This window comes from Bradyrhizobium sp. (genome assembly GCF_016219575.1).
GTDB lineage: Bacteria > Pseudomonadota > Alphaproteobacteria > Rhizobiales > Xanthobacteraceae > Bradyrhizobium.
Window position 1 is genome coordinate 57672 of record NZ_JACRMG010000009.1, and the last position, 56364, is coordinate 114035.

Sequence of the window (56364 nt, forward strand, 5' to 3'; positions counted from 1 at the left end):
CGTTTTCAGCCGGGAGTAGGCGGTGCGGTCGGCGCTTTGCGCCGATCGATCCGAGTCGAGGAAGTAGTGCAGCCAGTCGGCGTAGTCGGATGTGCTGCCGGCGCGATGCGTCGGCCGCTGCAGGATCTCGACATATTCGGGCAGCGCGCGTTCCTTCTTCGCGATCAGCGACTGCAACAGCGATTTTGTGGCGAGCGGATTGGTGATGGTTGATGACACCAGCAACTCGCGAATCCATTTCGGCTGAACCAGTGCCGGCGGATCGGATGGCGGCGCGGTTAGTCCCAGGGCGGCATCGACCAGCACGAGCCCGCGCGCGCGATCGGGATAGCGCATCACGAGCTCGGTCGCAGCACCCGCGCCGAAGGAATGGCCGACGATAATCGCCGGTCCAGCCTTCAGCACGCCGAGCACGTCATTGACGCGCGCGGCCTGATGGGCGCGGGTGTATGTCCCCGGCCGGTCCGAGAAGCCGAACGGCGGCAGGTCGAGTGCGATGACGCGGAATCCGCCGGCGGCGAGCGCGTCCGACGTGCGCCACCACAGTTCGCTCCAGGCGGCCGTGCCGTGGAACAGCACGACGGGAATGCCGTCGGCCGGGCCCTTCTCCTGGATGAACACGCCGCCGGATGAGGTCTGCACCAGCCGGCCGGCCGCCGGCGCGAGCGCTTCGCGCGTGCCGGTTTCGCGGTAAGCAGCGGCAAGGCGGAAGCCGGCAAGCGCGGCCACGACCAGCAGAAGCAGGACGAGCAATATGCGGACGGACCAGCGCACGAGGGTGGCAATCACGACGGCCTCGCAACAAGCGAATCGCGTTCGATCAAATCGCGTCCCTTGTAGCGAAAGCCGCGCGGCCGGTGACGAAAATCCGGCAGGCCGGATCGCAGCGCAGTTAATAAATCACTGCCCCGATGGCGTGCGCAGGCCGTGCCAGGCGTCACGCACCTGGTGATAATGCACGTCGGGCAGATAGTCCGGCGTGTTCAGATTGAGCGTCTTGACGTCGAGCCGGCCGATGGAGCTGAGCAAGGTGAAGGAGGCGATGACGCGGTCGCGCTGGGCGCCGATCAGCCGCGCCTTGGCCTGGATCAGGTCCTGTTGCGAGTTCAGCACGTCCACCGTGGTACGCTGGCCGCCGGCGGCTTCCTTCTGCACGCCCGCCAGCGCCACGGTCGCGGCGCGGACCTCGGACTCGGCGGCGGAGACCGCGATCTTGGCGCCTTCGTTGGCGACCCAGGCGCTGATCGCCGCGGTCCGGGCCTGGTTGCGGACCTGTTCCAGCACCATCCGGCTTTGCGAGGCCAGCTCCTTGGCCTGCCGGGTCTGGGAAGCCGCCGTGCCGCCGTCATAGATCGGCTGGTTCAGCTGGCCGACCACGGAGGCCTGGTCGGTGCCGCGTGTGCCGAGCGTCGGATCGTTTTCGCGGCTCTTGCTGGCGCTGCCTTGCAGGGTGATGGTCGGCAACAGGCTGCTCTCGGCGACGCGGATCGTGGTGGATGCGACGTCGACGTCGAAGCCTGCGGCCATCACGGCGGGGTGCTGGTTGAAGGCGAGCTGCGTTGCATCCTCGCGATTGCGCGGTCCGAAGCGATCCACGGTCTGGGCCGGCTGCAGCTGCGCCGGCGGGTTGCCGATCACCTGGGTATAGGTCGCCTGGCTGATCGCCAGCGCAACCTCGGCGGCGTTGAGGTCGGAAAGGCCGCGGTTGAGGCGGGCCTCGGCCTGGGCGGTATCGGTGGGGGTGACGTCGCCGGCGTTGAGCCGCTTCTGGGTGATGCTCTGGGTTTCGCGCAGGAAGGCGACGTTGGCGCGCTGGGCCTCGACCAGCGACTGGTTGGCGAGCACGTTGGTGTAGGCGGTGACGGCGTCGAGCAGCACGCCCTGGCCGGTATTGCGCAGCGCCTCGCGGCCGGAACTGACCTGCAGCTCCGCCACCCGCACGCTGTTGGCGGTCTTGAAGCCGTTGAACAGCACTTGCGTGACGGTAACGCCGATCTGCCAGGGCTTTAGCGAGGCCGATTGAACCGTGTTGTCAGGCAGCAGATTGCGCACCTGCTGCAGGCCTGCGCTCAGACTTGCGATGATCTGCGGCCGGTAACCCGCTAGCGCCTGTGGAACATTTTCATCCGTGGCACGCTGGCGCGCGCGCTCGGCATTCAGCGCCGGATTGGTCTGGTAGGCCTTGGCCAGGGCATCGGGAAGGCTCTCGGCGGCGGCGGGCATGGCAAGGCCGGCGCAGGCGATCACGCCAAGGCAGATGCCCGACCGAAGCACACGCCCTGCTATGCCGTGACCGACGCTTGCGTCACGCCTACCCATTTGATCCCGCAAAAAACCAACCCCACAAAGCCGTCCGCCCCCGCCGACGGCTTCGTCACATCTACCTGTTTACGGGGAAGCGCCGCCACTGACAAAGGGCCGCGCGACATCTGCACATCAAATCGGTGCTTGGCTGTTGCCGGTTCGTCACAGACGAATCCGACCCGCAAATCGGTTATAGGCATATGACGGCGGCCACACGATTCCGTGAGCCGCCGGGTTCATCCTGCCGGGTTTCATGCCTGATGCCAAAGCGCTTTTCCGACCCTGAGGCGGTCGTCGACGAGATCGTCCGCGATGTCGGGAAAAACCTCGTGGTGGGCTTGCCGCTCGGGCTCGGCAAGGCCAACCACATCGCCAATGCGCTGTATGCGCGGGCGGCCGCCGATCCTTCCATCGACCTGACCCTGCTGGCAGCGCTGACCCTTGAGAAGCCGAAGCCGGGAGGCCTGCTGGAATCGCGCTTCGGCGGACCGCTGGTGGAGCGGCTGTTCGGCGGCTATCCCGATCTGGCCTACGCCGCACCGCTGCGCGCCGGCCGGCTGCCGCCCAACATCAGGGTGATGGAATTCTTCTTCCTGGCGGGCCGCTGGCTGCACGTGCCGTTCGCGCAGCAGCATTATATCTCGGCGAACTACACCCATGCAGCCTCCTATCTGCTGGCGCGCGGGATGAACGTCGTGCTGCAGCTCGTCGCAAAGCGCGTGGTCGATGGCCAGACCCGCTACAGCCTGAGCTGCAACACCGATATCACCCTCGACATCCTGCAGACCCGCGCCGAAGGGCGCGCCGCGTTCAAGCTGGTCGGGCAGGTCAACTCCGAATTGCCGTTCATGCCCGGGCCTGCCGATCTGGCCGCCGATGAATTCAGTGCGGTGCTCGACAGCCCCGCGACCGACTTCCCGTTGTTCGCGCCGCCGGCCGAGCCGGTCAGCGACACCAAATACGCCATCGGCCTGCATGCCGCGGGCCTCGTGCGCGACGGCGGCACGCTGCAGATCGGCATCGGTCAGGTCGGCGACGCACTGGCGCAGGGACTGATCGTCCGCCATCGCCATAACGCGCAGTTCCTGGAAGTCATGGCGCGGCTGGCGCCGGGCACCGCTCCGCGCGAGACCGGCACCTTCGACACGGGCCTCTACGGCGTCAGCGAGATGGTGTTCGAGGCGTTTCTGGGCCTGATGCGAGCCGGCATCCTCAAGCGCGCCGTGGACGGCGTCATCCTGCACGGCGCGTTCTTTCTGGGACCAAAGGCTTTCTACCGCTCCCTGCGCGAGATGACGCCGGAGGAGATATCGCGCATCTGCATGATGCCGGTTTCCTTCACCAATGCGCTCTACGGCGACGAGGACGCGAAGCGGCGGGCGCGCCTCGATGCGCGCTTCGTCAACAGCGCGATGATGGCGACGCTGCTGGGGGCTGCGGTCTCCGACGGCCTCGAAAGCGGGCAGGTGATCAGCGGCGTCGGCGGCCAATACAACTTCGTGGCGCAGGCGTTTGCGCTGGAAGGCGCACGCGCTCTGCTGGCGCTGGAGGCGACGCGCTTTGCCGGCCGCAAGGTACTGTCCAACATCCGCTGGTCCTACGGCCACGAAACCATTCCGCGGCATCTGCGCGATGTCTTCGTCACGGAGTACGGTGTCGCCGACGTGCGCGGAAAATCCGACGAGGAGGTGATCGCGGCGATGCTGACGATTGCGGATTCGCGCTTCCAGGACGAACTGGCGCGGCAGGCCAGGGACGCCGGCAAGCTGCCGAAGGGCTTCGAGATTCCCGCCGTCCATCGCGAGAATTTTCCCGAGCGCGTTGCCGCGGCGCTGAAGCCGGCGCGCGAGGCGGGGCTGTTGCCGTCATTCCCGTTCGGCAGCGACTTCACCGACGCCGAGCAGCGGCTGATCCCGGCGCTGCAATTGCTGCAGGCAGCCCAACGCACGCCGGCGAAGCTGCCGGGGCTGTTGTGGGAAGGTTTGACGCGCACGCCCGATGCGGCCGACGGCGAATGCCTGGCGCGGCTCGGGCTGGACCGTCCCGGGACTCTTGCCGAGCGCTTCTATCGCGCGCTGGTCAGCGCGGCGCTGGGGCGGACGAAGTAGGGTGGGCAAAGGCGCAAAGCGCCGTGCCCACCTTCAGCGGCATGATCGTGAAGGTGGGCACGCTTCGCTTTGCCCACCCTACCGTGCATCGCGAGGCCCGGACACAAAATCGCGAAAACAACCCCATGCAAAGTAGAAGTGGGCACGGCGCGCACGCGCCTTTGCCCACCCAATTGACCCTACAACATCACCGGTTCTTGTTTACCGGCTTGCGCTTCTCGATGAAGGCGGCCATGCCTTCGGAGCGGTCTTCCAGCGCGAACGTCGCATGGAACAGGTTGCGCTCGACATTGAGGCCTTCCGACAGCGGCGTCTCGAAGGCGCGGTTGACGGCTTCCTTGGCCATCGCCGCCGCAGGGCGTGACATCGAGGCGATCTTTTCTGCGGCCGCCATCACTTTGCCCATCAACTGGTCGGCCGGCACCACGCGGCTGACGAGGCCGGAGCGCTCGGCTTCCGCGGCATCCATCATCCGCCCGGTGAGGCAGAGGTCCATCGCCTTGGACTTGCCGACGGCGCGGGTGAGGCGCTGGGTGCCGCCGATGCCGGGAATGGTGCCGAGCGTGATTTCGGGCTGGCCGAATTTGGCGGTATCGGCGGCGATGATGAAGTCGCACATCATGGCGAGCTCGCAGCCGCCCCCCAGCGCATAGCCGCTGACGGCGGCAATGGTCGGCTTGCGGCAGCGCGCGATGCGGTCGCCGCCGATCGCGGCGAAGTCCGACGAGAACATGTCGATGAAGCCCTTTGGCTGCATCTCCTTGATGTCGGCGCCGGCGGCAAAGGCCTTTTCGCTGCCGGTGACGACGATGCAACCGATCGCATCGTCCGCCTCGAGATCTTCGACGGCGGCCGCGATTTCGCTGAAAACGCCGAACGACAGGGCGTTGAGCATCTTCGGCCGGTTCAGCCTGATGACGCCGACCGCGCCCTTGGATTCGACGATGATGTGTTCGAACGTGCTCATGAGCCACCCCGGTTGAAAATTCGGGGCGACATTGCCCGCAGCCGAGGCGGGCTTCAAGGGGCCCGGACGCGCCCGGACATGGGCGCGCCGGGAGTTGGAGGGTACGCAGCTACGCCATGAACATGCGCGCGGCCGACGCGATCGTCAGCAGCGCGCCGAAGGCGATGAATATCTTGCCGATCAGCGAGGTCTGGTCCCAGGTCGAGTTCTCCTGGGCAACGGACCTCACCGCGGCTGCGGGCCTGGCCGGTGCCACGGCGACCGTGGTCTGCGACGGTGGCGTAGGCTCCTGCAGCGTCTTGTCGACCTCGTTGAGCTGGTCGGCCTCGACCATCTGCATGGTGGTCACGGCGCCCTGGCCCTCCACCGGCTGGTCCGTTGTCAGAAGGGCATTGGCACGTGTGGTCATGGCACGTGCGTTGTCGTCGGGGACGTCGCCTCCCATCCGCGCATTGGCATTGGCGATGGAAGCCGGAATCTCGCCGGGCTTGCCGGCCTCGGCGACTTCGCTCTGGGCCGGCTTTTTCTCCTCGGAAGACTTTTGCGCCGTGCGGGAATATTTGCGGTGGGCGTAGCGCTTGTAGTGGCGCACCTGCTTCACCTTCTTGGACGTGCTGACCGATGCAGACTTCGTTTCAGCGGCGCCCGACGCCATCGTCGTCCCACTCACCCCCGCCACGCACACAAGCAGCCCCGTGGCTGCAATCAACGCCACGCGCCCGCCGGCTCTGATGGTCATTGCTAGTCTCCCCAATTGCCCCCATCCCGATGCAAGAAAAGACCCCGCTGCGTGTTCACAGCGCGGCAGAAAATGGGAATCTTCGGGCAACACCGGGCGAAATCGCGGCAGTCGGATTTCGTACGCAGCGTGCGGAGCGCGGCGCTCCCGACGCGCGATTTCGGGTTCTCCGGCCGGGTGCGATCCGCTGCAATCGATGTTATGAGCCTGCTCGGCCGTCCAGCGAGGCGGCCCGCCGATTCCCCTGGCCGACCGGCCCTTTGCGGGCCTTCCGGACATCGATCACGAATTCGTGATCTCGGGGTCTCGGCGTAACAAATTGAAATATTGACCGAATTGCCAGGTGGGAGCGCGCGTGCGCGAACATGAGAACGAATGGACCGGCCTGATGCGGCTGGCCATTTCAGGCGACGATGGGGCGTATCATCGCTTGCTCAGAAGTGTCACGCCGGTGCTCCGGGCCGCGGCGCGCCGCGGTCTGTCGCGTGCAGGGCAACCGGTCGATCAGTCCGAGGACATCGTGCAGGACATTTTGCTGGCGGTGCATTTGAAGCGTCACACCTGGGACACGAACGCCCCGTTCGCGCCCTGGCTGTTCGCGATCGCCCGCAACAAGCTGATCGATTCGCTGCGCCGCCGCGGCCGGCGCATCTTCGTCGACATCGACGATTTTGCCGAAACGCTGGCCGGCGAGCCCGAGCCGGAGACGGCGCCCGCCGGCGAGGTTGCCGCCCAGTTGCAGACGCTGCCGGCGCGGCAGCGCGACGTGCTGCAGTCGATCGCGGTCGAGAGCGCCTCCATCAAGGACACCGCCAGGAAGTTTGCCATGAGCGAGGGCGCGGTGCGGGTGGCGCTGCATCGCGGGCTGGCGAGCCTGACGGCCAGGCTGAAGGAGCAGTGAGCATGGACACCGAGCAGCTCATTCGTTCGCTCGCGGCCGACAATTCGCACCGCGCCCGCCCGGTCGGCTACGTGCTGATGCTGGCGCTTCTGGCGGCGGCACCCGTGTCGCTGCTGATCTTCTTCGCCGAGCTCGGCGTGCGGCCGGACATCATGACGGCGATGAAGAACCCGTTCTTCGACCTGAAGTTCGCGGTCACGCTGGCGCTCGCGATCTCGGCCATTGCCGTGGCGCTGCACCTGTCGCGGCCGGAAGCCTCGCTGCGCGGTTTCGGCTGGTATCTCCTGATCCCCGCGGGCCTCTTGGTCGCCGGAATCGGCGGCGAGATGATGATGCCGCAGCGCGCGCCGATGATGACGCGCCTCGTCGGCAACAATTCGAGATTCTGCCTGACGTGGATCCCGGTGCTGTCGCTGCCCCTGTTGATCGCAGCCCTGGTGGGCTTGCGCCACGGCGCGCCGGCTCGGCCGGCGGTGTCCGGGGCGATCGCGGGCCTGGTGTCGGCCGGGTTTGCCGCGACGTTCTATGCGTCGCACTGCACGGATGACTCGCCGCTGTTCGTGGCGACCTGGTACACGCTCGCCATCGCGCTCGTCGCAGCCGCCGGCGCGCTGATCGGCCTGCGGGTGCTGAAGTACTAGGACGCGGCGCAGCCATAGCCAGATTGACGCGAGTTGAACGAGGGCCAAATAGTTGGCGGCAAGTCTTGGCGCGTCGCTACCCGAAGACATTCCTTGATACTGTTGCAGAACCGCTCAACCCGATTGCGAGTTAGTTCGTGGCGTATGCTTCGGCTTGAATAACGGCTTGGAGAGCAGGCCCAACGTGGCTCGCCGAATAAAATGGTTACCATCCGCCCGACACGTTGGCTGACTTGGACTTGTCGTTTATGACCCAACAGCGACATTGGCCAAGCGTGCGGGGTCGTCATTTTGACCGAATGGGGCCTCGAATTCTGTGGGCTTCGATGCTAGCGTTCGCCAGCTCAGTCCGGCGGAAACCGTATGTCTTCTGACACGACGCGATCGGCCGCGACCGATGGTGCCTCCGCACCGGGAGTTGAAGCAGCCGAACACGAGCGCCAATTCCGCGAGATGCTGGAGTACTGCCCAGCGGCCCTTTTGGTGGTCGATGAAAATGGCAGGCTGCTGTTCCACAACGGGCGGCTCCGCGAACTGCTTGGCTACCAAAGGGCCGAGATCGAAGGCATCGACACCAGCACGTTCTGGCACGACCGCGAGCAGCGCGCTAGAATCATCGCATCGTTGCGCGAACGGGGCGGGCAAACGCTGAACGACAAGGCCGTCTGGCGTACCAGGAACGGCCAGCTCCTCCATGTACTGTTGACCTACGCGCAGGTCGCCTACCAGGGCGGACACATCAGCTTCGTCGGCGGCAAGCGCGTTCTGTGGGTTTATGACGTGACCGCGCTGACCCAGCACGAGACGCAGGTTCTCGAACAGGAGCGGCAGATTCGCGAGATCCTGGACTTCTGTCCGGCCGCGGTTTGCGTCGTCGACGAGGACGGGCGGATATTGTTTCACAACCGGCGGATGCGCGACCTGTTCGGCTACGAGACTGAAGAACTGAATCTCTTCGACACCAAGCGATTCTGGTACGACCTCGATCATCGAACGCGCATCATCGAACTGCTGCGTCTCCGCGGTGGCCAGCTCTTGAACGAGGAGGTAGTCTGGAAGACGAAGCTGGGCGACCCCCTCAACCTGCTGATCTCCTATGTCCAGGTCGCCTACGCCGGGGGCCATGTCGCGGTTTCCGGAGGCAAGAGGCTGTTCTGGCTCTACGACATCACGCCGCTGCGGCGCGCCGAGCAGGCGCGGCAGCGCAGCGAGCAGCGGCTCGCCGAGGCGATCGAAAGCATCTCCGAAGGCTTCGTCTGCTACGATGGCGAGGACCGGCTGGTGATCTGCAACTCGTGCTACCGCGATCTGCTCTATCCCGGTTTGGACATTGATCTGACCGTGGGCACCACGTTCGAGAGCATCGTGCGTCGCGCTGCGGAACGCGGCTACGTGACAGATGCTCTGGGCCGCCTTGAGGAGTGGGTCGCCGAACGGATGCGTCAGCACCTCAATCCCGGCGAGCCGCAGGTGCAGCGGCGCACCGACGGCCGCTGGGTGATGGTGAGCGAGCGCCGTACCGAGGATGGCGGCATCGTTGCGGTCTACTCCGACATCACCGAGCTCAAGCAGCGCGAGCAGGACCTGACAGAGAAATCCGCCGCGCTCTCCGCACTGTCGTCGAAGCTCGCCAAGTACCTCGCGCCACAGGTGTACGAATCGATCTTCACCGGGCAGCAGGACGTCAAGATCGTCAGCAAGCGCAAGAAACTTACGGTCTGCTTTTCCGACCTTGTCGGTTTCACCGAAATCACCGACAAGATGGAGTCGGAGGACCTCACCCAGCTCCTCAATCACTATCTCACTGAAATGTCGAAGATCGCGCTGCAATACGGGGCGACTATCGACAAGTATGTCGGCGATGCCATCGTCATGTTCTTCGGCGATCCGGCGACGCTCGGCATAAAGGAGGATGCACTGGCCTGCGTCCAAATGGCTATCGCTATGCAGGAGCGCGTCAGCGAGCTTGCTCATGAATGGAGCAACAGTGGTATCGAAACGCCGCTGCGTTGCCGCATCGGCATTCACACCGGTTATTGCACGGTCGGCAATTTCGGCAGCGAGGACCGCATGGACTACACGATGGTCGGTGGCACGGTGAACCTTGCTTCGCGCCTGGAGCATGAGGCGGCGCCCGGCGGGGTGCTGATCTCATTCGAGACGTACGCGCACGTTAAGGACGACGTGCGCTGCGAGGAGCGCGGTCACGTGCAGGTAAAAGGCATAGCGCACCCGGTTGCGACCTATGCGGTCATCGGGTTGAAGCAGGACGCGCAACAGGTCGGGACGGCACATCTGCGGCTGGAGCTTGACGCTGACCGCATGTCCGACGAAGAGCGCAAGGCGGCGGCCAATGCACTGCGCCGCGCGCTCGGATTGCTCGAAAGAGGTGGCCAAGGCTAGTCATCGAGCGGCGTTGCCCCTAAAGCGCGATGCCATTTGGTTGAATCGTCATCGCGCTTTAGGTTGTTGTTTGAGCATGATCTTTTCGGAAAACCGCTTCACACTTTTCCGGATCATGCTCCAAGTGGACAGATCGAATGAATGGACTGGACTTCTAGCCACATCTGGATCGCAGATTGTCGCGCGAGAGCTGGCTGATAGCGGTGCAGCCCATCAGCTTCATGTCGCGCTCCAATTCAGTCCGCATCAGGCCGAGCGCCCGCTCGACGCCAGCTTGGCCGGCCGCAGCCAAAGGATAGAGATAGTAGCGGCCGACTCCGACCGCCTTGGCACCGACAGAGAGGGCCTTCAGGACGTGGGTCGCTCGCTGGACCCCGCCATCCATGAGCACATCGATCCGATCATCCACGGCGTCGACGATCTCGGCCAGTTGATCGAATGATGCCCGCGAGCCGTCCAGCTGCCGGCCGCCATGATTGGAGACGACGATGCCAGTACACCCGATCTCGACGGCGCGCTTGGCATCGGCCGCGGACATGATGCCCTTGAGGCAGAATTGCCCGTTCCATTGCCGCACCATCTCAGCCACGTCGTCCCAGTTCATGGATGGGTCAAGCATCTCTGTGAAATAGCGGCCGATGGAGAGTGCGCCACCACTCATGTCGACGTGCTCGTCGAGTTGGGGCAGGCTGAACCGCTCGTGAGTGGCGTAATTGATTCCCCACATGGGCTTGATCGCGAATTGCAGCATCCCAGCGAGCGTCAGCCTGAACGGTATGGAAAAGCCGGTGCGCAGATCGCGTTCGCGATTGCCGCCGGTGATACTGTCCACGGTCAGCATCATGATTTCGACGCGTGCGTCCTTGGCCCGCTGCAGCAAGGCTCGGTTGAGGCCTCGATCCTTGTGAAAATAGAATTGATAGACCTGCGGTGTATCGTGCGCCTTGCGCAGCTCCTCAACGCTCACTGTGCCGAGCGAGGACACGCCGAACATTGTGCCGTACCTCGCAGCGGCAGCTGCGACGGCACGTTCACCTTGATGATGGAAGAGACGCTGCAAGGCGGTCGGGGAACAATAGACCGGCAGAGCGAGATTCTGGCCCATGACGGTGACAGAGAGATCAACGGCTTCTACGCCCCGCAGAACGTGGGGCACGAGGTCACAACTCTCGAAGCTCTTGGTGTTACGCCGGTAGGTGGTCTCGTCGTCGGCGGCGCCGTCAATGTAATCGAATATTGGACTGGGCAGCCGTCGCTTGGCCAAACGCCGGAAGTCATGAAAGTTGTGGCAGTTGTGCAAATTCATAGCGCTCACGCTCCAACGGATTCGAGTGTGGACGGCTTCACTGGATCTTGCGTCGGAGAGACTTCGCAGCCAGCCACACTGAGCTCGTCAGCCAGAGTACGCAAGACCCTTGACGGAGGTTTGTTCTGAAGGTGTTACGCACAACGTTCGGCCTCGAAGCCATAGGGCGGTCCAAAATAACAGATCGTGTCGATTCCGTCCGTCTTGTACCCGGCCATCAATCGGGCCGTACTGTCGGACGACTTCGAGCTCCTCGAAAGTCCGGGCCAGATCACGAGGCCTTTGGTTTTGCCGAGCTCCTTCCAGCGCAGCTTTTTTTCCAGCATCACTTCAGCAAATTCGCGCCAGAGTGCATATTGTTTTGGCTCGATAAAGCGCCAGAACGCCTTGATCTGACTATGTGTCCTGGTGGTACGTTCGGACTTCAACTCGACATTGACAAGTTCACTTTCGTCCAGCCCGTTGGTGCGGACCAGCAGCAAGTCGGCAACGACCCGCTCACCTTTCTCAGCACTGTCATTCTCATTTGTTGCATTGAGCGCAATTTCGTCTGCGGCAAACCAGTAAGTATGGTGATCCTTCAGAGCCAGCTCGATCGACGTCAACCGACCATCGTTGTGCATCGCTTCAGAAATCAACCACGACTGGAGGGACTTCTCGGGTGTCTGACGATCCGGGGCCTTGAGCTCCTTCCCATCCTTCAAGGCGGCCAGCCTGCGCCGCAGGACAGGGCCACTCGTCATGTTCGAAAAGCCGAGCTGAGGTGTCTGGTTTGAGCAGCTGACAAGGCTTATTGAACCCACCGACGGTCTAAGTCGAAAGGAGTATCTGGCGAACAAATCCTTATAGTCGTTGACCACTGCCGTGAATTCGCTGGCCTTGATACGTTTGGCATTGTCGAGAAGCTTTTCAAGTTGAATCGTCAAACCGCTCATCTTTTCCCTACTTCGACTTTCAAAGATCAATCCACTCGCCATCCTCGGCGAGCATGACGTTGTCAAATAACCCGGGAAACGCCTCCCTCCCAAAAGTGTGGATCGGAATCAGCCTGCCAGGGGCAATCGCCGCAGCAAGTCGCTTGAGGTCCGGCACACTCGCATGACCGGACGTGTGGATGGTTTCAAAGGGGATGTTTCGTGTCTCGCATTCATTTTTCAACCGGGCGCCGGCGCCGTCCGCCAAATAGCCATCCCACTGCGACCAGATCACTCGTGCTCCCGAAAGAGCATCGGCGCGCTCCAGATCGCGCATCATCCAGCCGCGGAACAGCATGACCAATTGGCTGGCGTTATCCCTGATCTGTTCTGGCCAAACGCGGAACTCCCGATACCTGTCGACCAGGGATGCGATCCCGCTCCTGACGAGCTGAATCCTCTGAGCCTGGGGTATGTGAACCGCAATGTTCGACCAGCCATGCTCCGGCTTCGGTATGGTGTCGTATCCGGTCGCTGACAAGACTTCCGCTGCATAGGCATCGACCAGCAATGTACGACCCGCTCGTTTCGCAGCACGATAGACGGTCACGACCCGGTCGATGTTCTGAGCTGAGCAAGCTACCAAAGCTATTCCGCTGGTCCGGTTGAAGCGATCCAGGAATTGCTGCTCAAGATCCTTCTCACTCGGGAACGCTTGGTCGATTGCGAGTCTACCAAGGCTCGACCCCTCCATCAGCATTACATCGATCTCTCTGGGCGGGTTTCGGACAAGCCGTTCAAACAGGCCGCCTTTCCTGCCGTGCGCGCGGAGATCGCCCGAATAGAACAGCCGCTTTGCGCCACCCTCAACTTCAAGGGCGTATGCGTCGAACCCTGAATGGTCCACGATATGTGGCGTTATCTTGAACGGTCCGATGGTCAGGGTCTTGTCCGATACGAGATACTGCGAAGCCTTCAAGGCGACGCCGCCCGGGATGAATGCGGCAGCCGCGCCCAATACGGCTTCCGCCGCGGTTCCCATGACGACGGGAATAGCGCTGTTGGCCTTGGGCACGAGCCCCCAATGATCTCGGTGCCCATGCGAGAGGACGATTGCCAAAAGATCAGCAGAGCCCGATTCAAGCCCAACCACATCCGGGAGTCTGGCAACGGACAGGTCCGGCTCATTGAGAGGGAGTCCGAGGTCCAGCAGTATGCGTGCCCCCTCGCACTCGAGTTCGACGCACGTGCCACCGATTTCCCGAGTGCCCCGATGTATTCTTAGTCGCATTCCGATCCACCTTGCTGGCCAACCTTCTATATTCAATCGAAGGCCTCAGAAATTTACGCGTTATGGAATATTCCAAGGAAATATTTAGATCTGGCGAATCGGGGTGACCATGTCCACCTAGCAGGACAATCGGAGAACCGAATGCCAAGGCGTCTTACTTTCGCAATAGGCGACATCCACGGGTGCTTTGACGAACTCAGGTCTCTCCTCGATTCTTGCCGGAAGAGTGCAGGCGATGTCGAGTACGACCTGGTTCTGCTGGGCGATTATGTCGATCGAGGGCCCGCATCACACGAAGTCGTCGACTACATTTTGCGCGAGCAGACCGAGGGCCGATTGCCGCTCCGTTGCTTGCGTGGAAATCACGATTTCATGCTTTGGCGAGCTGCAGATCGCTCTCGCACCGATGCTGATCTCATGCAGTGGTGGGCGAACGGCGGCGAAGCAACATTGGATTCTTACGGAGTCGGAGATCCCTCGGACCTGCCTGCCGATCATCTACAGTGGTTGAGATCGCTGCCCGTTTTTCTGCATGAGAACGACAGGTTCTTCGTCCATGCCGGGGTACGTCCAGGAGTGTCTCTCCATGCTCAATCCGAACACGACATGCTTTGGATGCGCGAGCCGTTCTTGTCTTCAGAGCTCTGGCACGGTGCTCTCATTGTGCATGGCCATACACCAACAAATCACGGCGCGCCTGATGCGAGAGCCAACCGGGTAAACCTTGATACCGGGGCATGCTTCGGTCGTCCCTTGACCGCGGCAGCGTTCGGTCCCGACAAATTGAGTCCTCTGTTCTATCTGAACAGCGATGGCCTGAGGTTCATGCTGCCGGCTGCCGCCAGTCGCTAGCGCAGGCGAAGCTCAAGCCGCCGGCACGTTCTGCTGCTGCATGCGGTGGAAGCGCAGCACCTGCTGGGCGGTCGAGGGCCGCAGCCGCTCATAGGTCGCCTTGCAGACCTGCAGGTCGGTCGGATCGCCGCCGCCGGCGAGATCGTCGCGCAGATTGATGATCGCCTTCACGGTCGACCACGACAGCCCCGCGACCTTGGCGAGGATCATCACGCCCTCGGCGCGGGTCTCGATCATCATGTTCTCGGCGATGGCGACCGGCACATTGGCCATCGCCGCGATCGAGGCATTGGTTTCGTCGAACTTGCCGGATTCCGCGAAGGCGGCGACCTGGAATTCGTCGAGCCGTCCGTCGTCGAACAGCGACTTGACCAGGGCATGCGCAATCGCCGTCTGCTCGGTGAGGGCGGATTTGGCGGAGCGCGCGCGGCGCGTGGCTTCCTTGACCGCGCCGGACACCTGTTTGGCCTGCCTGGGATTGGCCGACTCCAGCCGCTCCCGGACGGCGTCGGAGGCCTTCGCCACCAGCTTCAGATAGAGGTGCCGCGGGATGGTCGGGCGCAGGGCGACGCAGGTGGCGAGATCGTCGTCGTGCTCGGCGCGATTGACCAGCCGGGTAAATCCGCGCTCGGTGAACTCGGCGCCGGGATTGTTGACGGTGTTCTGCACCACCTCGTCATTGCCGCGCAGCACCAGCACGTCGGTGACCGCGCCGGAGAGCTGTTTGCGGTTGGAGATCGCCATCAGATGCGCCTGGCTCTTGTTGCGCGCCGCCTCGATCAGGGTGTCGTCATCGAGCCGGCTGGACTGCGTCAGCACCGGGCCCGCCACCTCGATGACGTCGTCGAAGGCAAGCGCCCTGATCGTCAGCGGCGGCGCGGTGTCGACCGGGGCCAGGCGATTGGCGAGCAGCGCCTTGGCCGAGGTCTCGATGTGCAGCATCAGGCACTGGAACACGTCGTCGAACAGGCCGATCTGCTCGTCGGAATAGTCCACCGCATTGTCGAGAAAGAGGTCGGTTACCCGGCGCAACGCCTCGACGCGGCGCGCGACGGTGCCGTGGGCGAGGGTGGCCTGCAATTCATCCAGCAGGCTCTCGGGGGACTTCACGGACTTTGAACTCATGACTCTATCCTGGAGCGTTGGCCGGCGGCGGATTCTCCGCAGCCGGTAGCAAAATTCGATCAGGCTTGCGCGATGCGGTTGCGTCCCTGCGCCTTGGCTGCGTAGAGCGCGCTGTCGGCGCGCGCGAGGAAGCTGTCAGTGGTCTCGTCCGTCCTCAGCGTGGCGACGCCCGCCGAGAGCGTCACCTTCATGCCCGGCGAGAAGGCGCTCCAGTCGAGATCGGCGACGATGGCGCGCAGCCGGTCCATGGCCCGCGTGGCGCCGTCGTTCGGCATGTCCGGCAGCACCAGCAAAAATTCCTCGCCGCCGTAGCGGCCGAAGCGGTCGACGCTGCGGATGTTGGCGAACATGGTGATGGCGAAGGTGCGCAACACCTCGTCGCCGGTCGGATGGCCATAGGTGTCGTTGACGCGCTTGAAATGATCGAGATCGATCAGCGCGACCGAGCAGGGCGAGCCGTTGCGCGCCGAGCGGGCGATCTCCTCGTCCAGCATGCGCATGATGCAGCGGCGGTTGAACGAGCCGGTCAGCTCGTCGAGCTCGGCGAGTTCCTCGATGCGCTTGTAGGCTTCCTTCAGCTTCAGCCCGCTCTGGTACAGCGACGCCTTCATCGCGCTGGAGAAGATGCCGAGGAACATGCAGCGGCCGATGGTGAGCGTGAACACCAGCATGGTGGCGAAGCGCTCGACATGACTGCCATGCGGCATCGCCACCGGCTTGTCGGTCAGCAGGAACAGGCCGGCGAGCCCGAGTGCCATCGCGGTCCAGATGATGGCGGTCTGGATCGGTGTCGAACGCAGCGAGGCGAAGCTGAACACCGTGAACAGCGAGCACAGGAACAGCACGCCGACCTGCGGTGCGATGTAGGTGAAGACCACCATGACCATCATGTTCGCGGCCGACTGCGGCGCGACCATGTAGTGATCCCTGAAGCGCTCGTTGATGCCGGTCTCCGAGAAGAGGATCGCCAGTCCCATGAGCGCCAGCCCGCAGAGGGCATAGATCGGTCCGAGCCAGAGGGGCACGGTACCGGCCTGGGCGTAGATCAGCAGAATGCCGGCATCGATGACGTAACTGACGCCGATCATGCCCTGGATCTGGCGGCGTTGCTTCGCCCGGCGCGCCAGCGCCTCCGTCGAAAGACGGGAGCCGGCGGCCTCGCCCTCGGCGGCGATCGGATTCAGGAAGGATGGCGCAGCAGTGCCCATGGTCTCGCCGCCGGATGGAACCTGCGGAAAAATCTACGTGGGAAAGCCTTTAGGTTTGGTATCTTTGGGGTCCGCCTTGCTCCGTCAAAACCCGGGCATTCCTGTTGTTTTTCAAAGGAAATTGGCTGCGGCCACGCGCCGCGCCACGAGTTGGCGGGACGGCGGCACCAAGGCTGTGCGGCTACTGTCCTGGCGGCCAAGGCTTGGTATGGTCGCGCCGGGTGCGGGGTGAAGGCGTAAGAGTAATATGATACCGAAAATTGGAGCGTGTGGGATACCAGCGCATGGGCGGAATTTTGCCGGCCTTTTGTGGGGTACGTCACATATGCATTTTCGGAGTTGCGATAATTTGAAGAATCTTGGCTCCTCCTTCGAACCACAGCCCATTTCCACCCGACCAAACCTGCGAGACGGCAATTGAGCGCGACACAGGCGGCTACGGACGACGTCCTTATCGCCCGGATCGCTCAAGGCGACCGGCTCGCCATGCAGGTGCTGTACGGACGGCACCATGTCAGGGTGTTCCGTTTCGGGCTTCGGCTCGTGCGGGATGAGCAGATTGCGGAAGACCTCATCAGCGAGGTGTTTCTCGATGTGTGGCGGCAGGCCGGAAAGTTCGAAGGCCGATCCGCCGTCTCGACCTGGCTCCTGGCGATTACCCGGTTCAAGGCCCTGTCTGCGCTCCGGCGCAGGAAGGACGCTGAACTGGACGACGAGGCGGCCAACGCGATCGAGGATAGTTCAGACAACCCCGAAGTGTCGGTCCAGAAGAAGGATACGAGTGAAGCGTTGCGGAAATGCCTGACGGCATTGACCGCCGAGCACCGGGAAATCGTCGATCTCGTCTACTACCACGAGAAGTCCGTGGAAGAGGTGGCCCAGATCGTCGGCATTCCCGAGAACACCGTGAAGACGCGCCTGTTCTACGCGCGCAAGAAACTGGCCGAGTTGCTGAAAGCAGCCGGAATTGAACGAGGCTGGCCATGATGGCGATGAGCAAAAAGATGCTGGACGAGCCCGGCGAGATCGAGATGCTGCTGCCGTGGCATGCTGCCGGCACGTTGAACGCGCGTGACGCGCGCCGCGTCGAGGATGCGCTCGCCCGCGATCCCGAACTGGCCAGGCAATATGCCGTGATCCGCGAGGAGTATGCGGAAACCATTCACCTCAACGAGAGCCTGGGCGCGCCTTCCGTGCGCGCCATGCAGAAGCTGTTTGCGGCGATCGATGGAGAGCCCGTGCGCAAGCCGTCGCCTGCCTCCCGCATCTCCGCCGGCGTCGCGCAGTTCTTCGCCTCCCTTTCGCCGCGCACCCTGGCCTGGTCGGCCACGGCTGCTGCGTTCGCGCTGCTGCTGCAAGCCGGCGTGATCGGCACCGTGCTGTTCAAGGGCCAGACCTACCAGACCGCCTCGCTGAGCATCAACGAGAAGCCCGCCGCCACGATGACCCGCGAGCTCTCGGCAGGCGGCACGCCGCCGCGCGCGCTGGTGCGCTTTGCGCCCGACGCCAGGATGGCCGACATCAACACGCTGCTCGACAATTATCAGGCCACCGTCCTCGGCGGCGCCAACGGGCTGTTCCGCCTGCAATTCGGCGGCAAGTCGATGAGCAAGGACGAGGTCGCCGGCCTGATGAGCAAGCTGCGCGGCGAGAAGATCGTCAGCCTCGCCGAATCCGCGCCGTAAGGTCTTCGTCGCGGCTGCGAGCTCGCGCAATGCCGAGGTCTCATGATTGCTAGAGTGATCAAGCGCCGGATGCAGGCAGGTTGCGCCGCAGTCGCGCTGATCGCGGCGGCCGTGCCGCTGGCATGGCTCGACATGCCGCAGGCGTCCGCACAGGCGATGATGCGCCCCAACCTCAACATCGCGCCGCGCATCCCGACCATCAATCCGACCGTCACGCCGCGGGTCGACACCAATGTCGCCGCCCGCCCCAACATGGTGACCGGCGTGGACCGCGCGACGCCGCATGTCACGCCGACCACCACCCCGATCATGCGCACGCGCGTCAATCCGAACTCGACGATGCCCTATGCGCGGTATTCGCCGAACCTCTATCCGGCCTGCGACGCCGCCAATCGCGATGCCGCCGGCGCTTGCCAGGGCACGCCCTCCGCTTCCGGCGGCGAGGGCAACGGCGGCAAGTCGGCGAAGGGCAAAGGCAAGGGCAAGGGCCCGAATTCCCCGGTCGCAACCGTCTCGCTCAACTTCCCCAACGAACTGGTGGCCGAGATCGACGGCTCGATGTCGGAGGAGCAGGTGCGTGCGCTGGCGCAGCGTTACGGCATGGTGCTGGTCGAGTCGCAGAATCTCCCGCTGATCGGCGCCACCATCGGCCTGTTCCGCATCACCAACGGCCGCCTGCTCGATGCCGCGCGCCGCGACTTCGCCACTCACGGCAGCGTGCGCGGGGTGCAGTTCAACATGCGCTATTGGCTGCAGGAAAAGCCGCTCGGCGAGGGCGACCCGGCGCAATATGCGGTGTCGAAGCTCAAGCTGCCGCAGGCGCACAGGCTGGCGCATGGCATGAACGTGACGATCGCCGTGATCGACTCCGGCATCGACGCCGGCCATCCCGAGCTCGCCAATTCGATTTCCGACAATTTCGACGCGCTCGGCAGCAAGGAGGGTGCGCACGTCCACGGCACCGGCATCGCCGGCGCGATTGCGGCCCATGGCCGGCTGATGGGCAGCGCGCCGGAAGCGCGCATCATCGCCATCCGCGCCTTCGGCAGTGCGCCCGGCGGCGCCGAGAGCTCGTCCTATGTCATCATCAAGGCCCTCAACTACGCCGTGCTGCACGGCGCGCAGATCATCAACATGAGCTTTGCCGGGCCGAAGGATCTGCTGATCGAGCGCGGCATCGCCGCGACCGCCGCGCGCGACGTGGTGCTGGTGGCGGCCGCCGGCAATGCCGGGCCGAAATCGCCGCCGCTGTTTCCCGCTGCCAATCCCAACGTGATCGCGGTCAGCGGCACCGACGCGCAGGACCGGCTGTTCGCCGCGTCGAACCGCGGCGTCCATATCGCGCTCGCGGCGCCCGGCACCGACATCTTCCTGCCGGCGCCGGACCAGAAATACCAGATGACTTCGGGCACCTCGTTCTCGGCGGCATACGTGTCCGGCATCGCGGCGCTCCTGCTCGAGCGCAACCCCGCATTGAAGCCGAGCGAAGTGCGCGCGATCCTCACCGCGACGGCCCGCGACCTCGGCGTGCCCGGCAGGGATGAGCTGTTCGGCTATGGGCAGGCGGATGCGTTTGCGGCGACCACGGCTGCGACGGCCGCGCCGTCGGTTCCGGTCGCCACGGCGCCGCGGAAGCCCGGCGAGCCGGCCGACAATGACGTTTCCGTGAGCCGGGAGCTGAAAGTACCGTCGGCGGCAATGGCATCGGACAAGTCCGCTTCCGACGAGCCAAATCGGCCGGCTGCGCAGTAGTTTTCGGCCGAAAACCCGCTTCCAGAAACAGTTAAAAAAAACGCGCCGCGCTTTGAACGTCCGGCGAGCCCGCGCGACTAATTGGGCGTGGGAGCGGTTATCCCTCCCCATTGGCTGTATTCGGCGCGAGCGCCCATCCACCCCAAGCGCCCATATGGCTTTGACCCGTCCGGTTGTCCCCCCGGACGGGTCTTTTCTTTTCGGCACGCTTTCAAAAAAGTCCGGGGAAAGTGCCGGGTGGATGTGCTGCAATGCCGACATGCCGGCGCGCCGCTTGACGGGGCATGTTGCAGAAAAGCCGCGCATTCCCGGCGCGCGCGATCAGGCCGAGCATCGCTTGCTGGACAACGGGAAAGTTTTCCACAGAATATCCCTGTCACTGATTCGGTTCGTTGCGTCTCGCGTCCGTTTCCCTCTTACGGGCAATTTGATGACAGATCGAACCGACGTCGCGCGGGGACGCGACATCGTTGCGCGCTGGTGTGGACTTGCCGAGCAACGACTGGACTATCTCACCGAACTGTACGAGACCGGCCGCTGGCGCCGCTATCACGGCGAGCGCGACTTTCTCGAGAATATCCGCGAGGCCAAGAGCGCGGTCGAGGCCTGGCGCGGCTTGTTGAATTGCGAGGCCACGCCGGACAACTGGCCGGTGGACCTTTCCTGGATCGGCCGCCGCAGCTCCGTTCCGCAGGCGAAGCGCGGAGTGCCGGTTGAGCCCATTGTCGCCGTCGTCGCGCAACTGGCGGAGCTTCCGGTGACGCCATCGGTGAGCGTAGTGCCTGATGATGCTGCCGAAGCCGAGCCCGTGCTCGCCGCCGAGACGGCGGAGGCGTCCGGGGAGAGCGCCCTCGACAAGACGCTGGCGCTGACGCTCGACATCGTCGGGATGACCGAGCGCTACCCGCTGCTGCCCAACGCGTTCCAGCCGTCGGAAAAGAATTAGCGCCGCACCGAATTCGGGCCGACCGCCACCTGCGCATAGCGCTGCGCGCCGTCGGCGGCCAGATCCGTCGTGATCGGGCGGGCATGGTCGAGGCCGACTACGGCGCCGCGCGGCGCTTCCGCAATCATGTTGCTGTGGACCAGCGCGGTGCCGGCGCCCGGCACGACCGAGATGCCGATGCCGACAAAGCTGTTGCGGATGACGTTGCCGGTGATGGCGACGTCGCGCAGGTACTTGCCCCAGCCGGCGATGATGCCGAAGGCCGGCGCATTCTCGATCACGTTGCCGGTGACGGAGGTATCCGCCTCGACATAGATGCCGATGCCGGCATCGTCGTCCGGCGCGGTGCCGATCGGACGCTTTGGCACGAGGTTGCGGATGATGTTGCCCTGGACCACGGCGATGCGGCCGCCCTCGTTGAAATTGCAGACGGAGACGCCGAGCGCCGCGCCGTCGACGGTGTTGTTGGCGATGATGGCGCCCTCGAAGGCAAACTCCGAATAGAGCGCGACCTCGCGGACATTGCTGACGCTGTTGCCCGATATCTGGATGTTGGAGGCGGAATTGCCGCGCACCGCGGAGTAGTCGCAATTCCTGATGCGATTGCCGCGCACGATAACGTTGCCGGCGCGGAAGGCGTTGATGGCATTGCCGTACTGGCCGGAGCCGCCGGGCCCGGCCTTGATGTCCTCGATGCGGTTGTCGAGCACGAGCGTGCCGTCGTCGCCGATGGCCGTGCGCAGGATCTCGATGCCGTTGTCGTTGGTGCCGAGGATCGTGTTGCGCGACACGATCAGGCCGAGCGCGTCGAAGGAGACCACGGCGGTGGTGGCGATGTTCGTGAAGATGTTGCCCGAGATGTCGCCGGAAACCTGCTCGAACCAGATGCCGTTGCCGCCGCTGGCCGCGATATCGCAATCGGCGATGCGGATGTCGCGCCCGCCGAGGCAATGCACCAGGCCGCGCCGCTGCGGCAGCGGAATGCTGCCGCCGTCGAGCGTGATGCCGGTGAGGCCGACGCGTCCGGCGCCTTCGCCGAGCAGCATGGATGCGCCGCCGGTGAAGACGAGTTTTGTTGCGCCACGCACGCCGACGAGTTGCGAGCCGTTTTGCAGGCGCAGCATGCCGGTGCGGTAGACGCCGGGCGGCAGCGCCAGCGGCATCTGCGCGCGCGCGGCCTCATCGATGGCACGCTGAAGGGCGCGGGTCTGGTCATCGGGGCTGCCGGGCCTGACGCCGTATTGCGTGGCGTCGCGGCCGAGCGTGGAGGTGAGGGGCGCCGCACGCGCCGGCTCGGGCGCCATCGCCAGCGCGCCGGCGAGCCCGGCGGCCGAGGCACCCATGAGATGGCGGCGGTTGACGTCCATGAAATTCACGTAGCGCAGAAATGCGGCACGGCATGGTGAACGCGCGCGGGGAACGGCGGGATGTTTGGGGGTAGGGTTAATGGGCTGCGTAGGGCGCATTAGCGTAGCGTAATGCGCCGCCCGGAAAAGAATTGGCGGATTACGCTTCGCTAATCCGCCCTACCAGTTCCGCCTGGCGCGCCTGCTTCACCACCTCCATCAGCATGGCCTCACCGGCATCGACCAGCTCCTCCAGGGTGATGCGGCCGGCGCCCTTGCGCAGCGATGCGCCGCGCGCGAGCAGGGGAATGTGGATGAAGGCTGCGAGCTGCAGTTGGTCGTCGGTATTGACGGACTCGATCGCCCGCCAGCTCAGATAGTTGCAGAGATAGGCGCCGGCGTCGCGCGAGGGGCGGGCGTCGATGCCGGTGGCGCACGCGGCGCGCAGGAGCTTTGCGGTGTGCGGACCGAACGTCAGGGCATCCGGCCCGAGGCCGATCGATCCCTTGCGCACGCGGGTTTGCGCGGCGTCCGGCCACAGCATGGTCACGGCATTGCGCGCGCGGGTCTCGATGCGGACATGGGCGGTGCGCCCGGCGAGGCCGAACATCAACAGCGCTTGCGGGCGCAGCTTCGCCAGCAGCTTTGGCAGCTCCTGGTCGACCGCGCGATAGGTCACGGGAAAGATGTGGCTCGAGAGCTCGACATCTGCCAGCGCCGGGCGGCGCAGCCGCGTCAAGCGCGCCACCAGCGGCTGGGTGGGATTCGATGGCGCGCCCGGGAACGGGCCGAAGCCGGTGATGAGGACGCGCAGGCCGCTCACCTCAGCCACTCCGCGATCTGCTCGGCGGCGACTGCCGGCGTCATCCGGCCGTCGGCGACCTCCGCCTCGGTCTTCCTCACCTTGGCGCGGATCGTGGCATCCGAGCGCAGGCGGGCCATCATGCGGCCCTCCAGCATCGACCACATCCACTTGACCTGCTGCTCGCGCCGCCGCGCCGCGAACTCGCCGGAGGCGTTCATCGCGGTGCGATGGTCGAGCACTTTCTGCCAGAGTTCGGCGATGCCGCTGCCGGTCAGCGCCGAATAGGTCACGACCGGCGGATGCCAGTGCTCCGAGCGGGGGGTGAGGATATGCAGCGCGCTGCGATATTCGGCGGCGGCCATGGTGGCGCGCTTGATGTTGTCGCCGTCGGCCTTGTTGATCGCGATCATGTCGGCGAGCTCGACGAGGCCCTTCTTGATGCCCTGCAACTCGTCGCCGGCGCCCGGCAGCATCAGCGCCAGGAAGAAGTCGGTCATGTCGTAGACTGCGGTCTCGGACTGGCCGATGCCGACGGTCTCGACCAGCACGACGTCGAAGCCGGCCGCCTCGCACAAGAGCATCGCCTCGCGGGTCTTGGCGGCGACGCCGCCGAGCGTTCCGGAGGACGGCGAGGGGCGGATGAAGGCGCGATCAGAGACCGCGAGCTGCGCCATCCGTGTCTTGTCGCCGAGGATCGAGCCGCCGGTGCGCGCCGAGGAAGGATCCACCGCCAGCACCGCGACCTTGTGGCCTTGCCCGATCAGGTACATGCCGAGCGCATCGATGGTGGTGGATTTTCCGACTCCGGGCGAGCCGGTGATGCCGACCCGCACCGCCTTGCCGGTGGCGGGCAGCAGCGCCTGCACCAGCTCGCGCGCGGAGGCTTGATGGTCGGCGCGCCGGCTCTCGATCAGCGTAATCGCGCGCGCCAGCGCCGCGCGGCTGCCCGATCGCAGCTCCCTGGCCAATGCCTTCGTGTCGAGGGGAATCTTCTTGGGAACCATGCCCTGCTTTACAACGGCCGGGCGGGGCAGGCGAGAGCCCGCGCCTGCTATCAACGAGGTGTTGTTGCAGCGGCGGCCGTCCGGGGTTTCAACCTCCGCCACAGCCAGACGGCTACCGGCCAGATGAACGCACCGATTGCCATCGAGGCCAGGATCGCCGAGATCGGCCGGTCGAAGAAGGGCAAAATGCTGCCGTCGGACTTGATCAGCGAGGTGACGAAGGCCTGCTCCACCATCGTGCCCATGACGATGCCGAGCACCATCGCCGCGACCGGGTAGCCGTTGGCTTCCATCACATAGCCGATCACCCCGAAGGCAGCGACGGTGACGACCCCGAACAGGTTGTTGCCGATCGCGAACGATCCGACCGCACAGCACAGCATGATTACGGGCATCACCGTGGAGCGCGGCGCGCGCAGCACGTAGCTGGCAAGCCGGATCATCACGATGCCGAGCGGGATCATCATGATGTTGGCGATGATGAACAACAAATAGATGGCGTACATGCTCGACGCCTTTTCGGTGAACAGCGTCGGTCCGGGATTGAGCCCCTTCATGTAGAGCACGCCGATCGCGATCGCCGCGATGGTGTCGCCGGGAATGCCGAACAGCAGCGACGGCACCCAGCCAGAGGCGACGCTGGCATTGTTGCTGGCGCCGGCCTCGACCAGGCCCTCGACATGGCCGGTGCCGAATTTTTCCGGCTCCTTCGAGAAACGCTTCGACATCGCGTAGGAGACCCATGCCGCCATGTCGGCGCCGGCGCCCGGCAGCACGCCGATGATGATGCCGATGATGTTGCCGCGCGTCATCTGCCACTGATACTTCTTGGTGAGCGTCCACTGGCCCGCCAGGATGCTTCCGAACTTGCGCCGCGGGATCGGCGGCGGCTCCGGCGTCAGCATGGCGCGCATCACCTGCGCCACGGCAAACACGCCGACCAGCGCCGGGATCGGCTCGATGCCGCCGAGGAGATCGGTCACTCCGAACGTGAAGCGCGGCACGCCGCCGGGGTTCTCGATGCCGATGCAGGAAACCAGCAGGCCGAGGAACATTCCGGCGATCGCCTTCACCGGCGAGGAGCGCGCCACCAGCGTCGCGCACATCAGGCCGAGCAGCGCCAGCCAGAAATATTCGAAGGTCGAGAACGACAGCGCGATCTCGGCGAGCGGCGGGGCGAGGATCATCAGCGACAGCGTGCCGGCGATGCCGCCGACGGCGGAGAACCAGACGCCGGCGCCGAGCGCCAGCTCCGCCTCGCCCTTGCGCGTCATGGCATAGGCTTCGTCGGCATAGGCGGCGGAAGCGGGGGTGCCGGGGATGCGCAACAGCGCGCCGGGAATATCGCCGGAGAAGATCGCCATCGAGGAGGCCGCCACGATGGTGGCGATCGCGGCGATCGGCGAGAGATAGAAGGTGACGGGTACCAGCAGCGCGGTCGCCATCGTCGCCGACAGGCCGGGCAGCGATCCGATCACGAGCCCGTAGACCGATGCCGCCAGCATCGCGATGATGACTTCCCAGGTGGTGATGAGGTTGAAGGCCTGGATCAGGGTGTTGAGCATGTCTCACCAGGGCATGGGCAGGAGGCCGATGGGCAGCGGCACGCGCAGGAGCTTGCTGAAGATCAGGTGGATCGCGATCGGTGCCAGCACGGTGAGGGGAAGCGCCAGCTTCCAGCGGGCGCCGAGCGCCGTCGCCGTCACATAGACGATGAGCGCGGCGGTGAGGATGAAGCCCAACCGGTCGGCGACGAAGACATAGAGCAACAGTAGCGCCGGCGGCAGCAGCGCACGCAGCCCGTAGAGCTTGCCGCGCGGCGCCGGGGCCTCGCCCCCTTCATAGGGAACGATCTCTTCCTCTTCCTCGAAGGAGTGGCCGATCCCGAAGGCGATGGCGAGCCCGCACAGCAACAGCCCGATCCCGATCACCAGCGGAAACACATTGGGACCGACCGGCTGGCCCGGCACGGGTGGAAGCCGCCAGCCGCCGAAGGCGGCCGCCGCGCCGAGGCCAACGAGAAACAATCCCGTGACGCGATCGGGAAGACGCATGAACGAGCCCCGCCTGCTTTCGAGCTAACTCGGGACCTGTCAGGCCTTGGAAAGGCCGGCCGCCTTCATCGCCACGCCCATCGCGGCGTCGCCCTTGTCCATGAAGGCAGCGAACTGGGCCGCATCGCCCCACACGGTTCCGAAGCCGCGATTGGCCATGAACTCCTTGAACTCCTTGGAGTCGAAAACCTTCTTGAGCGAAGCGGTGAGCTTTGTTGAAACGTCGGCGGGCAGGCCCTTGGGACCCGCGATGCCGCGCCAGGCGCCGGTCGAATAGTCTATGCCCATCGCCTCCTTCAGCGTCGGCACGTCGGGGAAGACCGGATTTCGCGCCGGCGCCATGATGGCGAGGCTGCGCGCCTTGCCGGCTTCGATGATGGCGCGCGCCTCCGGCACCGAGCAGGTGGTGAGGTCGAGGCCGCCGGCCGCGAGATCCTGCATGGCGGGCGCGGCGCCGTTGGACGGCACCCAGGCAACATGGTTGGCGGCCAGTCCCATCGCCTGCAGCCAGCCGACCAGCGCGAGATGCCAGATGCCGCCCTGGCCCGTGCCCGAGGCCTTGAACTTGCCGGCCGGCGCGGCCTTGATGGCGTCGGCGAGTTCCTTCACCGTCTTGTAGGGCGAGGTGGAGGAGACCTGGATGCCGGGCGGATCCTCGTTCATCAGCGCGAGCGGCGTATAGCTCTTCGGCCCGAGCTCGGTCAGCCCCTGCCAGTGCATCATCGAGATTTCCACCGTCAGCATGCCGATGGTGTAGCCGTCGGGTGCGGCGGTTGCGATCGCGGAATGGCCGACCACGCCGGAACCGCCGGTGCGGTTGACCACGTTGAAGGGCTGGCCGAGATCCTTTTCCAGCAGCGCCGCAACAATGCGCGCGGTCGCATCGGTGCCGCCGCCTGCGCCCCAGGGCACGATCACGGTTACCGGACGAGCGGGGTAGGCCTGCGCCGATGCGGGCTTGAGACCGAGGCCGGCGACGGCGGCTGCGGCGGCAGTGGAAGCCGCGAAAGCGCGGCGCGTAATGTTGGGCATGTTGTTCCTCCCGCGGCGCCGGTGAAGTCCGGCGCTCTTATGGCGCGGGCATTCTAGGCAAGTTTGCGCCGCGGTCGCAAGGCGAGGAAGTGTCGCCAGCCCTGCGCATTGGGCAGCGCCCCATCGATGTCAGTGCATTCGGAAATCGCGCGGGTTGCGCGCATTGCCAGCACTATGATCGCAATCATTTTCGTGAACGAGAGGACGCTAGATCGTCGCTTCGCTTGAGGCAGCGGAACTATTCCGCCGCCTCGCTATGGCCGAGGCGCGCGTTGAGCTTGTGGATCAATTCCTCGGCGGCATCGGAAATCACCGTGCCCGGCGGGAAGATCGCTTCGGCGCCGGCCTTGTAGAGGGCGTCGTAATCTTGCGGCGGCACCACGCCGCCGATGATGATCATGATGTCCTCGCGGCCGTGCTTCTTCAGCGCAGCCTTCAGCTCCGGCACGGCGGTGAGGTGGGCTGCCGCCAGTGACGACACGCCGAGGATATGGACGTCGTTCTCGACCGCCTGCCGCGCCGCCTCGTCGGCAGTGGCGAACAGCGGCCCGATATCGACGTCGAAGCCGACATCGGCGAAGGCGGACGCGATCACCTTCTGGCCGCGGTCGTGGCCGTCCTGGCCGATCTTGGCGACGAGGATGCGGGGGCGGCGGCCCTCGGCCTCCTCGAAGGCGTCGATCAGGGCCTGCACCTTCTCGACCTTGCTGTTGGACATGGCGGAGGCCTCGCGCTTGTAGACGCCGGTGATGGATTTGATTTCGGCGCGGTGGCGGCCGAACACCTTTTCCATCGCATCGGAGATTTCGCCGACGGTGGCCTTGGCCCGTGCGGCGTCGATGGCGAGCGCCAGCAGGTTGCCGTTGCCTTCGCCGGCCGAGCGGGTCAATGCCGCCAGCGCATCGTCGACGTCCTTCTGGCTGCGCTCGCCCTTCAGCCGCTTCAGCTTGTCGATCTGCAGCCGTCGCACGGTGGAGTTCTCCACCTTCAAAATCTCGATCGGGGCTTCATCGACAGGCTTGTACTTGTTGACGCCGATCACGGCCTGCCGGCCGGCGTCGATACGGGCCTGCGTCTTGGCGGAGGCTTCCTCGATGCGCAACTTCGGCACTCCGGCCTCGATGGCCTTGGCCATGCCGCCGAGCGCTTCGACTTCCTGGATGTGGCCCCATGCCTTTCTCGCGAGGTCGAGTGTCAGCCGCTCGACATAGTAGGAGCCGCCCCAGGGATCGATGATGCGGTTGGTGCCGCTCTCCTGCTGCAGGAACAGCTGCGTGTTGCGGGCGATGCGGGCCGAGAAATCGGTCGGCAGCGCCAGCGCCTCGTCGAGCGCATTGGTGTGCAGCGACTGGGTGTGACCTTGCGTTGCCGCCATCGCCTCGATGGTGGTGCGCATCACGTTGTTGAACACGTCCTGCGCGGTCAGCGACCAGCCGGAGGTCTGGCAATGCGTTCGCAGCGACAGCGAGCGCGGGTCCTTCGGGTTGAATTGCTTCAACAGCTTCGCCCACAACAGCCGCGCGGCGCGCATCTTGGCGACTTCCATGAAGAAGTTCATGCCGATCGCCCAGAAGAACGACAGCCGCGGCGCGAAGCGGTCGACGTCGAGGCCGGCGGCGAGCCCCGCGCGCAGATATTCGACGCCGTCGGCCAGCGTATAGGCGAGCTCGAGGTCCTGCGTCGCCCCGGCCTCCTGCATGTGATAGCCGGAGATCGAGATCGAATTGTATTTCGGCATCTTCTGCGAAGTGTAGGCAAAGATGTCGGAGATGATCCGCATCGAGGGCGCCGGCGGATAGATGTAGGTGTTGCGCACCATGAACTCTTTCAGGATGTCGTTCTGGATCGTTCCTGAAAGTTTTTCCGGCGGCACGCCCTGTTCGCCTGCGGCGGCGACGAACAGCGCCAGGATCGGCAGCACCGCGCCGTTCATGGTCATCGACACGCTCATCTGGTCGAGCGGGATGCCGGCAAACAGCGTGCGCATGTCGTAGATGGAATCGATGGCGACACCGGCCATGCCGACGTCGCCGGAGACGCGCGGGTGATCGCTGTCATAGCCGCGGTGGGTGGCGAGATCGAAGGCGACCGACAGGCCTTTTTGGCCCGCCGCAAGGTTGCGGCGATAGAAGGCGTTGGAGTCTTCCGCCGTGGAGAAGCCGGCATATTGCCGGATGGTCCAGGGCTGGTTGACGTACATTGTCGGGTAGGGGCCGCGCAGATAGGGCGCGATCCCCGGCCAGGTCTCCAGGAAGTCGATGCCGGCCAGATCAGCCTCGCCATAGACCGGCTTGACCGGGATGCCCTCCGGCGTCAGCCACGGCTCGGCATTGCCGGCGGGCGAGGGCGGCGCGGCCTTCTCAAAGGCGATATCGGCAAAGTTCGGTATGCGGCTCATGGCCTATCCATTATAGCACGGCCGGGCGCTTCGGCCCGGCGTTTCAGTCATGGTCGGGATGCTGGTGGCTCCTGATGGTCGCCATCTTCTCCGGCCCGTAGTTCTGCTGGGTGGTCTGGCTCGGCAGATTGGCGATGCCGACCACCCAGCCGAGGCGGGATTCGGTGCCGAATTGCCGGGTCGGGATCACCCGGTCGGGGCGGTCGAAATTGCCGGTCAGGATCTCGATATTGGGTCCGTCGATCAGGCGGTAACTGAGCGGCGTGCCGCAGGCGGCGCAGAAGTCGCGTAGCGCAATGGAGGAGGACTGGAACGTGGCCGGCTTGCCGCGCGTCCAGGCGAAATCGGCATGCGCGATGTCGGCAAACGAGGCGAACGGCGCACCGGTCGCCTTCTGGCACATCCGGCAATGGCATATGCTGATGCGCTTCGGCGTCGCCGCCACCGCAAAGCGGATGGCGCCGCACTGGCAGCCGCCGGTCAAAACGGGTTTTGCCGTATCCGTCATGCTCGCTCCATCCGCCGATAGGCCTCGCGCAGCACCGCCAGCGCATCGCCGCCGGCAAAGATGAAATCGCCGACGCCCGCGCCGCGATAGCCTGCTTCCTGCTCGCCGGGCCGGCCTGCGAGATAGATATGGCCTGCGCCTGCCGCTTGAAGGGCCTGCGCGGCAGCCGCTGCATGCGCGGCGTAGGCCTTGTCGGACGAGCAGAGGCAGGCGAGCCGCGCGCCGGAGCTCTTGAAGGCTGCCGCCAGCGCGGCCGGGTCGGCAAAGCCCTCGTTATCCACGGCCTCGATGCCGCCGGCCTCGAAGAAGCTCTTCGCAAAGGTTGCCCGCGCGGTGAAGTCGGCGGCGGTACCGAGATTGGCGAGGAAGATTTTTGGCCGAAGGCCGGTCTTCTTCAGGATCGCATCCGATTTGTCGCGCAGCGTCTCGAACGGGGCGGCAAGCCGCATCGGCGGCAGCGGGTCGAACTTGAATTTCGCCTCGCCATAGGACGGCAGCACGATCGGTTTGGTGTCGAGCACGGCGATGTCGGCTTCGTGCAGGTTCGGGAATTCGCTGGCGCCGGTCAGCACGTCGCGGCGTTTTGCAATGTTGGCCTCGCGCGCCGCACGGGTCGCTGCGACCTTGCGCTGGATGATGTTCTGCTCCAGCGCCGCAAACAGCCCGCCGGCCTTCTCCGTCTCCTGGAACAGCGCCCAGGCCGCCTCGCACAGTTCCGATGTCAGCGCCTCGATGCCGCCGGAGCCGGCCGCGGGATCGCTGACTTTTGCCAGATTGGACTCCTCCAGCAGCACGAGCTGGGTGTTGCGTGCCACCCGCCGCGCAAAGGGATCGGGCAGGCCGCGCGCCAGCGTGTGCGGCAGCACGGTGATGGCGTTCGCCCCGCCGAGCCCGGCGGAGAAGGTTGCCATGGTGGCGCGCAGCATGTTCACGAAGGCATCGCGCTGGGTCAGCATGCGCCACGAGGTATCGGCGGCGATGAACAACGGCTTTGGTGTCAGCCCACAGGCCTGCTCGATGCGCGCCCAGAGCAGCCGCATGGCGCGAAACTTTGCCAGAGTCAGGAACTGGTCGGCATCGGCGGCAAGCCGGGCATAGACCATGCCCCGTGCGGCATCGAGCGCGACGCCGGACTGCTCGATCGCGCGCAAATAGGCGACGAGCGTGGCGAGCGCAAAGGCAAGCTCCTGCACCTCGGAGCCGCCGGCATCATGCACGACGCGGCCGTCGGCGGCGGCGATCGGGCCCTTGAAGCCCATGCCGGCAAGGCCCTGAACGGCGCCGGTCACCGCCGGCACGATCTCGGCCCAGGCATAGGGGCTCGATCCCCACACGGCGCCCGCGCCGAGCGGATCGAGGCCGAAGCGGATGTCGCAGGACGCGGGCGAAAGGCCCTTGCGCTTGACGAGCTCGGCGACATGGATCGCGGCCATCCGCGACTGCGGCCCGATCTGCAGCTCCAGCGCAATGCCGGCATCGAGGAAGACGCCGTCGAGGATCTTTTCCACCGCCTCCGGCGACGGATCGAGCCCGAAACCATGTGCGCCATTGGCGCCGGCAAATACGAGCGTGAGGCCGGTGGCGCCGTTCTCGAGGTCATGCAGCGCCTGCGCGTTGGCCTGTACGGCGTCCGGATGATCGATCCGCTGCATGATCTGCCAGGGTGCCGCCGCCGCGCGTCCGGCGATCGGAGCGGCGCCTTTGGCGCGGGTGTAGATCGGCTCGATCCGGATGCCGTCATAGGTCTTGCCGACCAGCTTTTCGAACGGCGCGCCCTTGAGTACGCCATCGACCAGCTTGCGCCAGTCATCCCGGGTTGCCGGCGCGAATTCCGCTGCCAGCCGCAAATCTTCGGTAGAGGAGGTCATTGTTTCCTGAAAGCTCTTCTTCTATTTGGGCCGGAAATTGCCATGCGGCGACGGCCAAGCCAAACGCTGTTTTTGGTCCTTTCAGGCGGGATCGGGCCGGTCGGGTAGCCGCTCGATACCGTCGGTGGAAAGCCCGGCCAGCGCCTCCCGCACGCGGCGTCCCGCAATGACACGGTCCGGCGCGATCTCGGCGAGCGGAACCAGCACGAAGGCGCGCTCGAACAGGCGGGGGTGCGGCAGGGTCAGCTCGCGCCTGTCGAGCCTGACGTCGTCATAGGCGAGCAGGTCGAGGTCCAGCGTGCGCGGCCCCCAGTGCCGCTCATGGGCGCGGTCGCGGCCGAATTTCTTCTCGATCCTGTGCAGGGTGTACAGCAGCGCGTGGGGATCGAGCCTTGTATCGATCTCGATGCAGGCATTGACGAAAGGCGGCTGCTGCTCCTCGCCCCAGGGCGGCGTGGCGTAGTCCGACGAGCGCGCCACCAGCGTGCCTTGCGTCATGCCGCAGATATTGGCGATCGCCTTCCCGAAGGTAGCGCGGACGTCGCCGACATTGCCGCCGAGTGCGATCAGGACGCGGGCCATCGGCTAGCCATGTGCGGGCGGGTGCCGCGAGCGCGTCAGCACCACGCCGACATCCTCGAAGATCGCGGCGATCGGCGCATGCGGCTTGTGCACGGTGACCTTGACGGCGCGGATGCGCGGAAAGGTCGCCAGGATGGCGTCGGCCACCGCGCCGGCCGCGCGCTCCAGCAGCTTATAATTGACGTTCTTGAAGGCAGCGACCGCCGTCGTCACCACATTGGCGTAGGACACGGTGTCGGCGAGGTGGTCGGTGCGCGAGGATTCCGAGAGATCGGAGAACAGCTCGAGATCGATCACGAAGCGCTGTCCGACCTCGGTCTCGTGATCCATCACGCCGTGTCGGGCGTGGATGACGAGGCCCTTGACGAAGATGGTGTCGGTCATTTCCGGTCCTCGATCGCCGCTGCCACGCGCAGCGCCTGCACGGTTTCCGCCACGTCATGGGCGCGGATGATGTTGGCGCCGTTTTGCGCCGCGATCAGATGGGCCGCGATCGAGCCGCCCAGCCGCTGCTGCGGCTCCGACGGCGTCACCGTGGAGATGAAGCGCTTTCGCGAGGCGCCCACCAGGATGGGCAAGCCGAACGACTTCAGTTCGGCCAGGTGCGCCAGTGCCGTCATGCTCTGCTCCGGCGTCTTGCCGAAGCCGATGCCGGGGTCGAGCACGATCCGCTCCCGGGCAATGCCGGCGCTGGACGCAATGTCGAGCGAGCGGGCAAGGAAGGCGGCGATATCGGCCATGATGTCGATGGCGGGATCGGCGCCGTCGCGGTTGTGCATGACCACGACGGGGACATTGCGCTCCGCGATCAGCCCGGCCATGCCGCCGTCGCGCTGCAGGCCCCAGACGTCGTTGGCGATCACGGCGCCGCGGTCCAGCGCCCAGGCGACGACGGCCGGCTTCATGCTGTCGATCGAGACGGGGACGCCGAGCGCAACCACCTCCGGCAGCACCGGCTCGAGCCGCCGCAATTCGTCCTCCGCCGTCACCGGCTGCGAACCGCCATAGGGGCGGGTGGACTCCGCGCCGATATCGATGATGTCGGCGCCCTCGGCGATCATGCGGCGCGCCTGCGCCAGCGCGCTTTCCGGCGCGATGAAGGCGCCGCCGTCGGAGAAGGAGTCCGGGGTGATATTGAGCACGCCCATCACGGCCGGCCAGGGCCGTGCCAGCAGCGCCGGCAGGTCCAGGCGACCGGCCGGCGTGGCCGCCGCAGCTGATCTGGACGCGGTTGCGATCATGCGGTCGCTTTGCGCGGTCCGCGGCGGGGTGTCAAGGTCGGGAAGGGGCCGCTGGAAGTGCAGGGCAATCGCATATGCGGATTGCTCCATCGCCTGCCGCCACAAACTCGTCATGCCCGGGCTTGACCCGGGCATCCACGTTCTTTGTGCAGCGGGAAGGGTCGTGGATGGCCGGGACAAGCCCGGCCATGACGATGTGGATAGGTTTAGAGGAGACTCGGTCGGGTGATCTAGTAGGTGATCTTGGGCGGCAGCTTGCGCGCCTGCTCGATCAGGCGCTCCACCGACTTCTCCGAAGGCATCGCGCGCACCAGCTTACGCTTGACGTTGGCCTCCTTCATGCTCTGCGCCAGCCGCGACGGGTTGCGCAGGCGGAGTTCGCGCACCGTGGTGACCCCGGCGGCGCGGATCAGCTCGATCTTGGCTCTTCCCATGCCGCGGATGCGCATGTGGTCGGAGAAATTGGCCCATTCCAGCAGTTGCTGTTCGCTGATGCCGGTCCTGGCCGACAGCTCCTTGCGTCCCTTAGCGGTGCTGGCGGCTTCCAGCAGCGCCTCGGTCGTACGAATGCCCAGCGATTTCAGCTTCGAGGCGGCGTACACGCTGATGCCGTCAATCTCGGAGAGGGGATATGTCATGATGCTCGATGTACAGGTGCTGACGCGAAGGGCTATGCGAACTGGCTGAGGCCCGGCGTCCCCGAGATGATCTCGCTCATGTGTTCCGCTCCGATTTTGTCGCGGCCGAACTTGAAAAGTTCACGCGCGACGTTCTGAATCTCGCTGACGCCCAGTCCCAGCCCCATCAGCCGGGTGCCGACGGCCATCAGGCCGCCGCCCATCAGCCGGGAAAACCCGGCACCGCGCTCGGAATCTGCAATCGCGGCCTCCGCGCCCGGGATGGTATCGATCAAAGCCTGGACTTTGTCGGCCGGTCCTTCCCGGCGAAGGAACCCAAGGATGATGCCGACGGTTTTTTCAGCGACAGCACTGTCGATGCCGGCCTTCGCGGCCAGCTGTCCAACCAGTTCGTCCATATTTGCCCCGCCTCAGCCCGTTATTGCCGGACCCTATATCTGTCGAATTCAATCTTGATCGCGTGCGATGCGAATTACAAGCGATGACCACATTTCGGGCGAAGTTTGGTTGGCGATCCCGAGCCGAGTGTTGCAGCAATGCAAGATCGGCTGCTTGTATCGCGAGGAATCGTCGATGCGATGCGCACCGCCTGCAACTTTTGGACGAGCTTGGGAAGCGCGAATGATCTCGGTGCGAGGCTTTTCGATCCGTTCAAAGGGACCGCTGACCGGTTTCAATCGCGCTGCAAGATGAAGTATGGTCCGCCTTACGGATTGATCCCGGTCAAACTGCGCGAAGAGGCGATGCGATGGCTGTGTCAGACAACAAGCTGGCCGATACTGCCGACAAGATCTTTATCGGAAAGGGCGAGCAGCCGGCATGGCTGACGCTGGCGCTGGCCAATCGGCACGGTCTCGTCACCGGCGCCACCGGCACCGGCAAGACGGTCACGCTGCAGGTGATGGCGGAGGGATTTGCCCGCGCCGGCGTCCCCGTATTTGCCGCAGACATCAAGGGCGACCTGTCCGGCATTGCGGAAACCGGCGAGGCCAAGGACTTCATCACCAAGCGGGCGAACGAAATGGGGCTGGCATTCCAGCCGGACCGGTTCTCGACCGTGTTCTGGGACGTGTTCGGCGAGCAGGGCCACCCCGTGCGGGCCACCGTCACCGAGATGGGCCCCTTGCTGCTGTCGCGCATGCTCGATCTCAACGACGTCCAGGAGGGCGTGCTCAACGTCGCATTCCGCGTCGCGGACGAAAACGGCCTGACGCTGATCGACATGAAGGACCTGCGCGCGCTTCTCGACGCTATCGTGCCCGCGGGCGGCAAGAAAGCGTCGGATGACGGCGAGGTCGACGAACTGGCCGATATCCGCAAGGCCGCGCAGGGCTTCGGCAATGTCAGCAAGGCCACCGTCGGCACCATCCAGCGCCAGCTCCTGGTGCTGGAGAACCAGGGCGGCACCAAGTTCTTCGGCGAGCCGGCGCTGGCGCTCAAGGACTTCATGAAGACCGACAGCGACGGCCGCGGTTACGTCAATATTCTCGCCGCCGACAAGCTGATGGAGAGCCCGCGGCTCTATGCGACGTTCCTGCTCTGGCTGCTGTCGGAGCTGTTCGAGGAGTTGCCGGAGGCCGGCGACCTGCCGAAGCCGAAGCTGGTGTTCTTCTTCGACGAGGCGCATCTGTTGTTCAACGACGCGCCGAAGGCGCTGATGGACAAGATCGAGCAGGTGGTGCGCCTGATCCGCTCCAAGGGCGTCGGCGTCTACTTCGTCACGCAGAACCCGATCGACGTTCCCGACAAGGTTCTGGCCCAGCTCGGCAACCGGGTGCAGCATGCGCTGCGCGCCTTCACGCCGCGCGACCAGAAGGCGGTTGCGGCCGCCGCGCAGACCTTCCGGCCCAACCCGAAGCTCGATACCGCCCGTGTCATCATGGAGCTCGGCAAGGGCGAGGCGCTGGTGTCCTTCCTCGAGGGCGGCGGCACGCCCACGATGGTCGAGCGCGTCATGATCCGGCCGCCGACCGGGCGGATCGGGCCGATCACGCCGGAGGAGCGCAAGGCGATCATGAAGGCGAGCCCCGTGAAGGGCAAATACGACACCGCCGTCGATGCGGAATCGGCCTACGAGATGATCCAGAAGCGCATCGCCGGCACGGCGGCGCCTGCCGACGAGGCAGGCGGCAGCGGCGCCACGGCAAGCAGTGGCGGCGGCATCCTCGGACAGATCGGCTCGATCGTGGGGACGATCTTCGGCACCAATGTCAAGCGCGGCAGGATGTCGACCGGGCAGATCGTCGCGCGCCAGGTGACGCGCACGGTCACCAACAAGGTGATCGGTGATCTCGCGGCCGGCGTCGGCAAATCGGTGGCGGGATCGCTGGGCAGCTCGGTCGGCCGTTCGCTGGTGCGCGGCGCGCTCGGCGGACTGCTGCGGCGCTAGTTGCAGTTCCGATAGTCCCGTGATCGACAAATCGACGCTGAGATATCCGTCGTGGCGGGCGCCGCTCGACTGGCTGTTCTTTCTTTGCGTCATCGTGCTGACTGCCGACGTGCTCGTTCCCGAGATCTTCGGCAACGGCAAGACCAAGGACTATCCGCTCTGGTACTGGGCCGGCCAGCAGGTGCTGCACGGCCTCAATCTCTATCCCAGCGACCCCAACGCACAGTTCGAGTTCATCTACCCGCCGCTGCCGGCGGTGCTGCTGGCGATCCCGGCCTGGTTCGGCAAGATCCCGCTCTATATCTGCCTCTCGCTGATCAACGCGGTGGCGTGGTGGACGGCGGCGGGGTTTTCCAACGGGATGACGGGGGCGGGCAGGGCGCCGGGCCCGTGGCTGTTCGCGCTGCCGAGCTTCGTCACCATCACCTTCATCTTCGACATGTACGATCTGGGCCAGCCCAATCTCGTGCTGCTGGCATTGATGCTTTACGGCTTCTGGCTGCTCGCGCGCGCGCGGCCGTGGTTTGCCGGTTCGATGTTCGCGCTCGCCACGGCGATCAAGGTGTTTCCGGTCGCGGTGCTGCCCTATCTCATCTGGCGGCGGCAGTGGAAGGCGGTCGCGAGCACGCTGGTTTTCCTCGTCCTGTTGCTGTTCGTGCTGCCGGCGCCGTTCCGCGGCTTCGAGCATAATGTGAAGGAGCTGAAGACCTGGTATCACGGCATGGTCGGCACCAGCTCGGAAAAGGGTTTCGGCCAGCGCGACGAGCAGAACTGGTCCTGGGTCAATCAGTCCATCATCGCGGTGACGCACCGGCTGACCCGGCCCGTCAACTACAATCAGGACGATCCCAGGAAACCCGCGCGCACCATGAATGTGGTGGACGTCAGCTTCAGAACCGCCAACCTGATCGTTGTCGTCCTCTCGCTCGCCATCGGCCTCGGCTACATCGCGGTGATGCCGCCTGCGTCGCGACGGACGGAGCGCTCGGATGCGGAAGAGCTGGGCATCCTGTTCTGCCTGATGACGGTGGCCTCGCCGCTGGCGCGGCAATACTACTTCATGTGGCTGTTCTTCCCGATGACCGTGCTGATCCATCGCGCGGCTTACGACCCGCGGCCAAAGGTGCGCGCAGGCACCTGGGCGCTGCTGGCGCTGGCCGGCATCCTGCTGCTGCTGGCGCTGCCGCCGTTCCCGACCGACCTGCAGGCCTGGGGCAACAATCTCGCGGCGACCGCCGTGCTGGCCGCAGGCCTGGTCTGGCACATCCTGAATCCGCCGCCGGCCTTGTCTCCGCCGGCCGGCGCGCTACAACCTGACGCCGACAGCGCCTCAAGTTAAGGAACCCGCCATGGCCAACGCAAAACTGCAGCCGGTGCTCGACCATATCGATGCCGATTTCGACAACAGCCTGGCGCGGCTGTTCGATCTCCTGCGCATCAAGTCGATCTCGGCCGACCCGGCCTTTGCGGAGGACTGCAGGAAAGCCGCCGATCATCTGGCGAAAGACATCGCGACGCTCGGCTTCAAGGCCGAGGTGCGGCCGACCGCGGGCCATCCCGCCATCGTGGCCAGGGCCAATGACAGTAAGGCGAACGGCAACGCCGGCCGGCCGCATGTGCTGTTCTACGGCCATTACGATGTGCAGCCGGTCGACCCGCTCAATCTCTGGCACCGTCCGCCGTTCGAGCCCGTCGTCACCGATCACGCCGACGGCCGCAAGATCATCGTCGCGCGCGGCGCCGAGGACGACAAGGGACAGCTGATGACCTTCATCGAGGCCTGCCGCGCCTGGAAGAAGGTTTCCGGCTCGCTGCCGGTCGATGTCACCATCCTGATCGAGGGCGAGGAAGAAGTCGGCTCGAAGAACTTCGTGCCGTTCCTCGAGGCCAACAAGGACGAGTTCAAGGCCGATTATGCGCTGGTGTGCGACACCGGCATGTGGGACCCCAACACGCCCGCCATCACCACCTCGCTGCGCGGCCTGGTGTATGACGAGGTCACCATCAAGGCCGCCAACCGCGACCTGCATTCCGGCGTGTTCGGCGGCGGCGCTCGCAACCCGATCCGGGTGCTGACCAACATCCTCGGCGGCCTGTTCGACGACAATGGCCGCATCACCATTCCCGGCTTCTATGACGGCGTGAAGGATCTGCCGGCGGATATTCTGGCGCAGTGGAAGAACCTCAATCTCACGCCGGAGTCCTTCCTTAAGCCGATCGGGCTTTCGATTCCCGCCGGCGAGAAGGATCGCCTGCTGATCGAGCAGGTGTCCTCGCGCCCGACCTGCGACATCAACGGCATCTTCGGCGGTTACACCGGCGAGGGTTCCAAGACGGTGATCCCGGCGGAAGCCTCTGCCAAAGTCTCGTTCCGCCTGGTCGAAGGCCAGGATCCGCAGAAGATCAAGAAGGCGTTCCGCGACTACGTCACCGCGCGGCTTCCCGGTGATTGCAAGGCTGTCTTCACCGAACATTCCAGCGGCGCGGCGATTGCCCTCGACTGGAACATGAAGCCGCTCGCCGCCGCCAAGCGCGCGCTGACCGAGGAATGGGGCAAGGAGGCGCTGCTGGTCGGCTCCGGCGCATCGATCCCGATCGTTGCCGATTTCAAGCGTACGCTCGGCCTCGACAGCCTGCTGGTCGGCTTCGGCCTGGACGACGACAATATCCATTCGCCGAACGAGAAGTACGACCTCAAGAGTTTTCACAAGGGCATCCGCTCCTGGGCGCGGATCCTCGCCGCGCTCGCAGAGGTGCCGCGATAACGCGCAAGACGACAGATTGGCTGTGGAAGGCGGCGGTTGCGGGATTCTGCGGCAGCGTCGCCCATACGCCGCTGATGTACTTGAAATCGCGGATCGGGCTGCTGCCGGCGTTTCAGCCCTATGCGAGCTTTCAGGCCGCGCTCAGCCACATGATCGGCGGCCAGGTTCACCCGATCGTGCCGTGGGCCCTGTCGTTCCTCAACGGAGCAACGATCCTCGGATTCGCCTTCGGCCGCCTCTATGAGCTGCTGCCGGGGCGAAGCGGCATGGTCAAGGGATTGATGTTCGGCGTCGCCGGCTGGCTGGCGATCGGCCTGCTGTTCTTTCCGCTGATCGGATTGGGGCCGTTCGCGGCCAGGCTGGGGCTCGGCGTCGAGCCCGCCCTGTTCTCGCTGGCGATGATCCTGACCTACAGCCTGGTGCTGGGCGCGGTCTATGGTGCGCTGCATGCGCGGGCCACGCCGCCAACGTAAAAACGCCGCCCGGAATTGGGCGGCGTTTGATTCGGTAGTGCAGAGGTCGTTGGGTAAGACACTACACCAACGCGCGCGAAATTTCAATCACGGCGCCGGGATTGCCAAGAGGCTGGAGATGCTGCGGCCGCGGATGTCGTAGACGCGGGCGAACACCACGTCGTCGCGCTTGATCTCGACCATCACGGGCGCGGTCAGTCCCTTGCAGTAGAACTCGCCGAGCGTCATCGCGAAATCGGCGGCGTTGGAATCCCAGCCGATTGTGAAGTCGGGGCCGAGCGCGACCTGCGCCGGGCGCTGCGGACCGCACACCGCGACCTTCCACTTGCGGCCCTGCGGCGGCACTTCCTGGCGCTCGTCGATCTCGTTGCGCAGGCCGTCGGAAGCCTGCTTCAGCGCCAGCCCCCAATAATCCAGCATGAACAGATTGTCGGCGGAGCGGACGGTGCCGGCCATGTGGTTGAAGTGGGTGTATTGATAGGGATGCAGGCGGATCATCTCGCCGAGCGGCAGCAGGAGGCCGAAGGCGAACACGGCGAGCGCCACCGGCTGCCAGCTGCGCCGGGTCTCGCCGAGCCAGCTCATCAGCTTGGCGAAGGCAACGCCTGCGAGCACCGCCATCGGCGGGATGACGAAGATGAAATGGCGGATGCCGTTGTAGAGGGCGGGCCGCTTCACCATTGCGATCGCAAGCGGCAGCACGGTCGCCAGCGTCAGCATCAGGAAAATGGTCTTGCGGCGCGCCGGCACATCCTTGCGCGACAGCGACATGAACGTCCCGGCAACGGCCGCGGCGAGCAAAGCGAGCAGGACTTCGGGCAGCTGCAACACGAACAGCGTCGGCAGATAGGACCACGGCATGTCCGGCACCGACACCAGCGCGCCGTCGAACATCTCCTTCCACGGCTTCTCGAAGAAATGCGAGAAATAGGTAAGCGCATGCAGCGGATTGCCGGGCTCCAGGATCGCCCACGGCCACATCAGCCCCATCACCAGATAGCCGAAGGCAAGGCCCGGCAGCAGCACATAGACGACATGGGCGAAGCGATGTGCCGCCTCACGCGCGCCTTGCCTGCGGAACTCGTTGATGAGCAGCGGCAGGAAACCGATCGCGGCGTAAACCAGTGCGAGCCCGCCGAGAATGCGGCAGCCGATCGAGAGGCCCGCGCCGATGCCGAGGATGAGGATCGTGCGCGGCGAGGGTGCGGGATATTCGTCCGCGAGCCGCACCAGGCCGAGCATCAGCACGACCATCGCCACCGCGAACGGCGCGTCCTTTGGATTCATGAACATGTGGCCGTAGAATGTCGGACACAGCGCAAGCAGCAGCAGCGCCGCGAGTCCCGCCAGCGGTCCGCCGACGCGGCGCGCCAGCCGCCACGTGACCGCGAGGCCGACGAGGCCGACGACGGCGCCAAGCAGGCGGCGCGTCTCGAACAGTTCGAGCGGGATCACCTTGTGCAGCAGCGCCGCAGCCATGTCGAAGCCGCCGCCATACATGTAGAGATTGGCGAACGACAGCGCGGCCGTGTCCTTGAAACCGCTGCCATACATCCGCAGCAAAAGGTCGGCATATTCGGCGTGTGTGTAGTCGTCCCATCCGAGGCCGTAGTCGCGGAACGTCAGTCCCGCGACGATGGCGACGATGCCCAACATAAATAAGGCAAGATCGTCACACGTCCGTTCGACCGAGCGCCGTGCCGGCGTATCGATGGCCGAAGTCGTGATGGATGACATGGCTATAGTTAACCCGGCGTCCCCTGGCTCAGCGGTGGCGCTTGTGAGCCTCTTCCCCGGCATCCATATAGCGCAAGTTCCATTACCAAGTAATTGGGAATTGTGGCGTAATTCGCCTGATGCGCTGCAGCAAAGCATTACATTGCTGAAAGCTTCCCGGGGGTTAGGGGGCGGTATTGGAACTGTTGCACGGCCCGTCCGTAGAACCCCGGAGGCAGTCCCGGGCGTTAACTCCGGGGCGCAAAGGCGGTTGGCGATATCGGCAATATGACGGTATCGTGGCCGCGGCGGTTGAGCACGGTTTTTCCGTGTAGGGGTAGGTTCGATGTTGATGGTGCTGTTGGGCGCTGGAATAGGCCTGCTGTTGGTGGGACTGGGCGCGCTCGGTTACGGGATCCAGTACAAGGAATTCGGTCTCGGCAATACGCTCATTGTTGCGGGCGCCGTGTCGGCCTGTTCCGGATTCCTGATGGCCGGTCTCTGGGCGGTGGCCCGCGAGCTGCAACATATTTCGCAGCGGCTTGGTAGCGGCGCCGTCGCAAGTGCCCAACCCGCGTTTCCGGCGTTCCCGGCGGAGCCCTCTCTCGCGCCTGCACTCGCGCCGTCGCCCCCGCTGCCGCGCGCGGCAGCTGAAGCTGCTCCGGCCGATGACGGCGCTGCGCCGCCCTGGGTGGAAGGCCGCAGCGATGCGGAGCCGCCGCCGCCGGCTGAAGCCGCGCCCGCGCCGAAGCCGCGGCGCAATTTGTTGTTCACGTCGACCTCGCGCAAGGAACGCGAACGTGCCGCCGCGCGCGCCAGCGAGCCGCTGGCGCCCGATCTGTTGTCGGCGGATCTGCGTCCCAATCCGCCGGCCGTCGATGCGCCGCCGGTCGAGCCTGCTGCGCCACAGCCGCCGAGCTTCGAGGACGCCTGGCCGAAATCCGAGCGCATGCGGCGGTCTGGCCGCGGCCCTGCGCCGGATGCGGCATCGCCTGCGCCCGCGCCGCAGGTGACGGTGCTGAAGTCCGGCGTGGTGGACGGCATGGCCTATTCGCTCTATTCCGATGGCTCGATCGAGGCGCAGATGCCGGAAGGCATGATGCGCTTCGCCTCCATCGACGAGCTGCGCGCGCATCTCGACCAGCGGCCGTGAGCAGCTAGCTAGCCGCTGTACTTGGCCTCGTACTTGGCTTCGTACTTGGCTTTGGACAGCGCCGAAAATAAAGCGGCGCCGTTCTTGTCACCGTGCTAGCATTCCCCCCATATTCAAAAGTAATTCGGTCCGCTCGCGAGCGTATTTGTCGTCGCGATACTGTCCGATTGCATTCTTGCACGGATTTTGGAGAAGGCGCGATCATGACGGATGTCCCGCCCAAGAACTTCATCGACCTCACCGCCGGCATCGTCTCGGCATATCTCAGCAACAATCCGACGCCGGCGGCGGAAATTCCCGCGCTGATCAGCCAGATCCATGCCGCGCTGGTGCGGGTGTCGTCGGGCCGCACCGAAGCGCCGCTCGAGCCGTCCAAGCCCGCGGTGTCGATCAAGAAATCGATCTCGCCCGATTACATTGTGTGCCTGGAAGACGGCAAACGCTTCAAGTCGCTGAAGCGGCATCTGCGCACGCAATACAACATGACGCCGGAACAATATCGCGACAAATGGGGCCTGCCGCCGGACTATCCGATGGTGGCGCCGAATTATGCGGTGGCACGCTCGCAGCTCGCCAAGGAAATGGGATTGGGCCAGCAGCGCCGCAAGCGCGGCAAGTAGTCACTACGAAGCCGCCGCCAGCGCCTCGCGCGCGTCGGTCTTGATGCGCTCGACCATCGAGCGCAGGCCGTTGGAGCGCTGCGGCGTCAGGTGCTCGCGGAAGCCGAACTCCTCGAACACCGCGAGCGCGTCGGTAGCCAGAATTTGCTTCGGCGTGTGGCCGGAAAAAAGTGTCAGCACGATCGCGACCAGGCCGCGCACGATATGGGCGTCACTGTCGCCGCGATAATGGATGCGCGGCTCGCCCTGGCTGCGATCGACGCGCTTGGACAGCCACACCTGGCTGACGCAGCCCTGCACCTTGTTGTCGGCCGAATGCTCTTCCTCCGGCAGCGGCTCCAGCGTGCGGCCGAGCTCGATGACATAGCGGTAGCGGTCGTCCCACTCGTCCAGCAGCTCGAAATTTTCCCTGATCTCGTCGATGCTCATATTGGCCCGTATTCCGGTCGTTTCCCGGATTATATAGGGTCACGCAGCCCGGAAAGCGATGGAAATGGAACCGGCGCGCGGCCCAAATTCGGCCTCACGGCGTCGGCGGCCGCCATTCCATGGCGAGATCGTCCGCCGTCAGCGTGTCGCGCGGCGCCTCGACTGCCAAAGGTAGCTCGGCCTCCGCGACGGCGCCGATCGAGCCGGTGTGATCCGGAGCCTTCTTGTTGTCGGACTTGTCGGCGCCGGGCGCCTTCCTGTCGATCTTGTGCGGCTTGTCAGCCGGCTTGTCCGCCTTTTCCGGCTTGTCGGCCTTCTCGGCCTTGTCGGAGATTATGCCATAGACCTTGCGCGCGCCGTCGGCGGCGCGCTGGCCGATCACGGTCGCGGCCTGGCCGCCGACCTCGCAGGCCGTCGGCTGGCGCTTGCAGAACTGGCTCATGTCGGACATCGCGGCGGTCGCAGCCTGCACCGCCTCGGACGCGCCGAACTGCGGCAGCTTGTCCGATTCAGGCGTCTTGTCCCGGGGCAGGAGCACCAGCACCAGCCCGAGCCAGAACGTCAAACGCAGCAGGAACCACATCTTGCGACCAGTCGTCCGTCTCTTGTTGCCGTGGCGCCTTCGAGGACGCACCCATTCACGACTAACGGCCTCTGATAAATCGCAAGTGTTTGCATTGAGATTAACTCGGCGAAAATTTGCAAAAAATGCCGCGGTCTGGATTCGCCGTAAATTTTCGATTGATGCCGATTCGGGGCGCCGGTTGCATGAAACTGCGCGTGCACCATTTCGAAACCATGGCGACGGGCCCGCAGAAACCCGCTGTTCACCATGGCAGCCAATTCGGCCGCGGCGCGCCCGCGAAAACATCGACAAATCAGCGACCAAGCTGGTGAACGCGCCCGCCTTAGCGTTCGTTTAATGTCGCTCTGACACGGTGAGCCGAAAGATAAAGGAGGCGTTCCGGCGCGTCTTTTTGACGGAACCGGCCGAAACGCGAAAGCACGTGAGTATCCTGAGTATCATCCGCGATTGTCTCGATGCGCTGCTGCATCCCTCGGCGCGATATGACGCGCTGACCCGCGCGCGCCATCGGGCCTTCATCGCGCCGCGGCTGATCGGCAGCCTGGCGGCCTTCGCTGCTTTCCCGGTCTATCTCGCCATGCGCGGCGCGCCCACCGCGCTGGAAGTCACGGCCTTTGCCTGGCTGATCGCGCCGATCCTGCTCGCCTGGTTCCTGTCGCGCACCGGCCGCTACGAAGGCGCGCATGTGCTCTCCTCGCTGGCACTCGCCGGCCCCGTGATGATGGTGGCGCTGTTCACCGGCGGCATCGAATCCTTTGCCGCGATCTGGCTCGTGGTGGTGCCGCTGGAAGCCGCCCTTTCCGCCTCGCGCCGCGTGGTGACGTTTGCGGTGGCGCTGGCGCTGTCCTGCGCCACGCTGCTGATCATGCTCGGCCATTTCGACTGGCTGCCGAACGCAGATGCCGACGATCCGGCGCTGCACGGCATGATGATGGCTTTCGGCGTGGCTTCCGCCACGCTCTATGCCGCGGGTCTGGCCTTCGGCGCGGAATCGCTGGCGCGCACCAGCGTGTCGCTGCTCAATGTCGAGGAAGACCGCTATCGCCTGCTGGCGCGCCACATGAGCGATGTGGTCTCGCGCCATCGCAGGAACGGCGCGGTGCAATTCATCTCTCCCGCCGCGGAAGCCGTGCTCGGCACGCCCGCCGCCGGCCTGCTCGGTCACGGCCTGTTCGACCGCGTCCACGTCGCCGACCGTCCCGCCTATCTCACCGCGCTCGCCGACAGCGCCCATGGCGGCGAAGGCCGCAGCGTCGAATTCCGCCTGCGCCGCGACGGCAAGGGCAGCGCAAGCGATTTCGTCTGGGTCGAGATGCGTTGCCGCCCGCTCGAGCAGGGCGCGGCATCGGCCGACGGCGAAGTCGTCGCCGTGATGCGCGACGTCACCGACCGCAAGATGCAGGAGCAGGCGCTGCAGGAGGCGCGCGCCGAAGCCGAGCGCGCTGACGCCTCGAAGTCGCGCTTCCTCGCCACCATGAGCCACGAGCTGCGCACGCCGCTCAATGCCGTCATCGGCTTCTCCGAGATGATCATGCAGGAAGAGTTGCTGATGCTCGATGCGAAGCGGCGCAAGGAATATGCGCAGCTGATCCACGATTCCGGCCAGCATCTCTTGTCGGTCGTCAACGGCATCCTCGACATGTCGAAGATGGAATCCGGCACGTTCGAGCTGACGCCGGAACCGTTCGCGCCGCGCGCGGCGCTGGTCAATTGCTGCAGCCTTCTGGCGCTGAAGGCGCGCGAGAACGGCATCGATCTCGTCACCCGCGCGCCCGACGATCTTCCGGAAATGACCGGCGATCCCCGCGCATTCAAGCAGATTGTGCTCAACCTCGTTTCCAACGCCATCAAGTTCACCGAGCGCGGCGGTACGGTGACCGCCTCCGCCGCGGTCGAAGGTGCGCGCATGGTGTTGCGCGTGGCCGACACCGGCGTCGGCATCGCGGCCGAGGACATGAAGCGGATCGGCGATCCCTTCTTCCAGGCCGGCAAGACCTATCAGCGCCGCCACGAGGGAACCGGCCTCGGGCTGTCGATCGTCAAGAGCCTGGTCGCCATGCACGGCGGCGAGATGAATGTGCAGAGCCGGCTCGGCGAGGGCACGACGGTTGCGATCGCACTGCCGCTCGTCTTCGCGCCGCCGGTCTCTGGCGCGCCTGCCAGCAATGTCGCGACGCTGACGCCGGCGCCGCGTTCCGCACCATCAGAGCAACCCTATCAGGTGAAGAAAAGTGCCTAGGAAGTCTGCCATGGACGACGAGATGCCGCGCCGCCGCCGGGGTGCCAGGGCCGTTGCCGTCGAGGAAGAGCGCGGCCTCGCGATGCGGATCCTGCTGCACAGCCCGAAGGACATGATTGCGGGCCTGCTCGCCGCTGCCGCGATCGGCGCCATCCTGACCAACGCCCTGTTCCTGCAGGCCGGCCGTCACCCGTCGCCGATGTTCAAGACGGCCGGCGCGCCGGCGCAACCGCTCGGCAATCCCTTGCCGCGCCCGCGCCCGGCCGAGGCCGCCACGCGCTCGATCGAACTGACGCCGGCCGACATGAGGGTCGCCGAGCCCAAGGCCGAGTCCAAGGCCGAGCTCAAGGCCGAGCCCCGGAGCGAACCAAGATCCGATGCGATGACCAGTCTCGTCGCCAAGACGACCGCGCCGGCTGCACCCGCTGCCGCCGCACCTGCCGCCGCGTCGTCCGCTTCCGTCATGCGCCCGCCGGCGCCGGTGCCCGTTGCGGCGCCGCAGACGGCTGCCGGCCGCAAGATCGCCGCGGTCCAGCGCACGCTCACCGAATATGGCTACGGGCAGCTCAAGCCGACCGGCATGATCGGCGCCGACACCCAAGCCGCCATCGTGAAGTTCGAGCGCGACCGCAAGCTGCCGGTGACCGGCCAGATGTCGGATCGCCTGGTGCGCGAACTCTCCGCGATGACGGGACGTCCGGTCGACTAGCGCGCGCTTGCCGGCTGGCCTATCGTTCTCCGCATGCGATTGAAATCAGCGATTTGGGTGGCAGCCTATTTGCGGCGCTGCCAGGTTGAAGGCGTGTTCGGTGCGGTGCGCCGGCGCGGCGCCGAGGAGGCGGGTGCGGTGTTCGTGAAGGTGGCGCTGCTCGACGGCAATGCCATGCTCTATGCGCCGGCGCCGCAGACCGCCTATGACGAGAGCCGCCCCGTGGAGCGCGTGTTCGCGCCGACGTCGAAGGAGCCCGTGACGGAGCAATCGGTCGAAGAGCGGCTCGCCAAGGAAGTCCGCTTCGATCCCGACGTCTGGATCGTCGAGACCGAGGACCGGGCAGGGCGGCATTTTCTCGATCTGGCGAAGCCGCAATAGCTCCTGTCGTTGCGAGCGCAGCGAAGCTCAGCAAACAGCAGACCCTCAACCTGAGGAGCGCGCCATCGGTGCGCGTCTCGAAGGGCGAGGCCGATGCGGGCCTTCATCCTTCGAGACGCTTGCTTCGCAAGCTCCTCAGGATGAGGAATCGGCAATTTGGATTGTCTCGCGATGACGGCAGAAAACTAGCGGCCCGACTTCTCGGTACCGGTACGCACGGTCGGCGCCGTACCCGGCTGCACGGCGGGCCGCCTCTCGCCCGGTGCGACGCGGGCGCGCTGGCGCTCGTCGTCGTAGAGCGCGGGGCGATATTTCGCGCGTGCCATGGCCATGCTCGAGCCGCGCCATGCGGCGATCATGACCAGCGCCGAGCGTTCGCTGAGGCGATCGTACAGCCGCGAGATCCGGTACACCTTCTGCACCGAGCTGCCGAATTCCGGATTGAGGAACAGCAGCACGCGCTGGAACACCGGACTCGGCGTATCCAGCGCCTTCATGGCGCAGGCCAGCGGCTCGCCGCCCGCGTCGCCGGTGACCAGCGTCGCGATGCGTGCAGGCAGGATCAGCGCCTCGCCGAGTTCAAGCGCGAAATTGCCGGCATCGGAGGCGAACGCAGCCATCTCCAGGATATGCAGGGCGCGCTTGGCGCGCGGCTCGGGGATCCGGGCGGAGGCCTTGAGCGGCGTGTCGTTGAGATTGTGCAGGATGGCCGCGCGTTCCGGTCCGCTCGCCGCAAAGAACAGTTCGCTGATCTCGGCGGCATCTTTCGGTTGCATCGACAGGTTCGACGCCATCCGCAGTTCCGCCTCCGTCGGCGTGCGAACGGCGCGTTCCGGGGCAGGGGTTGCCGGGATCTCTTCGGCCAGCGGCACGCGGTCGCTCGGATGTGCGGGGCGAAGCCCGAGCTGGATCATCGTCTTCAGCGGCGTGCCCGGATAAACCGCAAGCCGTGCGCGCACCGCGGCGCGGGTGGCGTCATCGACCTGCTCGATCAGGCGCGAGGTCAGTTCGACGAACTGCCGCTCCTCGTCGGGGCTGTGCGAGCGGCTCTGGACATAAAGGTCGGTCAGCACGCGCAGCAGCGTGGGGCGGATATCGACGCCCTCGCGGCGCGAGAGCGTCATCAGCCCGTCGAAACCCGGAAACAATGGAGCTGCGGTCATCTCGGAGGTACGCGACTTCTGGAAATCTCTTGGGCAGCCAGCCTACGCGAGCGGGTTTTAAGACCCGGTTAAGGAAAACAAGCCGTGAAGAGGATCGATGGCATTTTATCGGTGTTGCCGCGCCGCCGCGCTGTCCCACTCCGGTACTTTGCGGGCCTGCCGGATTAAGAACCCGTTAACCACGGGCTGTTCTTAATAATGGCTGGCCGGCCGCGCATGCACGTGCGGGCGGCGACCAGAGAGAACGGAAATGGGCACCATCATCGATTTCCCGGCGGATGCGGCTTCGCGGCGCCTGGATCACGGCATGGATGGCGCACCGCGCGATGGCATGGGGACCATCCTGATCCTTCCTGTTGTCCGGATCGACCGCGACGCCGACGAGAGCGGCGATGACGGCGGGCCGGAAGAGGGAACAGCCCCCGGCCGCCGTCGTCGTCGGCGCACCTGACTGCAGGAAATTAACATGCCGGCAATGCTTGCGAACCGGATCACCGGAGCACGGCGCTCATTCCCGGCTCTTGCCCTTGTCCTGATCGGCTCCGTGCTGGCCGGCTGCAGCGGCGGCGACTTCTTCCGCACCCGCGACAGCATGCGCAGCGATGACATGCATCGCTGGATGGGTGCCGAGGTCACCGGCAGCGTCGGCATGAAGGCTTCGCAGTTCCAGCTCACCGACAACGAGCGCCTGCTCCGCGATCTCGCCTATCCCCTGGTCGAGCCGCCGCTTTCGCGCCCGGCCTGGAAGAGCGTGTGGGGCGACTACAAGCCCTTGCCTTCGCCATGGCGGCAGAACGTCATCTTCGACCGCACCATGTACGGCCGCAACCTGATCGACGAGCCGCACCGCTCGCACATGTCGCGCTACAGCGTGCTGATCGACGACGTGCGCAGCGACATCACCCGCTTCGAGCCGTTCTATACCAACGCCGCCCGCGTCATTGAACTCGACCGCAAGCGCAACGCCAGCATGAAGCTGGTCTCGGAGCTGTCGCCGCGCGAGCGCGACGACGCGATTTCGCGCATGGCGGAGAACGCGTGCATCGTGCAATGGGTGCAGCAGGGCCTGGAGCGCCGCATCTCGTCCTACCGCTGGGCGCTGGAGCGCCTGGTGATCCAGGCGCCGGACGGAATTGCCGCCGATGCCGACCGCCAGATCAAGGAGCTCGCCGCGCTCGCCACCAACCCGCCGGTGCAGCCGGCGGCGATCGGGTGCGCGGTCACGGTGAAGGGGTAGGGCTCGCCGGTCCCGCAGATCGAGGGTGCTATCCTCCGTATTTCCGGTGCGCTATGCTGCTTGTTCCACCTCAAATTGTTGAGGCTGCAACCGACAGGCGGCCGCATGGACGGCGATCCCTCGCAGATTCCGGTTGAGCCGATCCCCTTCGAGCACGGCCTGTTTCACCTGGCGCAGGCGCTGCGCCGGGGGCAGGCCAGGATCGTCGCGATCGGCTCGTCGACGACGTCCGGCGAAGGCGACGTGATACCCTATCCGGCGCGGCTGCTGCCGTTGCTTCAGCAGCACTATCCGAACGCCGGGATCGTCATGGTCAACAGGGGAGCCGGCGGCCAGGAAGCGCCGGAAGAGCTGAAGCGGTTCGGCAGCGACGTGATCGCCGAGAATCCCGACCTGGTGATCTGGCAAGTCGGAACCAATGCCGTCTGGCAAAGTCCGAACAACATTCCTCCGCCTCCCTCCTTCACCGAAACCACCGCGGCCATCCATGATGGTCTCGTCATGCTGCGCGACCGGACACAGGCCGATGTCATCCTGATGGATCTGCAGTATCTGCCGGCCGTGCTGACGCCGGCCAAGAAGGACAAGGCGATCGCGATGGTCGAGGTGATCGGCGAACTGTCGCGGGACGCCGGCGTCAACGTGTTCCGCCGCTTCGCCTTCATGAAGGGCCTGGTCGAGGTCGAAGGGGTCTCGTTCGACCGCATGGTCAACCCGGCGGATGACCACAGGCTGCACCAAAGCGACTGGGTCACGGGACGCCTGACGTGGGCGGTGAGGCTCGCCATTGTCCGCGGCGTCGACAAGGCAAGGTTATCGTAGGGGGCGAGGGGGTCCCGATCCCGGCGTCGTGCGCAGGCCCGAAGACTCGGAGGCTTTCGCGCTAGTCGATGATGCCGAATTCGGTCACCGGCAGTATCCAGTAGACGAGCTTGGTTCCCGCAAAGGAAATCCGAAGCCGGTCAATCAGGCGCCCGGCATCGATCCTCGACAGGATGATCCGCACCAAGGCCTGGTCGGCGTGGCCCTTCACGCGTTCGGCGGCGGTGTGCAACCGGACTTCGGCGCCATGGCCGGCAGCTTCCGAAGCCGTAAATCCCGACACCAGGTCGGTCTGTTCGGCAAGATTATCGAACAGCTCATCGCGAAGCTTGCGCGGTACGATCAGCGTGAGGCAGACCGGGTCGTCCGTCATTCGACCACCTTCGAGGCACTGCCGTAGCGGCGATACAGGATCGGCAAGAGAACCAGGGTAAGCAGGGTGGAGGACAGGAGCCCGCCGATCACGACGATGGCAAGCGGGCGCTGGACTTCGGATCCCGGACCGGAGGCAAACAGCAGCGGAATCAGTCCCAGTGCCGTGATGCTGGCCGTCATCAGCACCGGTCGCAGCCTCCGCCTTGCGCCTTCGACGACGATGTGTTCCTCACTGAGGCCGTGGGCACGGAGCTGGTTGAAATACGACACCAGAACGACGCCGTTGAGGACGGCGATGCCGAGCAGCGCGATGAATCCGACCGATGCCGGAACCGACAGGTATTCGCCGCTTGCGACCAGCGCGAACACCCCGCCGATCAGGGCGAAGGGGATGTTGAGCAGCACCAGAACGGCCTGGCGCACGGAGCCGAATGTAGTGAACAACAATACGAAGATCAGGCCGATTGCGACGGGAACGACGACGGACAGGCGCGCGGCGGCGCGCTGCTGGTTCTCGAACTGCCCGCCCCAGGTCAGCCGGTAGCCGTCTGGAAGCGGCAGCTCAGTTGCAACCTTCTGCCGGGCCTCGACGACGAAACCGACCATATCGCGGCCCCTGACGTTGGCGCGAACCACGCTCATGCGGTTGCCGTCCTCGCGATCGATCTTCACCGGTCCATCGACGCGCTGGATTCGTGCAACCTGCGACAACGCGACATGCCGCCCGGAGGCAAGGGTCAGTGGCAGGCTTGCGAGCAGCGTCGGCGCCTCCCGCGTCATCTCGCTGCCACGAACCAGAATCGGCGTGCGGCGACCTTCCTCGAGCGCCGTCCCGATCGTTCTGCCCTCGATCTGGGTACGGAGCGAATTGCCGATGGAATCGACGCTCAGGCCCAGGCGACCGGCTTCCATCCGGTTGACGGCGACGGTGTAGTATTGGGCGCCTTCGTTGAGGGTCGTGTAAACGTCCTCGGCGCCATCGATGCCGGACAGGATGGCCGACAGCTTTGCCGCGATCTCATTCAGTCTCGCGATATCGGGACCGAATATCTTGACCGCCACGTCGCCGCGCACTCCGCTGATCATCTCCTGCACGCGCATGTCGATCGGCTGGGTGAAGCCGAGCGAGATGCCGGGAAAGCCGGCGAGCACCTCGCGAAGCTTCTGCAGCAGGGCCTCGCGATCCGTGGTTTGTCTCTCTGCAGGCGGCTTGAGCACGAGGAACGTGTCGGTTTGATTGGGCCCCATGGGATCGAGCCCGAGCTCATCCGATCCGGTGCGGGCGATGATGCCGGCGACGTCAGGCACTTTCAACAACGCGGTCTGCAGCCTGGTGTTGATGGCGATCGACTCGTCGAGGTTGACGGAGGGAAGCGTCTCCACGCTGACGATGACGTCGCCTTCGTCCATGGTCGGCATGAAAGTCTTGCCCAGCCTCGTGTAGGCAAAGCCTGCAGCGACGAGGCCGATCAGTGCGGCGGCGATTACCTTGCGCTCGTTGTTCAGCGCCCACTCCAATGCGGGCGCGTAGACCCGCTGCGCCGCGCGGATCAGCAGGGGTTCGCGATGCGAAGCCGACTTGAGTATGAAAGAGGTCGCAACCGGAATGACGGTAAGCGCGAGCAACAGCGAGCCGGCCAGCGCGAATATGATCGCGAGCGCGACGGGTATGAATAGCTTTCCCTCCAGCCCCTGCAAGGTCAGCAGCGGGACGAAGACGATGATGATGATCAGGACGCCGGAGGCGACCGGCTGCAGGACTTCGCAGACCGAGCGGAATATGAGATGGAGCAGGGGCGTAGCCTTTGCTGAATCGTGCCTGGCGAGGTTGCCGACGATGTTCTCGACCACGACCACGAGCGCGTCGATCAGCATGCCGATCGCGATCGCCAGGCCGCCGAGGCTCATCAGGTTGGCCGACATCCCCACCGCGCGCATCACGATCAGCGCGATGACAATGGCGAGAGGCAGGCTCAGTGCGATCACCAGCGAGGCGCGCCAGTTGCCGAGGAACAGCAGCAGCAGCACGATCACGAGCACGGTGGCCTCGCCGAGCGCCCGCACGACGGTACCCACGGCGCGGCTGACCAGATGGCTGCGGTCGTAGAACACGTTGATCGAGACGCTCTTGGGCAGGGACGGCTTCAACTCCGCGAGGCGGGCCCGAACGTCACGGACGAGCTGGCCGGCATTGGCGCCGCGCAGGCCGAGCACCAGCCCTTCCACCGTCTCGCCGCGGCCGTCGATCGTGACCGCGCCATAGCGAGTGAGCGCGCCGATCTTGACGCGGGCCACGTCGTTGACTCGGATGGGGATACCGTCGCGGGTGTCGACGACGATCGCCCGGATGTCGTCGATTCCGCGGATGCTGCCTTCGATGCGCACCAGCGCGCTGTCTTCTCCCTGGTTGACGCGGCCTGCGCCGTCATTGCGGCTGTTGGCCTCGATGGCGCGGCGGAACAGGTCGTAGGAAATGCTGCGCGCGGCGAGCGCATCATTGCGCGGCACGATCTCGAAGGCGCGGACATAGCCTCCGAGCGCGTTGACGTCGGCAACGCCGGGAACGGTTCGCAGGGCGGGGCGGATCACCCAGTCGAGGAGGGTGCGCCGCTCGGCCAGCGAGAGTTCGGGACTGTCGATCGTGAACATGAACATCTCGCCCAGAGGGCTCGTGATCGGCGCGAGCCCGCCGTTCACCCCTTCGGGGAAATCGCGCGAGATGTTGGAGAGACGTTCCGATACCTGGTTGCGCGCCCAGTAGATGTCGGTGCCGTCCTCGAAGTCGACGGTGATATCGGCCAGCGCATATTTCGTGGTCGAGCGCAGGATCTTCTTGTTTGGCAGTCCGAGCAACTCCAGCTCGACAGGAACGGTAATGCGCTGCTCGACCTCCTCGGGGGTAAGGCCAGGCGCCTTCATGATGATCTTCACCTGGACCGGCGAGACGTCCGGAAAGGCGTCTATCGGCAAGCCCGGCAGGACGACGGCGCCGGCGCCGATCAACAGCAGCACGCTCAGAATCACGAACAGCCGCTGCGAAAGCGCGAATGCGACCAGGCGCTGGAGCATCTATTGCCCCAGACCCGAGAGGATGCCGCGAAGCGCCGAAATGCCGCCGATCGCGACTTCTTCCTTGTCGGTGATCGGGCCGGATACCACGACGTGGTCCTGATCCTCCGCAAGCAGCGTTACCGGGACGAGGCGGAAGCCGCCATCGATAGCGACGAACACCGAGGTCTGTTCGCCGCGCCGAACCAGCCCGCCGTACGGAATCTCCCAGGCGCTGTCGCCGGCCGAAACGAAACTGATGCGGACTGCGGCCGTCTGGCCGGGATGCAGTTCTCCGTTGTTGGGGATTTCCGCGCGCACCAGGATGGTCTGGGTTGCCGCATCGGTGGTCTCGGACACCAGCACGACCTTGCCGGGCGCGGCATAGCCCTCGATCTCGACCTTTGCCCCGGTGCGGATCGCCCGGATGCTGGACGCCGGAATTGCAATTTCGGCCCACAGCGGCGATAGCCGCGCGAGCTTGACGAGAGGAGCGGATTGCTCGAGCCGCTGGCCCGGCGACACCGCGATGTCGACCACGGATGCTGCCTGTGGCGCGCTGACTGTAAGCGTTGCGCTGATTGCCGCTTCGTTGGTCAGCCGGGAAATCGCCTCGTCGGACAGTCCGCTCAGGCGCAGCATCTGACGCCGCTCGGCCACAACGATGCTGGCCTGGCGCGCCTCGGTCTGGCTCGCTTCCAGCACCCGTTGCGGCACGGCCTTGCCCTCGAAGAGGTCGGCGTTCCGCTTGAGCTGCTGGGTTGCGAGAACCTCCTGTGCGACCGCATGCAGATAATCGCGCTGCTGAGAGACGAAGCTCGGGCTTTGCAGCGTCACGAGTTGCTCGCCGGCCGAGATGCGGTCGCCGCGCGCGACCTGCAGATTGGTGACCATGCCGGCAACCGGCGCGCTGACGACCCACAATTGCGGTGTTGGAATCACGATCTGGGCCGGATAGGGCAGCGTCTGGTCGGTCCGGCTGGACACCGGATGCGCCACGCGCACGCCGATGTTCCGCGCCTGCGTGTCGCTCAGCTTCACCTCGACCTGCGCCATCGACTCCGAGGGCAACAGGCCGAATGCAAGCGTGAAGAGAGCGGCAATAGCCACGCTCAGGGCACGGCCTGGAAGCAGAGTTCCGTGACGGAATCGCATGACGGATGTACCTTCTTGTTCCCTGATCGCCAATTTCGCTTACTCCGGCAGCGCCTTGGTGAGTTGATTTGCATCAAGCGGCTCGAGCGAGCCAGCCGCTTTGAAAGGCTCGCCGCGCTCGAACCGCGCCGTTGTCCTGCATTGCTCACGATTGGCGTTTCCTCCCGTTGATCATCGCCTTCACGAGGCTCTCGCGGTGCTCGAAACTCGCCACCAGAACGCCGAGCACATGGACGACAACGAGACCGATCGTGAGGCTGGCGCAGATTTCATGCACCTTCTCCACCCACCTTGCGCCCCAGAAGGTATCGGTGGTCATCATGTGACCGGTGGTGCACGTGCCGATCAGCATGACGATCAGAGCCAGGACCATGGCGCCGCCGGCCGGATTGTGCCCGAGATAGCGTGGCGCCCTGAGCAACGCCATGTCGCGCATGTAGGCAAGCACGGCGCCTGGAGAGCGTACGAAATCGCTGAATCGCGCAT

At 65.2% G+C, this 56364-nt stretch carries 52 protein-coding genes (2 of these 52 running past the window's edge); 21 read left to right on the plus strand and 31 right to left on the minus strand.

Going from position 1 to position 56364, the window contains the following annotated elements:
• Positions 1–789, minus strand: the 5' portion of a protein-coding gene (locus HZB49_RS05355; RefSeq protein ID WP_291609470.1) for an alpha/beta hydrolase. It extends 180 nt beyond the left edge of the window; 789 of the gene's 969 nt are visible here — the first part of the coding sequence; its start codon is at positions 787–789; the stop codon falls past the left edge of the window.
• Between the two features lie 111 nt (positions 790–900).
• Positions 901–2223 carry a TolC family outer membrane protein gene (locus HZB49_RS05360; RefSeq protein WP_291611094.1) on the minus strand — a complete coding sequence of 441 codons (1323 nt, stop codon included), beginning with the start codon at positions 2221–2223 and terminating at the stop codon, positions 901–903.
• Between the two features lie 341 nt (positions 2224–2564).
• Between HZB49_RS05360 and HZB49_RS05365 the strand changes: the two genes are divergently transcribed.
• A complete protein-coding gene (locus tag HZB49_RS05365) occupies positions 2565–4412 on the plus strand; it encodes an acetyl-CoA hydrolase/transferase C-terminal domain-containing protein (protein ID WP_291609471.1) in 1848 nt (615 codons plus the stop codon).
• Between the two features lie 187 nt (positions 4413–4599).
• Here the strand turns inward: HZB49_RS05365 and HZB49_RS05370 are convergent, their stop codons facing one another.
• Positions 4600–5379 (minus strand): enoyl-CoA hydratase, encoded by a 780-nt coding sequence (locus HZB49_RS05370; protein ID WP_291609472.1) that lies wholly within the window; start codon positions 5377–5379, stop codon positions 4600–4602.
• A gap of 109 nt (positions 5380–5488) precedes the next feature.
• Positions 5489–6118: a hypothetical protein gene (locus tag HZB49_RS05375; protein WP_291609473.1), complete on the minus strand. Its 630-nt coding sequence runs from the start codon at positions 6116–6118 to the stop codon at positions 5489–5491.
• Between the two features lie 355 nt (positions 6119–6473).
• Here HZB49_RS05375 and HZB49_RS05380 point away from each other — a divergent pair, with 355 nt between their 5' ends.
• The 3 genes from HZB49_RS05380 to HZB49_RS05390 all read left to right on the plus strand — a co-directional run bounded on the left by HZB49_RS05380 (position 6474) and on the right by HZB49_RS05390 (position 10063).
• Positions 6474–7019: a sigma-70 family RNA polymerase sigma factor gene (locus HZB49_RS05380; RefSeq protein WP_291609474.1), complete on the plus strand. Its 546-nt coding sequence runs from the start codon at positions 6474–6476 to the stop codon at positions 7017–7019.
• A gap of 2 nt (positions 7020–7021) precedes the next feature.
• Positions 7022–7660 carry a DUF1109 domain-containing protein gene (locus HZB49_RS05385; RefSeq protein WP_291609475.1) on the plus strand — a complete coding sequence of 213 codons (639 nt, stop codon included), beginning with the start codon at positions 7022–7024 and terminating at the stop codon, positions 7658–7660.
• Between the two features lie 363 nt (positions 7661–8023).
• Positions 8024–10063 carry a PAS domain S-box protein gene (locus tag HZB49_RS05390; protein WP_291609476.1) on the plus strand — a complete coding sequence of 680 codons (2040 nt, stop codon included), beginning with the start codon at positions 8024–8026 and terminating at the stop codon, positions 10061–10063.
• Between the two features lie 154 nt (positions 10064–10217).
• Here HZB49_RS05390 and HZB49_RS05395 read toward each other — a convergent pair whose 3' ends face one another.
• The 3 genes from HZB49_RS05395 to HZB49_RS05405 all read right to left on the minus strand — a co-directional run bounded on the left by HZB49_RS05395 (position 10218) and on the right by HZB49_RS05405 (position 13574).
• Positions 10218–11369, minus strand: coding sequence for an alpha-hydroxy acid oxidase (locus tag HZB49_RS05395; protein ID WP_291609477.1), 1152 nt, complete (start codon positions 11367–11369; stop codon positions 10218–10220).
• 134 nt (positions 11370–11503) lie between these two features.
• Positions 11504–12304, minus strand: coding sequence for a hypothetical protein (locus tag HZB49_RS05400; RefSeq protein WP_291609478.1), 801 nt, complete (start codon positions 12302–12304; stop codon positions 11504–11506).
• A gap of 19 nt (positions 12305–12323) precedes the next feature.
• On the minus strand, positions 12324–13574 hold the full coding sequence (locus tag HZB49_RS05405) for an MBL fold metallo-hydrolase (RefSeq protein WP_291609479.1): 1251 nt from the start codon (positions 13572–13574) through the stop codon (positions 12324–12326).
• A gap of 141 nt (positions 13575–13715) precedes the next feature.
• On the opposite strand from HZB49_RS05405, the gene HZB49_RS05410 reads away from it, so the two are divergent.
• Positions 13716–14426 carry a metallophosphoesterase family protein gene (locus HZB49_RS05410; protein WP_291609480.1) on the plus strand — a complete coding sequence of 237 codons (711 nt, stop codon included), beginning with the start codon at positions 13716–13718 and terminating at the stop codon, positions 14424–14426.
• A 12-nt stretch (positions 14427–14438) separates the two neighbouring features.
• On the opposite strand, the gene HZB49_RS05415 is transcribed toward HZB49_RS05410, so the two are convergent.
• Entirely contained in the window at positions 14439–15551 is a 1113-nt protein-coding gene (locus tag HZB49_RS05415) for a DUF2336 domain-containing protein (protein WP_291609481.1), read from the minus strand.
• A 59-nt stretch (positions 15552–15610) separates the two neighbouring features.
• A complete protein-coding gene (locus HZB49_RS05420; RefSeq protein WP_291609482.1) occupies positions 15611–16759 on the minus strand; it encodes a GGDEF domain-containing protein in 1149 nt (382 codons plus the stop codon).
• A gap of 417 nt (positions 16760–17176) precedes the next feature.
• Between HZB49_RS05420 and HZB49_RS05425 the strand changes: the two genes are divergently transcribed.
• The 4 genes from HZB49_RS05425 (at position 17177) to HZB49_RS05440 (ending at position 21142) form a co-directional block, all read left to right on the plus strand.
• Entirely contained in the window at positions 17177–17746 is a 570-nt protein-coding gene (locus HZB49_RS05425; RefSeq protein WP_291609483.1) for a sigma-70 family RNA polymerase sigma factor, read from the plus strand.
• Positions 17743–18444 carry a hypothetical protein gene (locus HZB49_RS05430; protein WP_291609484.1) on the plus strand — a complete coding sequence of 234 codons (702 nt, stop codon included), beginning with the start codon at positions 17743–17745 and terminating at the stop codon, positions 18442–18444. Before HZB49_RS05425 ends, HZB49_RS05430 begins: the two co-directional genes overlap by 4 nt.
• A gap of 42 nt (positions 18445–18486) precedes the next feature.
• Complete coding sequence (locus HZB49_RS05435; protein WP_291609485.1) at positions 18487–20196, plus strand: S8 family serine peptidase; 1710 nt, start codon at positions 18487–18489, stop codon at positions 20194–20196.
• A gap of 430 nt (positions 20197–20626) precedes the next feature.
• Complete coding sequence (locus tag HZB49_RS05440) at positions 20627–21142, plus strand: TIGR03809 family protein (protein ID WP_291609486.1); 516 nt, start codon at positions 20627–20629, stop codon at positions 21140–21142.
• Here the strand turns inward: HZB49_RS05440 and HZB49_RS05445 are convergent.
• The 14 genes from HZB49_RS05445 to HZB49_RS05510 form a co-directional block, all read right to left on the minus strand.
• Entirely contained in the window at positions 21139–22509 is a 1371-nt protein-coding gene (locus HZB49_RS05445; protein WP_291609487.1) for a TIGR03808 family TAT-translocated repetitive protein, read from the minus strand. The genes HZB49_RS05440 and HZB49_RS05445 overlap by 4 nt on opposite strands.
• 139 nt (positions 22510–22648) lie before the next feature.
• The gene (locus tag HZB49_RS05450) at positions 22649–23320 is read right to left on the minus strand and encodes a pyroglutamyl-peptidase I (RefSeq protein ID WP_291609488.1); all 672 of its coding nucleotides are present in this window, start codon (positions 23318–23320) and stop codon (positions 22649–22651) included.
• Positions 23308–24297 (minus strand): methylmalonyl Co-A mutase-associated GTPase MeaB, encoded by a 990-nt coding sequence (meaB, locus tag HZB49_RS05455; protein WP_291609489.1) that lies wholly within the window; start codon positions 24295–24297, stop codon positions 23308–23310. Before meaB ends, HZB49_RS05450 begins: the two co-directional genes overlap by 13 nt.
• 50 nt (positions 24298–24347) lie before the next feature.
• Positions 24348–25862, minus strand: coding sequence for a tripartite tricarboxylate transporter permease (locus HZB49_RS05460; RefSeq protein WP_291609490.1), 1515 nt, complete (start codon positions 25860–25862; stop codon positions 24348–24350).
• Between the two features lie 3 nt (positions 25863–25865).
• Complete coding sequence (locus HZB49_RS05465; protein ID WP_291609491.1) at positions 25866–26351, minus strand: tripartite tricarboxylate transporter TctB family protein; 486 nt, start codon at positions 26349–26351, stop codon at positions 25866–25868.
• Positions 26352–26390: 39 nt separating this feature from the next.
• Entirely contained in the window at positions 26391–27383 is a 993-nt protein-coding gene (locus HZB49_RS05470; protein ID WP_291609492.1) for a tripartite tricarboxylate transporter substrate binding protein, read from the minus strand.
• A gap of 238 nt (positions 27384–27621) precedes the next feature.
• The gene (gene scpA, locus HZB49_RS05475; RefSeq protein ID WP_291609493.1) at positions 27622–29781 is read right to left on the minus strand and encodes a methylmalonyl-CoA mutase; all 2160 of its coding nucleotides are present in this window, start codon (positions 29779–29781) and stop codon (positions 27622–27624) included.
• A 43-nt stretch (positions 29782–29824) separates the two neighbouring features.
• Positions 29825–30289 carry a GFA family protein gene (locus HZB49_RS05480; RefSeq protein WP_291609494.1) on the minus strand — a complete coding sequence of 155 codons (465 nt, stop codon included), beginning with the start codon at positions 30287–30289 and terminating at the stop codon, positions 29825–29827.
• Positions 30286–32157 carry a methylmalonyl-CoA mutase subunit beta gene (locus HZB49_RS05485; protein WP_291609495.1) on the minus strand — a complete coding sequence of 624 codons (1872 nt, stop codon included), beginning with the start codon at positions 32155–32157 and terminating at the stop codon, positions 30286–30288. The genes HZB49_RS05480 and HZB49_RS05485 overlap by 4 nt, the downstream gene beginning before the upstream one ends.
• 81 nt (positions 32158–32238) lie before the next feature.
• Entirely contained in the window at positions 32239–32739 is a 501-nt protein-coding gene (gene folK, locus HZB49_RS05490) for a 2-amino-4-hydroxy-6-hydroxymethyldihydropteridine diphosphokinase (RefSeq protein ID WP_291609496.1), read from the minus strand.
• 3 nt (positions 32740–32742) lie between these two features.
• Positions 32743–33123 carry a dihydroneopterin aldolase gene (gene folB, locus HZB49_RS05495; RefSeq protein WP_291609497.1) on the minus strand — a complete coding sequence of 127 codons (381 nt, stop codon included), beginning with the start codon at positions 33121–33123 and terminating at the stop codon, positions 32743–32745.
• Positions 33120–33980, minus strand: coding sequence for a dihydropteroate synthase (folP, locus tag HZB49_RS05500; protein WP_291611096.1), 861 nt, complete (start codon positions 33978–33980; stop codon positions 33120–33122). The genes folB and folP overlap by 4 nt, the downstream gene beginning before the upstream one ends.
• 230 nt (positions 33981–34210) lie before the next feature.
• Positions 34211–34618: a DUF4332 domain-containing protein gene (locus tag HZB49_RS05505; protein ID WP_291609498.1), complete on the minus strand. Its 408-nt coding sequence runs from the start codon at positions 34616–34618 to the stop codon at positions 34211–34213.
• 32 nt (positions 34619–34650) lie between these two features.
• On the minus strand, positions 34651–35016 hold the full coding sequence (locus HZB49_RS05510; RefSeq protein ID WP_291609499.1) for a DUF2267 domain-containing protein: 366 nt from the start codon (positions 35014–35016) through the stop codon (positions 34651–34653).
• Positions 35017–35366: 350 nt separating this feature from the next.
• Here HZB49_RS05510 and HZB49_RS05515 point away from each other — a divergent pair, with 350 nt between their 5' ends.
• The 4 genes from HZB49_RS05515 to HZB49_RS05530 are packed head-to-tail and all read left to right on the plus strand — an operon-like array spanning position 35367 to position 40245.
• Positions 35367–37007, plus strand: coding sequence for a helicase HerA-like domain-containing protein (locus HZB49_RS05515; RefSeq protein ID WP_291609500.1), 1641 nt, complete (start codon positions 35367–35369; stop codon positions 37005–37007).
• A 19-nt stretch (positions 37008–37026) separates the two neighbouring features.
• Positions 37027–38346 (plus strand): glycosyltransferase family 87 protein, encoded by a 1320-nt coding sequence (locus tag HZB49_RS05520; protein WP_291609501.1) that lies wholly within the window; start codon positions 37027–37029, stop codon positions 38344–38346.
• Positions 38347–38356: 10 nt separating this feature from the next.
• On the plus strand, positions 38357–39772 hold the full coding sequence (locus HZB49_RS05525) for a M20/M25/M40 family metallo-hydrolase (protein WP_291609502.1): 1416 nt from the start codon (positions 38357–38359) through the stop codon (positions 39770–39772).
• A gap of 20 nt (positions 39773–39792) precedes the next feature.
• Complete coding sequence (locus tag HZB49_RS05530; RefSeq protein WP_365857435.1) at positions 39793–40245, plus strand: DUF6789 family protein; 453 nt, start codon at positions 39793–39795, stop codon at positions 40243–40245.
• An 87-nt stretch (positions 40246–40332) separates the two neighbouring features.
• Here HZB49_RS05530 and HZB49_RS05535 read toward each other — a convergent pair whose 3' ends face one another.
• Positions 40333–41982 (minus strand): glycosyltransferase family 39 protein, encoded by a 1650-nt coding sequence (locus HZB49_RS05535; protein WP_291609504.1) that lies wholly within the window; start codon positions 41980–41982, stop codon positions 40333–40335.
• 325 nt (positions 41983–42307) lie between these two features.
• Here HZB49_RS05535 and HZB49_RS05540 point away from each other — a divergent pair, with 325 nt between their 5' ends.
• Together HZB49_RS05540 and HZB49_RS05545 are read left to right on the plus strand one after the other, a co-directional pair.
• Positions 42308–43114 carry a DUF308 domain-containing protein gene (locus tag HZB49_RS05540; RefSeq protein ID WP_291609505.1) on the plus strand — a complete coding sequence of 269 codons (807 nt, stop codon included), beginning with the start codon at positions 42308–42310 and terminating at the stop codon, positions 43112–43114.
• A 203-nt stretch (positions 43115–43317) separates the two neighbouring features.
• Positions 43318–43734: a MucR family transcriptional regulator gene (locus HZB49_RS05545; RefSeq protein WP_291609506.1), complete on the plus strand. Its 417-nt coding sequence runs from the start codon at positions 43318–43320 to the stop codon at positions 43732–43734.
• A 3-nt stretch (positions 43735–43737) separates the two neighbouring features.
• On the opposite strand, the gene HZB49_RS05550 is transcribed toward HZB49_RS05545, so the two are convergent.
• Together HZB49_RS05550 and HZB49_RS05555 are read right to left on the minus strand one after the other, a co-directional pair.
• Positions 43738–44163 carry a SufE family protein gene (locus HZB49_RS05550; RefSeq protein WP_291609507.1) on the minus strand — a complete coding sequence of 142 codons (426 nt, stop codon included), beginning with the start codon at positions 44161–44163 and terminating at the stop codon, positions 43738–43740.
• Positions 44164–44257: 94 nt separating this feature from the next.
• Positions 44258–44746: a DUF5330 domain-containing protein gene (locus tag HZB49_RS05555; protein WP_291609508.1), complete on the minus strand. Its 489-nt coding sequence runs from the start codon at positions 44744–44746 to the stop codon at positions 44258–44260.
• A gap of 424 nt (positions 44747–45170) precedes the next feature.
• On the opposite strand from HZB49_RS05555, the gene HZB49_RS05560 reads away from it, so the two are divergent.
• Genes HZB49_RS05560 through HZB49_RS05570 form a run of 3 tightly spaced genes read left to right on the plus strand, consistent with a single transcriptional unit; the run spans position 45171 to position 48078 of the window.
• Positions 45171–46988, plus strand: coding sequence for a PAS domain-containing sensor histidine kinase (locus HZB49_RS05560; protein ID WP_291609509.1), 1818 nt, complete (start codon positions 45171–45173; stop codon positions 46986–46988).
• A gap of 10 nt (positions 46989–46998) precedes the next feature.
• Positions 46999–47697, plus strand: a complete 699-nt coding sequence (locus HZB49_RS05565; protein ID WP_291609510.1) for a peptidoglycan-binding domain-containing protein — start codon at positions 46999–47001, stop codon at positions 47695–47697.
• A 33-nt stretch (positions 47698–47730) separates the two neighbouring features.
• Positions 47731–48078, plus strand: a complete 348-nt coding sequence (locus tag HZB49_RS05570) for a DUF1491 family protein (protein WP_291609511.1) — start codon at positions 47731–47733, stop codon at positions 48076–48078.
• A 185-nt stretch (positions 48079–48263) separates the two neighbouring features.
• Here the strand turns inward: HZB49_RS05570 and HZB49_RS05575 are convergent, their stop codons facing one another.
• Entirely contained in the window at positions 48264–49241 is a 978-nt protein-coding gene (locus HZB49_RS05575) for a DUF2336 domain-containing protein (RefSeq protein ID WP_291609512.1), read from the minus strand.
• 250 nt (positions 49242–49491) lie between these two features.
• On the opposite strand from HZB49_RS05575, the gene HZB49_RS05580 reads away from it, so the two are divergent.
• The 3 genes from HZB49_RS05580 (at position 49492) to HZB49_RS05590 (ending at position 51300) form a co-directional block, all read left to right on the plus strand.
• Positions 49492–49692 (plus strand): hypothetical protein, encoded by a 201-nt coding sequence (locus tag HZB49_RS05580; protein ID WP_291609513.1) that lies wholly within the window; start codon positions 49492–49494, stop codon positions 49690–49692.
• Between the two features lie 15 nt (positions 49693–49707).
• Positions 49708–50478, plus strand: coding sequence for a hypothetical protein (locus HZB49_RS05585; protein WP_291609514.1), 771 nt, complete (start codon positions 49708–49710; stop codon positions 50476–50478).
• Between the two features lie 105 nt (positions 50479–50583).
• A complete protein-coding gene (locus HZB49_RS05590) occupies positions 50584–51300 on the plus strand; it encodes a GDSL-type esterase/lipase family protein (RefSeq protein ID WP_291609515.1) in 717 nt (238 codons plus the stop codon).
• Positions 51301–51361: 61 nt separating this feature from the next.
• Here the strand turns inward: HZB49_RS05590 and HZB49_RS05595 are convergent, their stop codons facing one another.
• The 4 genes from HZB49_RS05595 to HZB49_RS05610 all read right to left on the minus strand — a co-directional run.
• On the minus strand, positions 51362–51673 hold the full coding sequence (locus HZB49_RS05595; RefSeq protein ID WP_291609516.1) for a DUF3240 family protein: 312 nt from the start codon (positions 51671–51673) through the stop codon (positions 51362–51364).
• Positions 51670–54744 carry a CusA/CzcA family heavy metal efflux RND transporter gene (locus HZB49_RS05600; protein ID WP_291609517.1) on the minus strand — a complete coding sequence of 1025 codons (3075 nt, stop codon included), beginning with the start codon at positions 54742–54744 and terminating at the stop codon, positions 51670–51672. The genes HZB49_RS05595 and HZB49_RS05600 overlap by 4 nt, the downstream gene beginning before the upstream one ends.
• Complete coding sequence (locus HZB49_RS05605) at positions 54745–55779, minus strand: efflux RND transporter periplasmic adaptor subunit (protein ID WP_291611097.1); 1035 nt, start codon at positions 55777–55779, stop codon at positions 54745–54747.
• A gap of 244 nt (positions 55780–56023) precedes the next feature.
• Positions 56024–56364, minus strand: the 3' portion of a protein-coding gene (locus tag HZB49_RS05610; RefSeq protein ID WP_291609518.1) for a cytochrome b/b6 domain-containing protein. The gene runs 223 nt beyond the window's last position; 341 of the gene's 564 nt are visible here — the last part of the coding sequence; the start codon falls outside the window, past its right edge; the stop codon is at positions 56024–56026.

Bases quoted from the DNA above. Each gene is read 5' to 3' on its own strand.
- HZB49_RS05440 (WP_291609486.1), top strand. From the start codon at position 20,627: ATGACAGATCGAACCGACGTCGCGCGGGGACGCGACATCGTTGCGCGC.
- meaB (WP_291609489.1), bottom strand. From the start codon at position 24,297: ATGGTTCCCAAGAAGATTCCCCTCGACACGAAGGCATTGGCCAGGGAG.
- HZB49_RS05575 (WP_291609512.1), bottom strand. From the start codon at position 49,241: ATGACCGCAGCTCCATTGTTTCCGGGTTTCGACGGGCTGATGACGCTC.
- HZB49_RS05580 (WP_291609513.1), top strand. From the start codon at position 49,492: ATGGGCACCATCATCGATTTCCCGGCGGATGCGGCTTCGCGGCGCCTG.
- HZB49_RS05570 (WP_291609511.1), top strand. From the start codon at position 47,731: ATGCGATTGAAATCAGCGATTTGGGTGGCAGCCTATTTGCGGCGCTGC.
- HZB49_RS05410 (WP_291609480.1), top strand. From the start codon at position 13,716: ATGCCAAGGCGTCTTACTTTCGCAATAGGCGACATCCACGGGTGCTTT.
- HZB49_RS05435 (WP_291609485.1), top strand. From the start codon at position 18,487: ATGATTGCTAGAGTGATCAAGCGCCGGATGCAGGCAGGTTGCGCCGCA.
- HZB49_RS05505 (WP_291609498.1), bottom strand. From the start codon at position 34,618: ATGACATATCCCCTCTCCGAGATTGACGGCATCAGCGTGTACGCCGCC.
- HZB49_RS05515 (WP_291609500.1), top strand. From the start codon at position 35,367: ATGGCTGTGTCAGACAACAAGCTGGCCGATACTGCCGACAAGATCTTT.
- HZB49_RS05605 (WP_291611097.1), bottom strand. From the start codon at position 55,779: ATGGCGCAGGTCGAGGTGAAGCTGAGCGACACGCAGGCGCGGAACATC.
- HZB49_RS05465 (WP_291609491.1), bottom strand. From the start codon at position 26,351: ATGCGTCTTCCCGATCGCGTCACGGGATTGTTTCTCGTTGGCCTCGGC.
- HZB49_RS05395 (WP_291609477.1), bottom strand. From the start codon at position 11,369: ATGAATTTGCACAACTGCCACAACTTTCATGACTTCCGGCGTTTGGCC.
- HZB49_RS05590 (WP_291609515.1), top strand. From the start codon at position 50,584: ATGGACGGCGATCCCTCGCAGATTCCGGTTGAGCCGATCCCCTTCGAG.
- HZB49_RS05360 (WP_291611094.1), bottom strand. From the start codon at position 2,223: ATGCCCGCCGCCGCCGAGAGCCTTCCCGATGCCCTGGCCAAGGCCTAC.
- HZB49_RS05600 (WP_291609517.1), bottom strand. From the start codon at position 54,744: ATGCTCCAGCGCCTGGTCGCATTCGCGCTTTCGCAGCGGCTGTTCGTG.
- folP (WP_291611096.1), bottom strand. From the start codon at position 33,980: ATGATCGCAACCGCGTCCAGATCAGCTGCGGCGGCCACGCCGGCCGGT.
- HZB49_RS05430 (WP_291609484.1), top strand. From the start codon at position 17,743: ATGATGGCGATGAGCAAAAAGATGCTGGACGAGCCCGGCGAGATCGAG.
- HZB49_RS05555 (WP_291609508.1), bottom strand. From the start codon at position 44,746: ATGTGGTTCCTGCTGCGTTTGACGTTCTGGCTCGGGCTGGTGCTGGTG.
- HZB49_RS05375 (WP_291609473.1), bottom strand. From the start codon at position 6,118: ATGACCATCAGAGCCGGCGGGCGCGTGGCGTTGATTGCAGCCACGGGG.
- HZB49_RS05545 (WP_291609506.1), top strand. From the start codon at position 43,318: ATGACGGATGTCCCGCCCAAGAACTTCATCGACCTCACCGCCGGCATC.
- HZB49_RS05400 (WP_291609478.1), bottom strand. From the start codon at position 12,304: ATGAGCGGTTTGACGATTCAACTTGAAAAGCTTCTCGACAATGCCAAA.
- HZB49_RS05585 (WP_291609514.1), top strand. From the start codon at position 49,708: ATGCCGGCAATGCTTGCGAACCGGATCACCGGAGCACGGCGCTCATTC.
- HZB49_RS05405 (WP_291609479.1), bottom strand. From the start codon at position 13,574: ATGCGACTAAGAATACATCGGGGCACTCGGGAAATCGGTGGCACGTGC.
- HZB49_RS05480 (WP_291609494.1), bottom strand. From the start codon at position 30,289: ATGACGGATACGGCAAAACCCGTTTTGACCGGCGGCTGCCAGTGCGGC.
- HZB49_RS05510 (WP_291609499.1), bottom strand. From the start codon at position 35,016: ATGGACGAACTGGTTGGACAGCTGGCCGCGAAGGCCGGCATCGACAGT.
- HZB49_RS05540 (WP_291609505.1), top strand. From the start codon at position 42,308: ATGTTGATGGTGCTGTTGGGCGCTGGAATAGGCCTGCTGTTGGTGGGA.
- scpA (WP_291609493.1), bottom strand. From the start codon at position 29,781: ATGAGCCGCATACCGAACTTTGCCGATATCGCCTTTGAGAAGGCCGCG.
- HZB49_RS05385 (WP_291609475.1), top strand. From the start codon at position 7,022: ATGGACACCGAGCAGCTCATTCGTTCGCTCGCGGCCGACAATTCGCAC.
- HZB49_RS05460 (WP_291609490.1), bottom strand. From the start codon at position 25,862: ATGCTCAACACCCTGATCCAGGCCTTCAACCTCATCACCACCTGGGAA.
- HZB49_RS05370 (WP_291609472.1), bottom strand. From the start codon at position 5,379: ATGAGCACGTTCGAACACATCATCGTCGAATCCAAGGGCGCGGTCGGC.
- HZB49_RS05420 (WP_291609482.1), bottom strand. From the start codon at position 16,759: ATGGGCACTGCTGCGCCATCCTTCCTGAATCCGATCGCCGCCGAGGGC.
- HZB49_RS05550 (WP_291609507.1), bottom strand. From the start codon at position 44,163: ATGAGCATCGACGAGATCAGGGAAAATTTCGAGCTGCTGGACGAGTGG.
- HZB49_RS05595 (WP_291609516.1), bottom strand. From the start codon at position 51,673: ATGACGGACGACCCGGTCTGCCTCACGCTGATCGTACCGCGCAAGCTT.
- HZB49_RS05390 (WP_291609476.1), top strand. From the start codon at position 8,024: ATGTCTTCTGACACGACGCGATCGGCCGCGACCGATGGTGCCTCCGCA.
- HZB49_RS05415 (WP_291609481.1), bottom strand. From the start codon at position 15,551: ATGAGTTCAAAGTCCGTGAAGTCCCCCGAGAGCCTGCTGGATGAATTG.
- folK (WP_291609496.1), bottom strand. From the start codon at position 32,739: ATGGCCCGCGTCCTGATCGCACTCGGCGGCAATGTCGGCGACGTCCGC.
- HZB49_RS05485 (WP_291609495.1), bottom strand. From the start codon at position 32,157: ATGACCTCCTCTACCGAAGATTTGCGGCTGGCAGCGGAATTCGCGCCG.
- HZB49_RS05565 (WP_291609510.1), top strand. From the start codon at position 46,999: ATGGACGACGAGATGCCGCGCCGCCGCCGGGGTGCCAGGGCCGTTGCC.
- HZB49_RS05535 (WP_291609504.1), bottom strand. From the start codon at position 41,982: ATGTCATCCATCACGACTTCGGCCATCGATACGCCGGCACGGCGCTCG.
- folB (WP_291609497.1), bottom strand. From the start codon at position 33,123: ATGACCGACACCATCTTCGTCAAGGGCCTCGTCATCCACGCCCGACAC.
- HZB49_RS05365 (WP_291609471.1), top strand. From the start codon at position 2,565: ATGCCAAAGCGCTTTTCCGACCCTGAGGCGGTCGTCGACGAGATCGTC.
- HZB49_RS05525 (WP_291609502.1), top strand. From the start codon at position 38,357: ATGGCCAACGCAAAACTGCAGCCGGTGCTCGACCATATCGATGCCGAT.
- HZB49_RS05445 (WP_291609487.1), bottom strand. From the start codon at position 22,509: ATGGACGTCAACCGCCGCCATCTCATGGGTGCCTCGGCCGCCGGGCTC.
- HZB49_RS05470 (WP_291609492.1), bottom strand. From the start codon at position 27,383: ATGCCCAACATTACGCGCCGCGCTTTCGCGGCTTCCACTGCCGCCGCA.